Genomic DNA, 57,671 nt, shown 5'->3' on the forward strand with positions numbered 1-57,671 from the left:
CAATACTCACTGATTGAAAAGCATGACCGCATCCTTGAGATTGGCTGCGGCACAGGACAGGCTACATCGGGTCTTGTCGATTTAGGTTACGAACATATAACCTGTGTTGAACTCGGCAAAAATCTTGCTGACATTACGACTGAAAAATTTAAGCATATAAAGTCCATTAATGTGATTAATTCGGCTTTTGAAGATTGGGAGGGTAGGGAGGAAAGCTATAGCTTAGCCATATCCGCTACAGCTTTTCACTTTATTCAACCTGAAATAGGATATCCTAAAGTTTCGAAGTTATTAAAAAACAAAGGTTCCGCGGCATTTTTTTGGACCGTACACGAACCTTCCTTCGATGAAATATATTCAGCGATTCGAGATTGTTATCAACGATATGCGCCGCAGCTGGACGACATCAATAAACCATCACCTGATGAGGTAATAAACGAAAGATTAAAAATTACGGAACAAACCAATCTTTTTGATGAATTGGCAGTTAAAGAGTATAGATGGTTTCAAGAGTACACGAGTGAACAATTTATTTCCTTTTTAAATACTCATTCGGGACACAGGCTGCTGGCTGAAGATATAAGAGAAAGTCTCTTCAACGAAATAAAGGACGTTATTGATCAGTATGGAGGAGTTATTAGTAAGCCTCACTTAGTTGCGTTATTTTTAGCCAGGAAAAAATAGTCACATAAAGAAAAGAGCGCCATGACGGCGCTCTTTTGCTTATTTTTCTATAATTTCATCCAGTTCCGACGAATGTTCGTTGGCGGCGGCCTTGATTTCCTGATCGAGCTTGCTCTTGCCTTGTATCTCAGTAGCGGCTTGAATTTGCTGCTCTAACTGCTCTTCGATTTGCCCAATCCCATGCGCTTCCTGGTGCTGTCTGCTTGTCGTCATTTTTATTCCTCCGCAATCATTGTTCGCCTTTAGGCTAAATTTTATCATTCGCAATATGTCGTGATCTTATTCGTGTATTTTCAATATAACTATCCATTCCTGCTACTGTTCTACAAAAGCGATTCAACGCCGTCAATAAATATTTCCGTACCTGAAATATGGCTCGATTCTTGCGAGGCAAGAAATAAAACTAGATCAGCTACCTGCTCGGGCTGTCCCGGTCCATGCTCCAACGGCTGGCTTCCTTCCGGATATTTAACCGGAATTTTGATTTTGTCCAGCTGGGGAGTCGCTTTCGTGCTTTCTCCGATGTTGGTTTGAATGGCTCCCGGACAGATGACGTTAACCCGGATTTTATATCGTGCCAATTCTAATGCGGCCATTTTAGCAAAAGCAATCTGGCCTGCTTTGGAAGTGCTGTAGGCAGACATGCCGAACCCTGAAAAAGAACGGCTGCCATTAATGGAGCTGGTTATAATGATGCTACCACCATTTTTTTTCATATGCGGAATGGCGTATTTAACGGTTAGAAACGTGCCTTTTAAATTGGTTGTCAGCGTATGATCCCATGCTTCCGGGGTTAAATCTTCGATTGGAGAGACGATGCCGTTGATGCCGGCATTCGCAAACACGATATCCACACGTCCCCATTTTTCAGCAGCAGACTGAATCGCCTGGTTTACCCGCTGCGGATCCGATACATCAGTATCAACAAATAACGACTCGCCGCCCATTTGATTGATTTGTTTCTCCACAGACTCGCTGCGGTTGTTGTTCAAATCGATGAGACATACTTTCGCTCCATTTTTAGCCAAAAGTAAAGCGGTTGCTCGCCCAATACCGGAGCCGGCCCCGGTAATGACCGCAATTTTATCTTTTACACGAAGCGTTCCAGTAAATTCTTGAAGCTTTTCTTCAGAAATACTCATTATTTAACTCCTCCTGGGGTACTCGAATTTTCCGAATTAGTGTTCCATGGGAATGTTTATTTATTCCACCGATCACATAATCCATCAGTGTCTAGGCAAGGATATAGCGGAAAGTAACGGAAACTGTGAAAATATATAGTAAGGGGAATGATCGCAAGTGAAGGCCGAGAAAATAGTGGATGAAATTAAGAAACGCGCTATGAAGCTCGAAAGTGCAGACGATCTTGACGCGATCGTTCAAGCCATTGGAGATGCTGATTTTGTTCTGCTTGGGGAAGCTTCGCACGGGACCTCAGAGTTTTATACCTTACGTGCTGAATTATCTAAGCGTTTAATTGTCGAAAAAGGCTTCTCCTTTATCGCTGTGGAAGGGGACTGGCCGTCTTGTTACACTTTGAATCGTTATATCAAACAATACGAAGATTCTGCTGTAAAGGTCAGAGAAGCTCTCCGTGATTTTAATCGCTGGCCAACGTGGATGTGGGCGAATAACGAGGTGATGAATTACGCGGAATGGCTTTACGATTACAATAAAAATAAGACTGACGGGAGAAAGGTAGGCTTTTACGGAATCGACGTATACAGTCTGTGGGAGTCCATGGATGAAATCCTGAGTCACTTGAAGAAAACGGGATCACCAGAAATGGAAGCGGCTCAAAAGGCTTTTGATTGTTTTGACCCCTACAAGCGCGATCCTCAAACTTATGGGGTTTCGGCTGCTTTCTTATCTGAAAGCTGCGAGGAAGAGGTAGTTAAGCTGTTGACCGATCTTCAAGCCAAACGACAGCTAAGTAAGGGAGAAGATGAATCAGCTCTGAGCGATGAATTGAATGCCCTTGTTGCGGTCAACGCCGAACGATATTACCGGTCGATGGTTCAAGGCGGCCCGGATTCCTGGAACGTCCGGGATCGTCATATGGTCGAGGCGCTTAATCGGATTAAAGCATTTTACGGACCGGATGCAAAGGCAATTGTATGGGAGCATAACACGCATATCGGCGATGCAAGGGCGACGGACATGGAAGCCGACGGGATGGTGAACGTTGGACAGCTGCTCCGTGAGCAGTACGGCGATAATCGAGTCTATGTCGTAGGATTCGGAACACACCGGGGTACCGTAATTGCTGCTGATCAGTGGGGCGGTGAAATGCAAGCCATGATGGTACCGGAAGCCCAGTCAGGCAGCTGGGAAGATGTGTTGCATAAGGCAGGAGCATATGACAAGATTCTGCTTTTTGACCATGACCTAGAGCCTTTCCAAGTGCCGATAGGGCACCGGGCTATTGGAGTCGTATACAATCCCCGCCGCGAAAGAGGAAATTATGTGCCGTCTGTTATAGCCCGGCGATATGACGCTTTTGTATATGTTGACGAATCAAAAGCACTCGCCCCTCTAAGACAAGAAATACTACATTACTAAACACTTTAAGGCTGCAACCCATGCAGCCTCTTTATTTTCGATAACGATTATAATGAGTGCGCATCTATCCACGCTATAAGGAATTTTAGCTTCCCGTCAAAGTAGCCATCGTCCTGCCATGCTCCCCAAATGGCGCTATTCCCCGTATGAAGTCCCATCAGCCAAAGCTGTCTAGCTGCAACGAATAATGGAATCATTTCAAGATCATTAGCTTTTAATGGACGTTCCTTTGTATAAGCATCCAGAAAGGCATCCCAGCATTCATCCTTAAAGTCTTCCTTTTTGGATCTGCCATGGACTCGGTCCCATAGAAAAACAGAGAGATCATAAGAACGCCATCCAATTCCGCAGCAGTCGAAATCAAAGTGTGTTACATTACCGGAGTCAGAATGAAAAACGTTCCAGCCATGCAAATCACCATGACAGACGCCCCAATCAAGAGCTCCTTCGGTCAGAGCATTGAGTCGGTTTTTTAATCGGCTGGCTGTCTCCGTTAAGAACTTTAAGTCATCCGGCCGATGGTGTAAAAACGGGAGAATCTTCTCAAGCGGTTCATCAAACAGATGAGTTGAAGAAAGCTCGAACCGTTTATACTTGGGTACATAACTATCCATAGCTTTGTGTAGTTGAGCTGTGGAGTGACCATATAATCGACTTGTATCAACATCAACTTTTGCTGATCCGTCTGCAAAAGTAAACAAAACGGCATATCGCATTCCTTCAGGGGCCTCAATTTCAGTCAACAACTGGCCGTCTTTATTTGGAATTGGGTACGAAACCGGAATCCCGAAGCGATTTAAATGTAATAACAGATCCAGTTCAAAGCGAATATCTGCTTCTGATCGCCATTGATGTTTATAAATACGTAAAACGAAAGGCCCATTTTCCGTTTCGACCATATAGGTGTCGTTCAAACCGTTCGCAATGAACCGGCTTTTGATTGGCGTACCGATATGGTAAAGAATTGCCATCGTTTTGAAAAGATTTTCTTTATCAAAAACAGTATGTATCGCAGGTATATAGACCAAGCAGCACTCTCCCTTTCGGTCGTTTCATGAATATATAATCTTATCCTAGCTGAATTTCAGAAAGAAAGGGATAGAAATAATGGTTATAATCGTTCTTTACGATTTGACTATCTGTCGTTTACGCAATGAGGGATTGAGAGACGACAAAAAAACAAGCTGCCGATTTTATTCGGTAGCCTGTTTAGCTTATTGTGACAGCATTTGATCAACCTTCTTTTTCATGGAGGCTACGACTATCTTTTTGTAGTGAATCGCTAATATCAGCACTTGGATTTGCTGCTTTCGAGATAGCTGCTTCAAACGAGGTTCTTCCTTCAGGAAGATGCGTACGATCGACCAGGCCGCTGGGGTTATGCGTTCAGGTTTGATATCAGGTAAATAGTTAAGCAGCCGTTTATTGCGGAAACGATACAACCATGATTTTACTTGGGCTTTGGGCTTGCTTTCATCAACTAAGCAGGGCGCAGCTACCTTTTTGGTATGTTTGCGAAGAAATTCGTACCGGTCATTCCCAAGCAGGATCATATAACTGCCGTCCTTGCGGTTTTTGCGCACCACCAACAAATGCATGCAGTCCCACATCATCAAACGAAGCTTCCGGATATGCGAGGTCAAATTGGAGGGAATATCAGGCCTTATCTTACTTAGAGGTATATACTGGACGGTGAATCGCATATACATCCTCCTTCCCCTTAATGAATATATATGAGCGGAATGCATTGTCCTAGTCACCGGATTGTCATGATGAAATTGAATTACTTGTTCGGATGTTATAGATGAATAAACGGGGGTTATATCAAACAAATCTAACAAGCGGATATCCCGATCCGAAAGGATTGCTTATGAAGCGCGTAAGCAGCCTCACATTATAGGTTCGAGTAATCGAATCTGAGGATCAGAGAATCTAAGGATATGACGCAAATATGTCCCGCAACTAAAAAGCCGCACCGAGCGGCTTTTTTTCATGGTCCCATATAAAAAGGATCTCGCGTCCCAACCAGCCTCAATAATGATAAGTAGGGGTGAACATTATAGCGCTCGAGATCGAGTCCCACGGGCAGCACATATTTATCTTACGTTTAAGATTAGCCGAGGGAACCGCATCATTTACGCCTGGTGTTAGCTACGCAGGTTTTAATGAAAAAAAACTGGGAAAACCCTGAAGTTATAAAGCAAAGGAATGAAGATTTTAGATTAGGATTAAAGCTCATTAGGGGCGCTGCTCGGGTGACATCAAAACTGTGACTACACCCGTAGAAGCCTGTGTGGCGTGATCTAAGGACAAGGGTTCAAATCCCCTCGCCTCCACCAACCCAATCCGAATGAGGACTGGGTTTTTCTGTGTCCTATTATCTGAATGATGACACTAAGGCAACCATACGTTCTTGACGGCTGCCATATCTACTATAGCAGGTATTTTAGTGCAACTATCATGCTTGTACGTTCGTTCTGATAATTAGGGGGTGGTAGAATGAAACAATTCGTTTTGATTCTTTTTCTAATTTTAACCGTTACTGGATGCGGGTCGAATATGCAATCAGCATATGGCGACCTGGAGACTCTTACCCACGACTTTAACCAGAATGGGCTTGCAATAAAAGCTAATATAAAGGTAGGTAAAACCATTAAAGTAAATGCATCGATTACTAATAACAGCGGGGAAACAATTATTTATAATGGGCGTTGCGGCATTCCTTTTAGTATATCTGTGAAAAAGGAAGATGCCCATTCGCACCTCATTACACGTGATGAAAAAGAAGTAGGTTGTGATGATATATTTGATCCCAATGATTTAAGGGAAATGGAACCGAACGAAACATTTGAAAAAGAAATAATATTTAAACGCGAGGTTAGTTTAACGAGTAGACGCACTGTGAGTGCATTAAGTGGCATGTATGAGGTGTCTTTTTCCTTCCAAATGCATGACAATGAGAAAGTCTTTTCGTCATTACCATTAGAATTGATGATGGACAAAGAACCTGAAATAATGACTGTGAATCAAGCAAAAGAGTTCGCAAAAGAAAGTATAGAAGTGATGAAATGGTTTGATGAACATGAAAAAGAAGATATGTCCATCGAATCAGAGGACGCCATTTTAAGCGATGGAATGTGGACAGTTATGTTTCATGCTGTTCACATAGACAAAGATGGTGTTGATCGAATTATCATCAACATGGATGCTAAATCTGGGGATATTAAGGGGATTCATTATGAAGAGGTAAGTAAAGAGGTATTGGAAATGTTAGATAAATAAGCTTCGCAGAGAAAGGGGTAAATTATTATTTTGCTACTGCGAATTTTACAGCTATTTGTATTCGAAGAAATATTGGTGCTTCTCTCAGCCGACTTTTTCCATTGGAAATTTTCCGCTATTCAACAATACCGGGGTGATAAAAGTTCAACCTTCTGTAAGGCTGCAGCATCTCTTATACTGAAATCACAGCGAGGCCGTAAAGCCTCATGCTAAAAATAAGCAGAATGTGGATGATCCACAAAAAACAAGAGGAACTGGGCAGAAACCCTATTGATTGGTAGACGCAGCTTGGCATAATCACAAACAAAAGCCAACCCAAAAAAATGTAATGTTACCGATATTTCACATTGGCGAAATGTCTATTGGACCACTAGAAAGGATGATAATAATGACAGTTTTGCAATTATCCTCTTACGACAAGCTCAAGTCATTGCTGCTCGGATCGATGGTTGATGGAGGTGAAACGGTTGCCCGGACGGAGCTTGCCCGTTTCGCGGAGACACTGGAGATCGCGGAGAATCCTGACGACATGCTGCCTTATTTATTCGCCACGGCCCTGATGAAGAGGCTGGATCCCGTCCGAAACGAACAAATGAACCTTTATTTGCGGAAGTACGATGTTCCGCAGATCGAGCTGTTTAATTTGCTCGCACAAAAATATCCGTTGGTCGCCAACGCATCGCGTTTTGCGAATAGCCTGCTGGCCCGCTATGTCCATCCCGGCGAACCTGTTTCGTTTCTGGAGATCGGGATCGGCACCGGACGCCAAATCGTATCGCTGCTTCAGGAGCTGGCGCTTCAGGATAGACGCCCTTCGTCGATTGAGCTGTTTGCGATCGAACCAAACGAACAGTGCTTGCGGCAAGCGCAGGAGAACGTTATGGTAGCCGCCGAAAGCTGCGGAATCCGCGTCTCGTTTCATCCGATTCCGTATGAAATCGAGAGCATGCCGGACGAGATTTGGAGTAGGTTAGCCGTAGGCAGCAGCAAGATTGTCAATGCATCCTTCGCGCTGCACCACATTCGCGATACGCATGCGGGATCAGCAGGTAAGAATGGCGTATTGCGCAAGCTTAGCTCGCTTCGTCCGGCCGTCGTCGTCATGTGCGAGCCGGATTCGGACCATCAGACGTCCGACGCGATCAGCCGGTTCATTAATTGCTGGCAGCATTTCTCCCTGGTGTTCGAATTGATCGATCAGTTGGATATACCGCCGGAACAAAAGCGCGCGCTGAAAATTTTCTTCAGTCGCGAGATCGAGGACATTATCGGAAACCCCGAGCATTTGCGCTGTGAACGCCATGAGTCGACGGCTCATTGGATCGACCGGTTGGAACGGGCCGGTTTCTCGCCGAACCCGGACATGAACGGCTTATCCCTGCACATCCCAATGGGGGTATTGAGCACCTCGGATGAATGGCACATCGGTCTGGGTGCCGGCGAAATCAATCTCGTTTCCGTTATTTGCGCCGTTCCGAAAAAAGGTTAAATAATGTTGGTGATCAATGTCGAATAATGAAACGTCTAAAACAGATTCTTAAACGAGAGTTGAGGAGATTGCCTGCGGCAACTCCTTTTTTTTGTTGAAGGAGTGCCCAGAGGCACGCATCTTCTAGCCGGTGAAAATCCGGTCATGGGAGGGGCCAAGCCCCCATGTAGCTAGGATGCCTGCGTACGGCGAAAGCTTTGCGCAGAAGCGCATCGACAAAAGTCTTGTCGGAGACAGGGCGAGCAACATGCCAGGCCGTAACATTAAGTGAATCCTGCCGCGTCGTCAAAAAGGCCTCGCAAGAGGGAGAAGGGGAAGCCGAACCTCGCTTCAACGGGTGAAGGCCACGGAAACTGCTATGAACTTGGAGCGGCAGTGAAGAATCCTCCGGCGTAAGGGGATCGGCATGGTATGAAAGAGGATGCAGTGAACTGGGGAGACCCTCCCCTGCACGGAAGTTTTTTTTAAAAAAAAAGAACCGTAAAGAAGCGGTCTATAAATCCAAAAGATGAAGTGATCGGCTTGCAGGAAGGGAGTCCGAGGGGCTCATAGTACTGAGGAACTGCAGGACAACACAACCTGCAGGAGGGAAGGAGCCCTGCTTTGTTCATGTTTCTTAAGGAGGTACGAGTCAGTGAATGCCCAAGGGCTAACGACACCAAAGGAAAACGTTCAACAACTCCAAGAGAAGCTAGGTCGTGCGGCCAAGGAAAACAAGAAGCGAAGATTCCATGCTCTGTATGACAAGGTGTACCGAAGGGATATTCTGTGGGAAGCGTGGAGGCGAGTACGCGCAAACAGAGGCGCAGCGGGTGTAGATGAACAAACCCTTGCAGACATTGAGAAGCAAGGTGAATTTCAGTTCATAGAAGAATGCCACCAACTGCTGAAGGAAGGGGACTACCATCCTTCGCCTGTTCGGAGGAAGTACATCCCCAAGAAGGATGGAAAACAAAGGCCGCTCGGCATCCCGACCATTCGTGACCGAGTCGTACAAATGGCAGCTTGTCATTGAGCCTATCTTTGAAGCGGATTTCCAAGAAAGCTCGTTCGGCTTCCGCCCAAAACGCAGTGCCAAACAAGCGCTAGAACGAATCCGAAAAGCATGCAATCGCAAAGGGAATTGGGTGGTCGACGTCGACATCCAAGGATACTTCGACAACATCAACCAAGAGAAGCTAATGAAGCTGGTCGTTATGCGAATCAGTGATCGGCGAATATTGAAGTTGGTGAGGAAGTGGCTCAGTGCGGGGGTCATGGAGGAAGGAAGCGTTCGGCGGTCGGATTTAGGGACACCGCAGGGTGGAGTTATCTCGCCGTTACTAGCAAACATCTATTTGAACTACCTTGATCTGTTATGGGAACGCCATGGAAAACCGTTAGGAGAATTAACACGTTATGCGGACGATTTCGTGGTTGTATGCAAAACTAGAAAGGACGCCATGCGTGCATATGAACTCATCCGGACGATCATGGAACGGTTAGAGTTGACCCTGCATCCGACCAAAACACGGATAGTGGGTTTATGGACGGGAGAAGAAGGCTTTGACTTTCTGGGGATGCATCATCGTAAGACCAAAGCGGAGACGTCACAAGCACGTGTCTACTACACGACACAGCAATGGTTAACGCAGAAAGCAGAAACACGCATACGCGAAGTGGTGAAGGAACGACTTGCACCACCCAGTATGCGTAAGTGTTCATTTGCAGAACATGTCGCATGGTTAAACCCCAAGATTCAAGGTTGGCGGAATTACTACTACACGGCTTACAGCCAACGGAAATTAGCCAAGCTAGATTGGTACATCTTACAGCGGTTCACAAGATGGTATGCGAAGAAACGGCAACGAGTGAGATGGATGGGATCCTTTCAAGAGGTAAGGCATTTGACAAAATTACATGGATTGAAGAAGCTCTTGTAATCTGCATGCCCATGAATGACGAACATCGGAAAGCCGTATGAGGGAAAACCTCACGTACGGTTTGATGAGGAGGGGCTGGGAGACCAGCTCTTTACTCTAGTAGCGGGCAGGTTTGCATAGTAAACCATGTTTATGAGAGGAGGAAAAAACCAGTCCCTGAAGAATAATAGTTAAAAATGATTATGCTAATTATGGAAATAAGATGATCGAGGAGTGGAGGTAGGTCCTAAGGATGAACAAACGTTATTGTTTCAAACAAAATGAAATCGAAAATATTATTAACCGTTTTGGCAAAGATTTTTATGAAAAAGTTTTGAGTGATATCGAAGTATATGCTGATAAGTGGACTTTAACCTCTATTCAATTTATTCCTTCATATTCTGCAAACATAGTTTTTATATGCTGTTCAGAAAACTTTGGAAACGTAGTGATTAAAATAGGTAATCCTTCTTTCGGAGAAACTTTCACAGAATTTAATACTTTGTGTGAATATAACGGAAGACGATTTTGCAGAGTCTTTGACGAAGATATTGAAAATGGCGTGATACTTGAAGAATGTGTTCAGCCTGGGAATCCTTTAAGGGATGAGAGTTCTCTTCTTAAGAGACTATCCGTATTTTGTTCCCTATACAATGGCTTGCATATTACGCCCGCTAAAGCAGAAATATATCCAACTTACACAGAGTGGGTCGGTAGGATAACAGAATACATGAGCAAGCGACAAGATTGTAAAGAATTATATTTGTATATGAAAAAAGCAAAAGATATCTGCCTATCGGTTTCTACTATTTATTCACAAAAGATGCTGCTTCATGGCGACTTTCATCATGATAATATTTTACTTGGTAATGATGGAGAGTATATAATTATTGACCCTAAAGGCGTAATAGGCGATCCTGTATTTGATGTTCCACGTTTTATATTAAATGAATTTGGTGATGAAATAACTACGGAATTATATAAGAAAATAAACGATATAATATACATCTTAGAAAAAAAGCTTAATATTCCAAACGACATATTAAAACAATGCCTTTATGTGGAAACTGCAATGGGGATATGCTGGAGCGTAGAAGACGGCTCAACCCCTGAGGAATATCCGAGTCTTATAAAAAAGGTTGCTTTCGCAGAAACAATTTTGACTACTTGATTTGGGGAAACTTCACGTTCCTCAATAATGTATAGCATGTCTAAACACTACTAACCCATGATGTACAGATGTTATCACGCGTTTACAAGGAAGTACTCCGATTCAAATCTGAGAATGAAAACGAGAACTATGTATGTTGAATTGTTAACAAATTGTTCAATTTGATTTGCAATATGTAGCCGTTCAGTTTTGGCTGACACCACCGGAGATGTTTCATTCAATGAAGAAAAACGCAATTGATTTATAACGAGAAGGGAGGGTTTACGAATGAAGACAGTATTGACTCATGTAAGAATTAATGTCTCTGACGTAATTAAAGTTTCAAAATGGTACGAGGAAACACTGGGGTTTAAAGTTTCTGTAAGATACCCGGAAGATAAACCGTATTACATTGGTTTCGAATCAAAAGGGGGTGCTGATTTTTCAATTCAAGAAGATGAAAGTTATCCATCAAAGGGAAGAGTTAATTTCCAAGTATCTAACCTAGAAAAACTTTGGGATACGTTAAAAGATAAAGTAACTGTTGTTGAAGATTTACATACAACACCGTATGGGGTTACTAAGTTTACGATTGAAGATCCAGATGGGAACGAGCTTGGCTTTACGTATTGAATTAAGATCACTTTACCTAAGTTAAGCCGAAGAATCGTTGAGATGTTCGAGTAACCCATACTTACCTAGGAGCAAGGGACAGTGCCCTATTACGAACTTACAGAACGGATTCGGACAGTGCCCTATTACGAACTTACAGAACGGATTCACCTTTTTCATAAAAAGAACCAGGAGATATACAAGGAATTTGAATACACAGATCGCAATGAACTCGTCCTTCTTGCGAAGATGAAATTGGGACGTCTAGATGAGAAGGATATCACTGAATACGTATGGCTTTTGGAACGTTGGGGATATGAGGACAAAAACAATAGCACCGATTGAAGGTTATGAAAACGAAACGATCGAGATTTTAGAGATTAAAGATATTTCCGATGTAAGGGTTGTTGGCTTTTTATCTAATAATAATCCTGCATATGTTCAATTTTTTAAAAATCAAAAAGGTAATTATGAATGGAGTCATATAGAAAAAAGTGCAAATCGATCATTTACCACATATATAATTCACGAGTCGACCAATAAAGCTGAATTTTCGAAATTTATGATTGTAACAAATCAAGCAAATGATATTGCTAAAATGCAATTAGGCATAAATGAACAAGTGATCGAACAGGAGTTTATCGTCAACCAGAAGTCTGTTACTTGGATCGACTTACCTGAATCACAGGGTAAAACCTATACCTTTAAATATAAATACTATGATAAGGAAGGTAATCTGATCGGAGATAATTAGGTGACAAATCGTTCAACTACCATGAAAGAACGGATTAATTTCCATGCTCTGTGGTGCAGCATATGAGGAGCATGGATGAGCTGCGTCGCTTTAAAGAGACCCCGGATTATTTTTTTGAAATAAGTTATTACCTGTGTCGATTTTGTTAACTACCGTTCGTCGTATGAATAGAGGCACAATTCATCTCATCTTAAGGAGGATATTAAAATGAAATTTCTGTGTTTGGGGTACTTAGATCATGAGAAAATGGATTCCCGTCCGGAGACGGAGATCAACGCAGTGATGAGGTTATGTCAGCCTCACCTTGAAGAATTCTATAATAGCGGCCAAGTAATTATGGATGCTGGCCTGGCCTTGGAATCAAAGTGCTTGCGCCGGGAGAACGGGAAGGTGACGATTACGGACGGTCCCTTTACTGAGACTAAGGAGATGATAGGCAGCGTGTTCCTCATAGAAGCACAGGACATGGAAGATGCCATCAGGGTAGCTTCCCTTCATCCGACTACGCAAGTGGGGGAGGGCGAGCAGTTTGGCTGGCGCCTGGAAATCCGCCCGATTCATTACTTTGAAAAGAAAGAACTCTCCGAAACTTCTAAGTTTTAGGTTTAAAAAATATGCGATAGGAACTTGGTATTCTTTCGTCGAAAATATAATTGTTCAAGCAAGAAATATGGGCTGGCGCATTTGTCATCATTGATTCGTCGAATACACATAGAAGCGGATTTACTCGGGGGTTCTTAACGGGTACAAAGAAGCTTCACTAAAAAAATAGGAGGTATACATATATGAGATTTATGATGATCGTGAAAGCCACGACAGATTCAGAGGCGGGGGTTATGCCTAGTCAAGAGCTTATTGATGCCATTCAGAAGTATAACGAGGAATTGGTGAAGGCTGGAGTTTTGCTTGCTGCCGATGGTCTGCAACCCAGTTCGAGTGGAATACGGATTTCCTACCCGGAACCCGGAGGCAAACCGAAGGTTGTTGACGGCCCGTTTACGGAAGCAAAAGAAATAATCGCAGGATATACATTGATTGAAGTCAAGTCGAAGGAAGAAGCGATTGAATGGGCACTTCGCATGCCTGACCCTCATGGTTTTGGACAGGGAGAGATTGAGCTCAGACAGGTGTCCGAGATAGGGGACATAATGGATAATCCCGATTCACTTGCGAAAGAAGCGGCGCTTCGCAATCAGCTTGAGGAGCAGAAAAGAGCGTGAATGGTTCCCATACCGAACGAACGATTGACGCAATATGCCGAATGGAGTCAGCAAAACTTATCGCAGGGTTAATAAGAATGGTTCGGGATGTCGGCCTTGCAGAGGATCTTGTTCAGGATGCACTAGTAATTGCTCTTGAGAGGTGGCCGGAGAGCGGTATACCAGAAAATCCGGGTGCATGGCTGATGACGACGGCGAAACGGCGCGCTATTGATAATATTCGCAGGACGAAGCTGCGTGATCAGAAGTATGTAGAGATCGCTCACAGTATGGATTTATTTACAGAGGAAGACATAGATCAAGTTTTGGACGGGGAGATCGGTGACGATCTCCTTCGTCTGATCTTTATGACCTGTCATCCAGTGTTATCGCAGGATGCCAGAGTTGCCCTGACGCTTCGCCTGTTATGCGGGCTCACCACAGATGAAATCGCTCGTTCTTTTCTTGTCGCCGAATCGACGATTGCACAGCGAATTGTCCGTGCTAAGAAAACCCTTAAGACCGAGAAGGTTCCTTTCGAGATGCCTGACGGGGAGGAACTTAAAGACCGTCTGTCTACAGTGCTCGAAGTGATTTACCTTATGTTTAATGAAGGATATTCGGCAACATCCGGAAATCAATGGATTCGTCCGCTACTATGTCAGGAAGCACTGAGATTGGGGCGCATACTTGCCGAGATCACACCTCTTGAATCGGAAGTTCACGGACTTGTCGCGCTAATGGAGATACAGTCTTCGAGGTTGAAGACACGGGTGGACTCTAAGGGAGAACCCGTTCTACTTATGGATCAAAACCGGGCGCAGTGGGACCAACTGTTGATTCGCCGTGGTTTGGCGGCATTGGATCGCAGCCGAAAACTAGGACGGCCGCTCGGGCCTTACTCGTTGCAGGCTGCGATATCCGCTTGTCATGCGCAGGCGCCGACGGCAGTCGAGACAGATTGGCCCCGAATTGCCGCTCTTTATGAAGCGCTTTCGAGAGTGGCGCCTTCACCGATCGTTGAATTAAACCGCGCGGTCGCCATTTCCATGGCGTTTGGTCCTTCCTTCGGATTGCAGATTATCGACAATCTGAATGCTGAACCTTCTTTAAAAGATTACCATCTGCTGCCGAGCGTTCGCGGGGATCTCCTAGTGAAGCTGGGACGGTACGCTGAAGCCCGTACAGAATTTGAACGCGCCGCTTCCATGACCCGGAATGAGCGCGAAAGGGCACTATTACTGAACCGAGCGGCTGATTGTATGTCTAGAACATCGGATAAATATTTTTAGCCATTTTGTCGATTATATGGTTTCCCACTCGTCGTTACAGTAAGGGAAGAATTGCGGCAGCTTATACCGCCTCAATTCTTCATCCCAGAAGGAGGGGAACAATAATGCGATTCATGTTGATTGTCAAGTCGACAGTGTACTCGGAAGCAGGAGTATATCATAGCCGAGAGTATAACAATGCAACGATTACGTACAAGCAGTTTTTGGTCAAAGCCGGTGCGCTTCTAGCTGCAGAAGTTCTTCAGCCAAGTTCAAGTGGGATAAGGATAACATATCCACCGCATAGGGGAGAGCCAAGGGTGCAGGTTGGCCCTTTTTCAGCAGATAAAACGCTCATAGCGGAATTTACCCTGATCGATGTGAGGACGGATGACGAGGAACTGAATTGGGCCCTCCGTATGCCGGTTCCGGCGGGCCTCGGTGAGTTCGAAATCGAAATACGAAGGCTCGAAGAGAATTCGGATTCTTTACGAGAACCTAGAATACAGGCACTTGAATCAGATTTGCAAGACCAACTCTATATGTTCAAGAAGAATACCAAATCATCAACCAGCTTTAATTTAAATAATAGAGGAGTGTAGGAAAAATGAACCAAGAAGTAACAGATTTTATTCAGGCGATAAAAGAACCATGGCAGCAAGAATTATCCGCTTCTCTTCGTGAAGTTGTCCACCAAGCTATACCGGATGCGCATGAACGCATTCAGTATAAGAAGCCCCATTTTTTAAAAAACGGAAAATACGCCGTCGTAATCTCGATATCGAAAGACACAGTCAGTTTTACCATCTTTAATGCTGACATGTTGGAGCTTCCGGAAGGAATGTTTGATGGTCCCCCGGAAAGAAAAACACTGAAACTACGTAAAGGGGATACGTTTAATTCCAAACAGTTGGTGTCATTGGTCAGTCAAGCTTCAAACTCACTTTAATAACCAATAACCATCAGGAGAAGGCTGCCAGTATCGGCAGTCTTTCCCCGTTAAAGATTTTATCCATATGATACCATAATGAGAAACACTGTCACTTGAATTTTTCCATTTTTTCCTCTGTAGTAACATTAAGTGCCTTAGCGTATTCAAATGTTAAGGTCATCCCGCTATTCTGCCTATGAAACCATTTGGTTATGGGTCACTTTCTTTAGTTCTTGTACTTTTGGGATTTTTAATAAACTGGAATTTTGGGAATTTCATTGTAAGCCATTCTCTCTTTAAAATAATCGGACTCGATTTATATTCCAACGGAACTGATGGTTTTCACTATCCTTTGTTAGCATCAATACCGTTTTGGTTAGGGACAGTATTGGTTTCCAAACGGTACGTAAATGATTTTGGGGCAGTCGTGAGTAATAAGATTGGCGAGTTCATGCTTGCTATAAACGTGATTGTTACAATAATTTTTCTAATACTCCCAAGTTGGATTAAGTATTAGTAGGACTCCCAAAGTAATGAACGTATCTCAATTGAGCATCCTTATAGCTGCAGCTATTTACTTGCTTTCATTTGATGAATAACTAGCTAACTAGAGAAGTTTGAAGTACCTAAGTAGTGCTGAGGATTATTTCATTCGAAGGTTATGCAAACGGGATACGAGAGCATATTGGCTTTCAAAAAACAAAGCAAAGAGATGGTCAGCAGCTCGTTTGCTCTTAATGATCAGACCACAATTAAAAGTGGAGAAATAATCCAAAATAGGAGGTAAGGATGAAGTTCATACTTATATTTGGTCCCCAGGCTGTAGGGAAGATGACAGTAGGTCACGAACTTGAGAAAATCACAGCTATGAAGTTGTTTCACAACCATCAGACAATTGAGTTGCTTCATCCTTATTTTGGCTTCGGGCCTGAGATGTGGAGGTTATCCGATCTGTTTCGAAAGGAAATCTTTGAGCAGATGTCTCAAAGCAATAGTGCTGGATTCATGTTCACATACGTATGGGCGTTCGATTTACCAGGAGACTGGAGTTTTGTCGAACAAATCTGTGACATTTTTGAGTCTAAGGGGCATGAGGTATGCTTTGTGGAGCTCGAGGCTGATTTAGAGGAAAGGCTTACGCGCAACAAGTCCCCTCATCGCTTGCACTATAAGCCGACTAAGCGGGACGTCAAACGATCAGAAAGGGATTTAATTCAGACTATGGAAAATCATAGGTTGAACTCAATACCGGGTGAAATCTCAAGGAAAAACTACATTAGGATTCAAACTACCACTCGAACGCCGGCTGAAACAGCACTATTGATTAAAGATCGATTCCAGCTTTAGATCAATCAAATGGAGTTGAAAAAACCATAAAAAGGAGGCAGTCTGCCATGTTAAAACTATTCGAGTATTACTGGCAAGTGCGCAAAGATTGGTTTGACTGGTGCGACTTGGTAACCGAGAAAGAGTTGCTGAAGAAACGCTCAGGCGGTCAGGGCAGCATTCTCTATACGCTGTTTCACATTGTAGATGTCGAGTACAGCTGGATAAGCGATTTACAAGGAAAGAAACCTCAAAAGCCTCCGTTCGAGGACTGTGCCCACGTGCAGAAGTTAAGAGATTTTTCAGCACGTTGCCATGCGGAAATCAGTCCATTCATCTACGCATGGAATAGCGGCATGGAAACTCGTAATTTGTCCGACCAAAACGAAACAGGCGAATGGGAGAGCTTCAAATACGGGGAGATTATGCGACATGTTCTCGCCCATGAGATCCACCACATCGGTCAATTATCTGTATGGTCGCGAGAAATTGGAAAGCAGCCGATTACCGCAAACTTGATTCGAAGGGGATTGTTCGATATTTAACGCAGTTTAGTACTAGTAATTACCTCGCTCGTCGATACAACTTTTCCCTCTCAAAACGCGTCTATAATTTAGTACGAATACAGTGGGAGGAAGATTGGTTTTGAAGAAAGCATTTCTTGTTGTTATATTAAGTATTGTTTTTGCAACAGGATGTTCTAACGAAACAGAAAAATCAGGTCCAGTTCTACATCAGGAAACAATTGGGGACCTAGCGTATGAAATCAAGCTAAGTAATAACCACTTTGGAATGAATGAAGAAATTGAAGTCTTCACATCCGTGACGAATCGGGGAAAAGAAGCTTTAACCTATGTTTCCGGAAGCTCTAGTTGTCCTAACCATGCTTTAATTAATATCACTCACCAAGAAACAAATACCAACTTGTCAACAAAACAAGGCGAAGGTTGCACTTCAGATTTAGGCATCTCTACACTGGAGCCTGGTCAAAAGGTCGAAGATAAGTGGATTTTCATATCGAAGTATCACAGCAAATCACGACTTGAACCAGCACTCTCGGGCACTTACGATGTGAAGGTTTCGTTGCCTCCGGAAGATATTGAAATTACAAAAGATTATCAATCAAAACTGATAAACCCACGAACAAGCACCACAATACAGATTATTCTTTCAGACAATAATTGAGCTAGCTGGGAACGATAGTTAAGGAGCTTGCTTCGAGGCAGCTCCTGTTTATTGAAGTAACTCGCAATTATGCACAACAGTATATGTTGTCACGTCTAATTTTTGTGAACGATTTTTCACCGGGTTCAATTGTTAAAGTTGTTTTTGTGAAACCTTCGAACATCAGAAAAAGCATTGCAAAGAAAAAGCCTTTTGTTCTTTTAGTTAAAAGAGATTGTTTTGTTAAGAAACGAAGGGAATCGATAACGGGACACGATAGCTAAATTAAAAAACAAGTGAAGGTGATCGGCCCATTGAACCGGCTAATATCTCCGGGCTGACTGCTGTACGATGGTACTGGATTGCAGTTAGTATCAGACAATTGGGATAAAATGCAAGATACCATCTCATACTAAATACGAGATGGAGGTGAAACGCTATGCCCAAAAATGACGCCGATCCCAAGCATGACCGCGAAGATAACCGCGCAGATACGAAAAATAATCAGCAGAATAACGCTAATTTCACTGAAGAAGCGCAAACGCTATCGAGCAACAAGGCCGCTGATTACGTACCAAGTTTAAATGGTATCTCCAAAAATCAAGTTTAAGTAACTGCAGGCTGCTCTTCTCGTCTCTATATGATGGAAGAGCAGCCTTTTATGTGGAATAACCTTTCCAAAGCCTTTTTCACAGGTGGTAAGGTCAAAAATCTGGACGTGTAATTATTATTAGGTAGTAAAATGGGAAAAGAGAGCTGAATAAGTCATTGTGTAGCACGGTTACTGGTGTTATTTTATTGAAGTACGGGAGGATAATTGCAACGTTCAGCGATCTGGAACCGTACTTAACACGTATACTAAGTGAAGGGTGGGACTAGGCTTGTATGAATATAAATATGTAGAAACTTCATTAGGTGGATTTTTCACAGATGCAGTACATAGAGAAACAATTGGTGAACATGCAAAAGACGGATGGAGATTAGTACAGGTTTTGCCGACACATTATAATGGTCACGGGAAACCTACAGCGTACGAAATTATTTTTGAACGATTAATACAAAAATAGAAAAAAGCTTGCTACGCTAACCGGACAATTTAAATTGGAGGAATATCAATGAGTCAACGCTATCGTATTACAAGAGCATTTCAGGAAAATGGCAATTCGGCGCAAATCATATCTTTGGAAGAGTGCAAACAGTATTTCTCGTCCAAACCTGATTTTGCCTATTCATCAGTGTTTACGGTAACAGGTTCAACCAGCATGTCCATTGAGGGAGATTTTTTCATGTGGAGCTATGGTGATACAAAAATCCCATTCAGGCATTATGAGGGAGATATTTACGTATCCGCCGCCAATGAAGCGGTGATCCCCAAAATGATTGAGGTTGCGGGCGAATTAGGAGCGGATGTGCTGGAAGGGTAATTTTTTTCAATACTTGTTTGATGGATGCGTCATAAATGCCTCTTTCAAAGCAAGGAGCGAGGTACAACCCTAAATCCATCAGATACAAACCGCCAAAATCCTTGAAAATCAAGGATTTTGGCGGTTTTTGCGATGTGAGAGCAGGTACAATAAATGCAATTGGACCATAGTTGCAGACATAAAAGTTTAGCGAACCAGCTCAATTAACTTGCTTGCTGCACTGGAAAGCGGCATGTTCCGCATAATCATAATCCCTACGTGAGAGGGCGGCAGCGGCACGTCTAATTGAATCTCGAAGAGGGAGCCCTCCTCCAGCTCCTTCGAAACAAATTCTCTGGTTACATAAGAGATTCCGAGTCCTCTCCGAGCAAACTCGATAAGTAGATCCACGCTTCCTACCTCAATTTCAGGTTTGAGTTTATAGCCATAGCTTTGAAACAATTCCGTAATGGCCATTCGTGCCCGGCTATTCCGGGAGAATAGGATGACGGGGTGCTCGAGCAACTTATCCAGCGATAAAACCATGTTCTTAAGCTCGGCATAACGTTCCCCCGCTACAAAGCAATCCCTAAGCTGAATACTTTCCCTCACTTCCAGCTGAGGATCGTCGATCGGCATACGAACGACGCCCAAATCAATTTTTCCTTCTTTCAAGAAAGCAATAACTTCCGGCGTCGTTCCATGATTCAGGTGCAATCTAATGCGGGGATACTTCTTATGAAAATCTTCCAAATAAGGAAGCAAGTAATGCTTAAACAGCGAATCGCTACCGCCGATACGCAGCTCGCCGCTGTCCAAATTTCTAAGCGCGGCCATTTTTTCTTCGGCCAGCGATATTAAGATCTGAGACTGCTCAATATAGGAATACAGTATAGCGCCCTCTTGCGTCAGCTCAACGCCTTTGGAATTCCGGTAAAACAATGTGATGCCAAAGCTGTCTTCCAGCTGTTTGATAGCATGGCTGACGCTTGGTTGTGTGAGATACAACGCTTTGGCAGCCTGTGTCAGACTTCCTGTCTTCGATGCCCAATAAAAAACTTTATACAATTCGTTATTCATAGACGTGATCTATAGCTCCTGTAAAATATATTAATTACTTGTATGTCCGCTAATCGTATTATAGTGGAATTACAGAAAAGAAACCAGAGCATGCGGAGTGGGATAATGTTCATGTTACTTTAACTGACGTTAATATCATGCCGGACGTAACAATTAAGCTCTGATGGAAGGAGATGGAGAATGGAGCCAATCACGATTGTCTTGTTTGGAGCAACAGGGGATTTAGCCAAAAGAAAGATTTACCCGGCCCTGTATAATTTGTTCCTCGATAATAAGCTGCCGCGATCTTTTTCCTTAATCGGCCTTGGAAGAAGAGAATGGACTGACGCATCATTTCAGGCAAATGTCGAGCAATCTCTTCGAGATTTTTCCAGACGCCAAGCGAACGACCCTGCATTGCTGAAAGAATTCCTGCAGGCATTCCGGTACAGCGTTCTGGATATTGGCCAAAAGAAAGATTATCAGAAGCTTCTGCTGCTCATTGAACAGCGGGAAGAGCAGCTTCGCATTCCACCGAATCGCATGTTTTACTTATCTGTTGGACCTGAGTTTTTTGAAACAATCGCAGCCAACATTCAAGATAGCGGGCTAGGTTCCGCAAATGGCTGGAAGCGTCTTGTGATCGAGAAGCCTTTCGGACATGATTTGCAATCTGCCCGTGATCTTAATCAGAAGCTGAGCAATGCTTTTGCGGAAGATGAGATTTACCGGATCGATCATTATCTCGGCAAGCCGATGGTGCAGAGGCTTGAGTCTTTGCAGCAGACCAACCCGGTCATACAGGCGTTATGGAACAACCGTCATATTGCCAACGTGCAGATTACGGCAAATGAAACCGTCGGCGTGGAAGAAAGAGCGGGTTATTACGATCACGTAGGCGCGATAAGAGACATGTTCCAGAACCATATGCTGCAATTGCTTATGATGACGGCGATTCAGCTGCCTCAGAAGAGCGCCTCCGATAAGGTGCGCTTTAAGAAGAAGCAGGTAATGGAGGCCCTCGAGCCGCTGCAAAAACAGGATGTTGGAGCCAGCGTTATCCGCGGGCAGTACGAAGCAGGAAGCATCCAAGGAAAGCCGGTAATCGGCTATACGTCCGAGCCGGGCATTGCTCCTGCATCTAAGAACGATACGTTTATTGCCGCCAGATTGCAAATCGATGATTACTTTTGGCGGGGAGTTCCTTTCTATATCCGTACAGGCAAAAGAATGAAGGAGAAATCGACGCGGATCGTTATTGAATTTAAAGATCCGTCTAAGCAGACCTTATCGGCAAGCGAAGATCTCATAGCACCTAATCTTCTTGTCATTGAAATGAGTCCTCACGAAGGCATTACGCTTCAAATAAATACGAAGGATCCCCAGCATAAAGGGGAATTCAAACCTATTCATATCGACCTTCATCCAGGTGAAAAGGATTTTCCCGAGGCTTACGAAAATTTAATTCACGATGCAATGCACGGCGACGCTACGTTTTTTGCCCATTGGGATGAAGTCGAAATGTCCTGGGCATGGGTTGAGCCGATCCTGGAAGCATTCGAAGAGAACCTGGTTCCGCTTCATCCGTATGCAGCGGGCACTAATGGGCCTGTCGAGTCCGATGCGTTACTAGCCCAGGACGGCTATCATTGGTGGTTCGATACCAAGCCTGAACAAGAAATTGAAGCAGAGGAAGGGAAACAATATGCCTACAACACAAACCATTGAACAGTTAGCGATCGATACGATCCGCACCTTGTCAATTGATGCCATTAACAGCGCCAATTCCGGTCATCCGGGGCTTCCAATGGGAGCAGCGCCGATGGCGTACACCCTTTGGTCCCAATTTTTGAGTCACAATCCCGGCCATTCCAAGTGGTTTAACCGCGACCGTTTTGTATTGTCTGCAGGTCACGGTTCCGCTTTGCTGTACAGCCTTCTGCATTTGTCCGGCTATCAGGTGTCGCTTGACGATTTGAAACAGTTCCGCAAGCTGAACAGCAAGACACCGGGACATCCTGAATTCGGGCACACGGATGGCGTTGATGCCACAACCGGTCCTTTGGGACAAGGGGTTGCGATGGCAGTCGGAATGGCGATGGCCGAAGCTCATCTGGCCGCAAAATTCAATCAAGACGGTTACTCGGTCATTGACCATTATACGTATGCGCTTGTCGGAGACGGCTGTCTGATGGAAGGCATTTCATACGAGGCGATGTCCATGGCTGGACATATGAAGCTTGGCAAATTGATCGTCATGTACGATTCCAACGACATCTCTTTGGACGGAGCACTAAACCTTTCTTTCGGAGAGAATGTTCAAAAAAGAGCGGAGTCGGCTAATTGGCAATATTTACGCGTTGAGGACGGCAATGATATTTCGAGTATTGCAGAAGCGATTGCGGCAGCTAAGCAAAATGATTCGCAGCCTACGCTCATCGAGATTCGGACGATTATCGGTTACGGCAGCAAGGCAGCTGGAACGAATAAAGTACACGGCAATCCGCTCGGCAAAGAAGAGGCGAAGGCCACCAAGGAAGTTTACGGCTGGAATTACGAGGAAGAGTTCACCGTTCCGGCAGAGGTTAAAGCTCATTTCGAGCAGCTTAAAAGCAAGGGCGGACTTAAAGAAGAAGAATGGAACAAACTGCTTGCTTCTTATACGGTCCAATATCCGGCTCAAGGCAAGGAACTCGCACAAGTTATTGACGGTACCGTTTCAATTGACGCTTCCAATATCCTGACGTTTGATGCATCCAAGACGATTTCAACCCGCGTAGCGAGCGGCGAAGCTATCAATCACTACGTAAAAACCGTTCCTGCTATTTTTGGCGGCAGCGCCGATTTATCGCATTCGACGATGACAGATATTAAAGGGGAGCAAATGTTCGCGGTTGAATCTTACGCGGGACGCAATATTTACTTCGGCGTCCGTGAGCATGCGATGGGCGCAGCCGGCAACGGTATGGCGCTGCATGGAGGCGTAAAACCGTTCGTCAGTACCTTCTTCGTATTCAGCGATTATTTGCGTCCATCTATCCGTCTGGCTGCACTGCAAAAGCTGCCTGTCATTTACGTCTTTACCCATGATTCGATAGCCGTTGGGGAAGACGGACCTACGCATGAGCCTGTCGAGCATTTGGCTGCGCTGCGTACCATCCCGGGTCTTACGGTTATTCGACCGTCCGATGCCAATGAAACGTCGAGCGCTTGGGCGTATGCGCTGCAGCAAAATGAAGGTCCGGTTGCTCTTGTATTGAGCAGACAAAATCTCCCGATATATGAGTCGACAAAAGCCAATGTTGACGCAGTAGCTAAAGGAGCTTACGTTCTGACTGAAACAAACGATAAGCCGGATGTCATCCTGATCGGAACCGGTTCGGAGGTATCGCTTGCTGTGAACGCCAAAGCGGAGCTTGAGCGGGATAACATCTCCGTACGTGTTGTTGCCATGCCGAGCAGAGAGCTGTTCGAACGTCAGCCGGATGTTTACAAGCAAAGCGTTCTTCCTGACTCCGTATCCAATCGGGTAGCCATTGAAGCCGGAATTTCGCTTGGCTGGGACCGTTACGTAGGACCAAGCGGCATATTAGTGACGATCGATACGTTCGGTGCATCGGGACCGGGCAACCAAGTCCTGGAATACTTCGGTTTCTCCACTGATAACGTCGTTCGTTTAACGAAGCAATTGTTAAAATAATAAAAAATTAACCCAAAACAATCGGAGGTAATTAATTATGAAATTTTTTATCGACACAGCAAACTTGGTAGACATCAAAAAAGCGTATAAAATCGGTGTTTTGTCCGGCGTTACGACGAATCCATCCTTGGTTGCCAAAGAAGGCGTGAAATTCGAAGACCGAATTGAAGAAATTTTGAAGGAAGTTCCTGAGGTGGAATCCGTTTCCGCCGAAGTAACGCCTGATGCGATTACGGCTGAAGAAATGATTGAGCAAGCAAACGAACTGATCAAAATCAATAATTATGACAAAAACATCACGATCAAGCTTCCGATGACGCTTGCAGGCTTGGAGGCATGCCGTTACCTGACGAAAAAAGGCGTTAAAACAAACGTGACTTTGATTTTCACGGTTAACCAGGCGCTATTGGCCGCTCGCGCAGGCGCTACCTATGTCTCGCCGTTTCTTGGCCGCTTGGATGATATTTCGGAAGACGGTGTCCTGCTCGTTGCCAAAATCGCCGAGCTGTTCCGTGTACACAACCTGGATGCACAAATAATTGCCGCATCGGTTCGTCACCCTGATCATGTTACTCGCGTGGCAATGGCAGGTGCCCATATCGCAACCATTCCGTTCAGCGTAATTGAGCAGCTAACCAAGCATCCTCTTACGGATCAAGGAATGGAGAAATTCGCTAGTGATTGGAAAAAGACAGTCCAATAAGAAGGGGAGACCTTGCAGATGACGATTTCATTTGATTATTCAAATGCATTATCTTTTATTGGGCAGCATGAAGTGGATTACTTCAGCGAGTTCGTGAACACAGCTCACCGTATGCTTCATGAGAAGCAAGGCCCGGGATCCGATTATCTGGGCTGGGTAGATCTGCCGCTTCAATATGATCAAGAAGAATTTGCGCGAGTCAAGCAGGCTGCGCAGCGTATTCGCAGCCATTCCGATGCTTTGATCGTTATCGGTATTGGCGGTTCTTATCTGGGCGCCAGATCGGCGATCGAAGCGCTGTCCCATACGTTTCACAATCAGATGAGCGGGAATACCCAGGTTTATTTTGCCGGCCAAAATATCAGTTCAACGTACATTACTCATTTATTGGAACTGCTTGAGGGCAAAGATATTTCCCTGAATGTCATTTCCAAATCGGGAACGACGACGGAGCCGGCTATCGCATTCCGTATTTTGCGTGATTATATAGAGAAAAAATACGGTAAAGAGGAAGCGCAAAAACGTATTTTTGCTACAACCGATTCATCTAAGGGCGCATTGAAAAAACTTGCCGATGAAGAAGGCTACGAAACGTTTGTCATTCCTGACGATGTAGGCGGGCGCTATTCCGTTCTAACACCGGTAGGGCTTCTACCCATTGCCGTTGCTGGACTCGATATCGATCAAATGATGGCGGGAGCGGCAGCCGCTGCCCGGAAATATAATAATGCCGATCTTGCTTCCAATGAAAGCTATCAATATGCGGCCGTTCGCAATGCCCTTTACCGTAAGGGAAAAACAATTGAGCTGCTGGCTAACTTTGAACCATCCTTGCATTATGTCTCCGAATGGTGGAAACAGCTGTTCGGCGAAAGCGAGGGCAAAGACCAGAAGGGGCTTTATCCGGCCTCCGTCGATTTTACGACTGATTTACATTCAATGGGCCAATATGTTCAGGAGGGCCGGCGCGATCTGATCGAGACGGTGCTAACAGTTGGGAAGCCGCGGGTCGAGCTGAATATTCAAGAAGACGCGGGCAATTTGGACGGTTTGAATTTTATTGCCGGTATGACGATGAACGAAGTAAACAAGAAGGCAGCCGAAGGTACAAGGCTTGCCCATGTTGACGGCGGCGTACCTAACTTGATCGTCGAGCTGGATGAGCTTAATGAATATACGTACGGCGAAATGGTGTACTTTTTCGAGAAGGCATGCGGGATCAGCGGCTTGCTGCTTGGCGTGAACCCGTTCGATCAACCGGGCGTCGAGGCTTACAAGGTCAATATGTTTGCTCTATTGGGCAAGCCTGGCTTCGAGGCACAGAAAGCCGAGCTCATCAAGCGTTTATCTGCAAAAGGACAGGAATAATAGAGAGGCAGGGTACTATGAGTAAACAGCAAATTGGCGTTGTCGGCTTGGCCGTAATGGGTAAAAATCTAGCGATGAACATCGAAAGCAAAGGGTTCTCGGTTGCTGTATATAACCGCTCACCGGAAAAAACAAATGAGCTTCTGGAAGAAGCGGCGGGTAAGAACTTCGTGGGTACGTTCAGCGTAGAGGAATTCGTCCAATCGCTTGAGACGCCGCGCAAGATTTTAATTATGGTCAAAGCGGGACAACCTACGGACGATACTATTAATCAACTCGTTCCGTACCTCAGTCAAGGAGATATTCTGATCGATGGCGGAAACGCCTATTTCCCTGATACGCAAAGACGAAACAAAGAACTGCAAGCTAAAGGTTTCCGCTTTATCGGAGCTGGCGTATCGGGCGGCGAAGAGGGTGCGTTGAAAGGTCCGGCGATTATGCCAGGCGGGCAAAAGAGCGCGTATGAGCTGGTTGAGCCAATCTTGACGGCCATTTCCGCTAAAGTGAACGGCGATGCTTGCTCGACCTATATCGGGGAAGACGGCGCCGGCCACTATGTTAAAATGGTGCACAATGGTATCGAATATGGCGATATGCAGCTTATTGGCGAAGCGTATCACTTGCTGAAGGATGTACTGAACGTAAGCACAAACGAGCTCCATGACATTTTCACAGAATGGAACAACGGCGAATTGGATAGCTATTTGATTGAGATTACAGCCGATATTTTCTCGAAGACAGATCCGGTGACAGGCAAACCGATGGTGGATGTGATCCTCGATTCGGCCGGGCAAAAAGGTACTGGGAAATGGACCAGTCAAAGCGCATTGGATTTGGGAGTTCCGCTGTCCATTATTACCGAATCCGTATTCGCACGCTTCCTATCCGCAATGAAAGAAGAGCGCGTAGCCGCAAGCAAGAAGCTGAACGGTCCTGCGGCATCAAGCTATGACGGCGATCCGAAAGAATTCATCGAGGCCGTTCGCAAAGCTTTGTATGCAAGCAAAATCGCTTCGTATGCGCAAGGCTTTGCGCAAATGAGAGCTGCATCCGATGCGTACAATTGGAATTTGAACTATGGCAGCATTGCGATGATATTCCGTGGGGGATGTATCATCCGAGCAGGGTTTTTACAAAATATTAAGGATGCTTATGATAAGGATCCGGCTCTGAAAAACCTGTTTTTGGACGAATACTTCGGCGGGATCGTTGACAAGTATCAGGAAGCTTGGAGAAAAGTCATCTCGATTGCCGTAACCAGAGGGATTCCGGTACCTGCCTTTGCATCCGCTTTGGCTTATTATGACAGCTATCGTACAGAGAGGCTGCCGGCTAATTTGCTGCAAGCGCAAAGGGATTATTTCGGGGCGCATACGTTCGAGAGACTGGATCAAAAGGGAAGCTTCCATTTCCAATGGATGGATAATACAGCACAATAAACAGTAGAGCAGGCTGTCGACACCAAATGGGTCGGCAGCCTTTTCTGTTAACCGGCATGTCAAGAATATTATTATTTATTTCTAATATGCTCAACCCATTGCTCATACAGGTCTAACTCAGAACGTTGAAAGATTCCATTAAAATCATTTGGATTCCTAATCACTTTGTTTAATGCATCTAATCCATATTTATCAGCAATGAATTCCACAATTAAATAAGAAAACTGAAAACCATTCATTGTTTCAAAATCCCAAGTATCGTTATTTAATTCTTGAAAAGTTGGGATATCAAGATTCTCGATTGCATCTGAAGTAGTGCTTTTAATATACTCTTTGGACATTAGTTTTGCTTCATATCCTCCAATGCCCTGACGCAACCATTTCGGAGAAAGGGGATTAATGTCACTAATTAACCACATTGTGAACAAATGCACAGTGGATTTAAGAATAGATTGATACGTATGCTCTGGTCCAGGATTTAAAGGGGAAACAATCTTTAATTTGTTTTCCTCAAAAGTGCCCATGAACCAATTAGGGGCATTTGCTTCTCCGACAGCTTGATGGAAAGTCGGAAGATCTGGATAAATTTCAATGATAATTTTTCTGGATGGATGGTGTTTAAATTTTGTTGAAATTCTTTCAACATGATCCTTAAGTTCATTAAATAAGTCATGATGCACCTTCTTCAGACTATCATTCGTGTCATTTGCTTCACTTTTACTTACAATCGATATTATTTCTTGAATAGACATTATGGTAATATCACCCCATTCTTTTAATTCTCTTCTTAATTTCTCTAGTGACCGGTACAACCTGTTTTTTACCGCACTCTCACGCATTCCAACGATCTTGGAAATTTCCAATAAGGTACAGTCCACAAAAAAGCGCAAAGAAATAATCTGTTGGTCTAGTTCATTTAGTTGTTTTAACGCAGAACTAATATCAATACGAATTTCAACATTCTTAGCAAAGTCAAGAGAGACAGACTGTGATTCATAATCTGCAAAATCATAGTTAATTTCTTTTTTTCGTGATAAACTTCGAAATTCATTTTTCACTGTATTCTGAGCTATCTTGAAAATCCAAGTGAATAAACTGGAATTTTCTTTAAAAGTATGAATGTTTTCTATTGCCTTTAAGAATACTTGTTGCGTTAAGTCATCCACAATCATAGGATTTACTTTCAACGAGAGATATTTGCGGATTCTTTTGCGATATTGATCATAGCTGATTTCAAATTGTTTGATGTTGCCCTCTTTATCCGGATAAACAGGGCTTTTGTCATGAGCTCTAGACAATTGTAGGAACCTCCTCTTGACCTTACATTCAATTAGACACCGTAGGGAGATAAAAAGCCACATACAAGTTAAAAGTTTTTGTATTGATTTATCGGCTCTGATTAAGGTAAAATTTGTAAAAAGTTCATTAGGAGGTGGTAGGGTGTTAAATGAAATAAAGAGTGACATTGACTATCCAATGGTAAAGATTCCAGGGGGAGAAATAGAATTAAGAGACGATAGAATAAAAAGAAAATGGAAAGCTGAAATAAGACCGTTTCTTCTTGCCCAGTATCCTGTAACTATGGGTTTATACTATGCTATTACAAATAAATCACCTAATTCTTTAGAGGGAGATCAAAAACCGGTTGTGAATATTTCTTGGAATGATGCAATTTCTTTTAGTAATCTACTTTCACAGAAAGCTGGACTGAAAGAGTGTTATTCAATAAGTAATGATGGTGAAAACTTTATTTGTGATTGGGAATCAAACGGCTATCGGCTTCCTTCAGAGGCAGAGTGGCAATATGCATGCAAAGCAGGGACTACTGGTTACAGATACGGAGAGCTTGATTAGATTGCCTGGTACAATGGAAATTCAAGAGGCAAAATCCATGAAGTAGGAAGAAAGGAACCGAATGCATGGGGTCTGTATGATATGTTAGGGAATGTTTGGGAGTGGTGTTGGGATTTATATGATGAACAAGTGTACGGCTCCTACCGAATTTTTTGAGGAGGCAGCTGGGCTGAAGAGGCCAGGGGTTGTGGGGCTTCGTGCCGTCGTCGTAGCCATCCGTCATTTTTCATAGATGACCTTGGTTTCCGTCTTGCACAATCTTTTTAACTTCTACAATCAAATGACGTATTTAGGGGAGGCGGGGTGGAGCAATGAAAAAGCCTGAAAAAATATACAACACTGCGGTAGAAGCTACGCTGGAAGTCATTGGCGGGAAGTGGAAACCCGTAATACTTTTTTATTTAACCTTCGGAAAGAAACGCAACAACGAGTTGAAAGGCTTGATACCTGCAATTACCCAAAAAGTGTTAACACAGCAGCTTCGGGAGCTAAAAGAGGCGGGCGTCGTCACACGCATTTCTTATAACCAGGTTCCACCGAAAGTTGAGTATGAGTTGACTGAGTACGGCTGGAGTCTTAAGGAGATCCTGCATTTGATGTGCAGGTGGGGAGACACGCATATTGAGAGAATATACGGCAGTAAGGCTGACGTTCTGGCCCCTCCCCGATTCGAAGCAACGTAATAACATATTCGATAAGCCGTCCAAATTAACAGGACGGCTTATCTGGTATCATTGATTATGGGATAACCTTGCGTCGTCGGAAGTCGTCGAAGATGTTCATAAACATCGCTTCGGTATCGATGTATTCGTGAAAACCAAAGCGGCGGGCTTTCGATCCATCGGCAAAGAAGTCATAATCCCATGAAAACACGAAGTCGCCAAAACGCCAGGAGGATACGTCATTGTAGGAATGCCATGCAAGCTCATGCTTCTCGACCATCGTGTTCCAGAGCTCCTCTTTGTCGCTCATGACGACATCCAGTGACATTGGCAGAGGGGGCGCTATCTCCAAGCCGAAATAGCGGGCGATCTTCGGCCATAGCTCGTTCCAGCGGAACAGATCGCCGTTCGTAATGTTGAACGCTTGATTGGCACAACTCTCGTCAGTCGCCGCCCAGACCGTTGCCTTAGCCAAGAGCCCGGCATCCGTCATCTCCAAGAGACTGCTATAAGCGCCTGGCTTGCCTGGAAAACGCAACGGCAAGCCAAGCTCCTTTGAGATTGAGGCATAGATCGCAATAACCATGGCAAGGTTCATCGGATTACCCAGCGAGAAGCCGCAGACGACCGACGGACGAAGCGCCGACCATGTCCAGGACTTGCTTTTTTGCCGTTGTTCTAAAAAATTTTGCTGATCGACATTGAACTCAGGCGGCATATGGTGAGCGTCGGTCTCGCGGGCCGGCGTCTTGAACGGGCCGAGATGTGCACCGTATACCTTGTAGCCCTGCATTAGACTGACATGTTTCAGACTAGGCGCAATGGGTTCGATCGCTTCGACAATGTTCACTAGCATCGCGAGGTTCGGTGGAACAAGTTCAGCCCAAGTAGGGCGGTCTTGATAGGCTGCATAGAAGATATGCGTTACTTCAGTAAAACGGCTTATCTTCTCATTGATATCGTCTTTATTGAGCAGGTCGACCGCCACATACTGGACACGGCCGTTTGGTTCTCCGCCTCGACGGGATAATCCAATCACGTCCCAATCTGGCAGAGCAGCGAGGTGATCGATGAGATTGCGGCCGATAACACCATTTGCGCCAACGACCAAGGCGATTTTGCGCATTACGGGGGATTCATTATTCATAGTGTTTCAGCTCCTTATAATGTGCTTCATTCACTATTATTTTGAATGGAGGAGCTGCACTTGGAAAGTACGCACTTTGAAGTGCTTTAAGCACTTTCAGGTAATCCAGTAGTGTCTATGGATAAATATATGGTTGTTTTTATCTTCGCTTAGAAATTAATTCCCATCTTATGGACATACTACACGTAACTTTGAGAGAAAAGAAGGATACAGAAAATTTGAAGTTATAGGCGGGAGGGGATACATATGCTGGAGTCGGAATCAGTAAAGACAGAAGAACAGCTTCAAAATGATAATAAAAAATTCAGCGAATCTAACGAATTCAATCATGAACGCAATCAAGTTGCGAAAGCGCAAAAACAAATGGCATCACAAGAGACAACGGGAGTATTGGAACAAGAATAAGACTACTCTAATTACATTGATAAAGACGACGCCAGACAACGGATGCAACAACCGCTGTACTGGCGTTTAACAGTGGTAACAAAGAAGTTATTCCTGCTTAGTATAAGCTTGTAAAGCAGGGCGTATATAAATTGAAACTTGTTGCGGCTTATGTTTTTGAAGCAGCTTAAACATCCGTTTCCTACCGAACGCACTAGCACTATGAATGATGATTTTTCGGGGATATAGATGATTCGCAATCATATATTTGACTACTTCGTATCCGGTCGGGTTACCATGACCTAAGTTGTAATCCAATGAGAGCGTTGCGATTTTATTGGATTTAATTAGCGTGATGCACTCTTTAGCTGTCCTTGCTAAGTGAAATCCTGAAGGGCAGGGCCTTTTATCATCAAGGTATACATTCATGTTTGTATTTCCCCCAAAGCGTGTTTATTGTGGCTTTATAGTATGAGGAGAACTTCTTTCTTGACACAAATACCCAATTCCTGTATAAATACATCTAAGAAACAATTGGCTAATAGGATTAACATTTATGAATGGGACAGTAGTCTATGACGGATAGTCACAGCGAGCCGGGTCAGTGGAAGCCGGTACGGATGTCTAAGATGAAGCGGACCCGGGAAATGGTTTGCCGAACCGAGCATGTCGCAGTAGGCAGATCCGGTCATCGACCGTTACAAAAGCGAGTGGTTAATCCTCCTTAGGGTTGACACTTAGAGTGGTACCACGGGAACATTTCGGCTCTCGTCTCTTAATTAGAGACGGGAGCCTTTTTGTTTTAGGCGAATGGAGGAAAAAGCGATGATAAGTAGAAAAATCACGTCAGCCATTGATGATATTACGCAAGACATCCTGCAGGAGGCCAGCCTGCTGCGGCCTGAAAATCTAAAGATAACGGTTGAACACCCGGCAAATCTTGAACACGGAGAATATAGCAGTAATATCGCCATGCAGCTTGCAAAGCTATTAAAGCGCGCTCCGTTCCAAATCGCCCACGAGTTTAAAGAGAGGCTGCTCGGACACACAAATCTGAGCTCCATTATTAACAAAATTGAAGTTGCTCCGCCAGGTTTCATTAATTTTTATTTGGATTGGCAAAAGTGGGCGTTTCAATCGGACCTTCTAACGAGTGCAACACATCCATCCGGTAAAAAGGTTCTCATCGAGCACACGTCGATTAATCCGAATAAGTCAGCCCATATCGGTCATTTGCGCAATTCCTGTATTGGAGATACTTTAGCGCGTATGCTGAAAAAAACAGGTCATCAGATCGAAGTGCATAACTATATCGATGACCTCGGAAACCAGCTCGCCGATACGGTTGTCGGGATCCTTCATACATCGACGGAGCAGCCCTACCTGCGGTTTGGCGATTTTTGCTGGGAGACGTACGCCAAAATCAATAAAGTCTACAAGGAACAACCAGATTTGCTTGAGCATCGTACGAAAGTCCTGACGGAGCTGGAAGAAGGCCATTCCAATATAGCGTGGATGGGATTGCTGATCGCAGAAAGAATCGTTCGCGAGCATGTCGAGGAAATGAAGCAGTTTGGTATCGCTTATGATGTTCTAGTGTGGGAAAGCAGCATCGTACGTGAAGGATTTTGGGCGCGGGCATTTGAGCTTCTGCAGATGACGTCTATTTTCCGCCAAGAGCAGGAAGGCAAGCTGAAAGGGTGCTGGGTGCTCAAACAGCCGGATAACGACGGAGGTATAGGGGACCCATCGCAATCCGAGTTCCAATCCGATAAAGTATTGGTTCGCTCCAATGGCATTTTGACCTATACGGCCAAGGATATTGCTTATCATCTTTGGAAGTTTGGCATGCTGGATAAAGATTTCCGGTACAAAAAGTTTTCGGATCGCCTTTGGTCCACGCACCCGAACGGCGTGAAGAAGCAAATCGGCCAAGCGGATATGGTCATTAACGTAATCGACCAAAGACAGGAGTATCCTCAGGCTATGGTGAAGCAGGCGCTGCTCGCTTTAGGCTTCGAGGAGCAAGCAGCTAATCTCAGACATGTCAGCTACGGAGTGGTATCCCTAAGTCCCGATACAGCAAAAGGGTTAGGCATTGATACATCAGATGGCAAGCACGCTTATGCGATGTCGGGCAGACAAGGTATCGGGATTAAGATTGCGGAGTTCTTGGCGCGCATGGCGCTCATTATTGACGCTAAGCGTTCCCGTAAAGCCGGTCTATCCAGTCGCGCCATTGCAGCGGCATCTATTCGATACTATCTGTTAAGGTTCCATCTTCAAACGGAGGTCGTATTTGACCTCGAGCAAGCAACGGAAGTGTCTGGCAATACGGGTGTATATTTGCTTTACTCCTATGCGCGTTCATGCAGCATTTTGGATAAAGCGAACGAAACGTCCATAACTATGCCATCAGAATGGCAAATGTTCCAAGAGCTTGAGCTGCAGGAACACAGTCTGCTGAGACAGCTTGCTTATTGGCCGGAGACGCTGCAAGCAGCGGCAAATGAGCTTGCTCCGAATTATTTGTGCAACTATGTTCATGACCTCTCTACCTTGTTCAATCACTTCTATGCAACATGTCCGATCCTGAAAGCGGAAGGTCAGAAGAGAAGCTTTCGACTATGGCTGACGGACCGTTATAAGCAGACCATGCAGGAAGCACTTGAAATACTAGGTCTGCCAACCCCGAAGAGAATGTAGCTGCATGTTCCATTCATGCAATTCGCTTGCCTGTCATATAGTTTAACGCAGAGGTACAGGCATATATCGGCGAAGAGTGGAAGGCGGGTGCGGCGGTTGAAGCATACAGAGCTTGCGGATAAGTCAGATATGAGTGTAACGATAGATTTTGCCGTGCAAGGAATGAGCTGTTCGGCTTGTGCGGTACGTATAGAGAAGGCCATTGGCAAAATGGAAGGAGTGCAGATGGCGGCGGTCAGTTTCCCGCTTCGAACGGCATGGGTACAATATTCGGCACATCTATTGCAGCCTCAGCAAATTGCAGAGCGTGTGAAGCAGCTCGGGTTTGTTGCGCTTATGAGCGAATCTCCCCGGCAAGGATTATATAAGGAGCATAACACCCTCAGGCTGAGGCTTATCGTTGCAGCGATTCTTACGCTTCCGCTCCTTGCCGGCATGATCCGTCATCTTCCGCCGCTTGAGCCGCTTCTCGGCCTGCTGCCAGCATGGCTATTGATGCCATGGCTTCAATTAGCGCTTGCCAGCATTATTCAATTTGTCATTGGAATGCCGTTTTATTTTGGGGCTTATTATGCACTGCGTCAGCGCAGCGCGAATATGGATGTGCTTGTCGCTTTAGGCACGACTGCCGCTTATTTATACAGTCATTATGTGGTTTTTCAGGACGGACTGCTTCGTCAGTCGGATGCTGCCGCTCATGCGCCCGCGCTATATTTCGAAACGTCTGCTGTGGTCATCACGGCTGTCCTGCTTGGCAAATATATTGAAACCGCGGCCTCGCTCCGCGCACAGCAAGGCTCTGACGGCTACGGCAAGCTGCAAGGTCAAATGGCTGCCGTCGAACGGGCAGGGGAAGTCATTCACATGAAAACGGAATTTGTTCGAGCCGGCGACATCGTGATCGTAGAGGCTGGAGAAATCGTGCCGGTTGACGGTATTGTTTGCGGTGGAGTTTCCTCGGCGGATGAGTCGCTGCTTACAGGCGAAAGCTTGCCAATTACGAAGCGTGAGGGCGACCCTATATGGGCGGGTACACGCAACGAAAGCGGCCGTCTACGCATACGGACAGAAGCAGCTGGTCACAATACGATGCTTAACCGTATTCAGGAGCTTGTCAGACAAGCGCAGCGGTCAAAATCGGCTATTCAGCGTAATGTTGACGCGGCTGCAAGCTGGTTTGTACCAATTATGCTCGTATTCGCTCTATTAACGGTCATTTTATGGGGGGCTTTGCTCGATCCCGGCAACTGGAGTAAGGCGTTCGTATGCGCAATTGCGGTCTTATTGGCGGCGTGTCCGTGCGCGCTCGGCTTAGCAGCGCCGATTTCGCTTGTCATCGCTTCAGGTAGACTGGCAAAGCAAGGCATTATTGCTAAGGAAGCGGGTGCACTTGAGAGGCTGGCGCGAATCCAAACTATTATTTTCGATAAAACCGGCACGTTGACCGAAGGAAAGCCGCGTGTTAGCGCGATGCTTGCGGTTAAGGGAAGCCAGGCTTCGTTATTGCGGCTGGCAGCCGCTGCCGAATCTGAATCTGCGCATCCGCTGGCAGCTGCAATCAGACGTGAAGCAGTGAAGCTTGGACTTGTTATTCCGGAGGCCGAACAACTAGCATATACCCCTGGTGGCGGGGTTGAAGCTGTTATAGAGAAGAAAGCGTTCGCGGTCGGCAATGCCCGTTTTGCAGCAGGACGGGGCTGGCAAATGGGCCAAGAGGTGCAGGCCTTCGCGCAGGCTCGTGAAACGGCTGGTGAAACGGTACTGTACGCAGCAATCGAAAGGGAATGCGTTGGCGTTCTAGCGTTAAGCGACATGATTAAATCTAACGCGCGCGAGACGGTGAAGGAATTGAAGGAGCTCGGTGTGACCGCTCTTCTGGCAACCGGTGACCATGAAGCGCCTGCCCGCGCCGCGGCAAAAGCGCTAGGCATCTCCGAGGTGCATGCATCGATGCTTCCAGAGAGCAAGCTTGCGCTTGTTGAAGAGCTGAAGCGAAGAGGGAAACGGGTTGCCATGGCAGGCGATGGCTGGAATGACGCTCCGGCACTCGCTTCTGCAGACGTTGGGATTGCGATGGGGGATGGTACGGATGCGGCTCTAAGCGCAGGTCATATGACTCTGCTCTTAGAGCGTCTGAAAGCTATTCCCGAAGCGATTCGCATTAGTCGGTTGACGATTCGAAATGTCCGGCAAAACCTGACATTCGCATTTCTCTATAACGTCATCATCATTCCTTTCGCTGCGTTCGGTCTGCTTGAGCCTTGGATGGCCGGAACAGCGATGGCCCTTAGCTCGGTTTCTGTCGTTGCCAACGCGCTGCGGTTAACGGGTAAGCTTAAGCGTTATGCAGGAGCAAGTTAATGACAATGACTTGGCATCAGCTTGGATTAATTGTGTTGACGGGACTATTCAGTGCTCCCCACTGCATCGGGATGTGCGGCGGCATCGTGTCCTCCGTTTCCCTGCATTCGACTGCATCCGTCCGCAAGTCGACGCTGCTGTATAATACAGGACGTATTATTTCTTACACGGTGTTAGGGGCTGTAATGGGAGCTGTTGGTTCGTTTGTTGACGTGGCAGGTAAGCTTGCAGGTGTGCAAGGACTTGCTTCTATTATTGGCGGCTGCTTTCTATTATTATGGCTGTGGCGCAGGTTTCAGCTTCCTCTTATGCAGCGTCTGTCAACCTTTCTTCACAAAAGACTGGCAGGCGATATTCACCGTTCCAAGAGCAAAGAATCGGTACATCTGCTCGCAACGGGAATTGCATTCGGATTCTTGCCCTGCGGTTTGACATATGCCATGCAAATGACGGCGGCATCAACGGGTTCCGCATTTGAAGGAGCCTCCGTTATGGCTCTGTTTGGACTATCCACTGTCCCGGCGCTGGCGTTAGCTGCGTCGATTGCTGCTTTTGCCAATAAAAAGTGGCGGCGTTTCATGCGCAAAGCAGGGCTCATTACGGCGATTGCGGTTGGATTATTATCGATCTTAAGAGGACTAGCTGTTAATGGGGTTATACCGACCTTTTCACCATGGCTTTGGTAAGGATGGCTGTTTAACGCACCGCTTGCAGATGCCTTTCTAATGCGTACGTCTTATCGCCGTTTTCAATCGTTAACGTCGCCTTCCACATCCCGGCCATTAGCGGTATCCCTTCACCTGTATAGTGACCGGGAGAAGCTTCCTTCATTTTAAATACGACATCGCCGCAAACCATGCCAATCATGTCCAGCTTGATCGCTAAGGATGCTCCCTGCAGGGGAGTTCCAGCTGAGTCAGTCAATTCGAGCGTAAACGTATTGTTCTTAAGAACCTTTGCCGGATAAGGACGGATCGTCCAAATCGCATGTCCTATCTCGAACGAATGCTCCGTAATAGGCGGTGGGGCTTCTTCGCTGGATTGAATCCAGGTAAGCGCAAATACGATAAGAAGTGCGGTTACGGCAATGAGCTTGTAAATGGGCGCGTACGATTTGTTAAGCGGCATCATGTTAAAGGATTACCTCCCATTGACTTATTTAGCTTTCAATTTTAAAAGAATAAAGTAAAAGCAGTCACTACGTTAACTATGCTTCAGACGTATGGCGCAGAACGATAATAAATACAACAGTAAGGGTGGACAAATTATGAGAGACGGTGTATAGTAACTACTGATAATTTCATAGTTAATAAATAGGTGCTGATACGAGTTAGTATGAGGAGATTAAATTTTCATCTCCGACATTCGTTGAAGCTTAATAGGGAAGTCCGGTGAAAATCCGGCACGGACCCGCCACTGTAAGGACCGGCAAAGCGAGCGTATGCTCAGCGATTGCCAGCGCACCGGCATTACGTCACTGGGCATTACGCTCTGGGAAGACACCGGCTGTGAAATCCGAGTCAGGAGACCTGCCTGTTTATCATAACGCTTTACCCTACGTGGACTTAGGGAGGTGTTGGAGAAGCTATTCGCTTTGTTATTTTATGAGGCGTATGACAGCATTTCTGGCACATTTGTCAGAAATGCTTTTTTTGTTTTATACGAAAAAAAATTTATAGGGGTGTAGAGAACAATGAAGTGGAACAACCGCAGTATGATGAAAACGCTGTTTGGATTGCTGCTGACGATGATGCTCGTATTTACGGCAGCATGCGGCGCAAACACAAACACAGAGAACAAACCAGGCAATACGGCAGCTAATACGGAGCAAAGCGCGACGAACGAGCCGGCACCGACGGAAGAAGCGGCAGCTTACCCGCTCACTATTAAAGATGACACAGGAACAGAAGTGACATTCGAGCAAGCGCCGACGAAAGTGGTTACGCTTGTACCAAGCGAGACAGAGGCAATTTATGCAATCGGCTCCGGCGAACAAGTGGTTGGTGTAGATGAATATAGCAACTATCCGGAGGAAGCGGCGTCGAAGCCGAAAGTTGGCGATATGACGACCAATATTGAAGCGGTCACTGCGCTGAATCCTGATCTGGTCCTTGCATCATCCTCGATGAACACGGAAGCGATCACGAAGCTGCGTGAATTGAACATTACAGTATTTGCATCGGATCCATTGACTTATGATGCAGTCATTGCCAAAATCGAGACTTTAGGTAAAATTATGAATAAACTAACCGAAGCGGCTGCTGTTGCCGACAATATGCGTACGGCTAAGCAGCAAGTCACCGATGCGGTGAAGAATGCAGAGAAAAAGAAGGTATACCTGGAGTTTTCGCCGGGCTGGTCAGTCGGAACCGGCACATTCCTTGATGAGCTTCTGACGCTTGCAGGCGGACAAAATATTGCGTCGGCTAAGCAAGGCTGGTTCGAGATTAGCGCTGAGGAAGTTATTACGCAAAATCCTCAATTGATTATTTATCCTGCTTTGAAGGAGGACCCGAATCCAATTGTTGTTGGCATTGAAAGCCGTCCTGGCTGGGATGTCATCGATGCGGTGAAAAACAAGCAAATGCATGCAGTGACTGAGGATCCGCTCGTACGTGTTGGTCCGCGTCTTGCAGACGGTCTGCTCGAGCTTGTAAAAGTGATTCACCCGGATCTCGTTAAATAAACCTATGAAGCATAAATTACTTTGGTATGGAGGAGCAGCTATGCTCCTTCTTGCTGTTTCTATCGTTGTTAGTTTATCGATCGGCTCAGCAGGCATTTCAGTTCGGGATGTATGGGGGATTCTCATTCACCAACTCCCGTGGCTTGCAGACGAGCCTGTTGACTATTCGCCCGGAGAAGTAGCGATCGTAACGCAGGTCAGGCTTTCACGCGTTTTACTGGCAGTCCTCGTTGGCGCTTGTCTTGCGCTGGCAGGGACCGGCTTTCAAGGGGTACTGCGCAATCCGCTAGCCGATCCCTATACGCTAGGTGTCGCCTCGGGCTGCTCGGTAGGCGCCGCTTTTATTATATTGTTCGGCCTCCAAGCGGCACTTGGGATGTGGACCATACCGCTAGTCGCGTTTTGTACCGGAACGGTGACGCTGCTTGGCGTTTTCTGGCTTTCGCGCAATAAGGGCGTCATGCAAATTGAAACGCTTATTTTATCAGGAGTCATCATACAATCGTTTTTGGGAGCTTTCGTATCGTTTATGGTGTCTATGTCGGAAAGCGTCGTCAATCAAATTTTATTCTGGCTTATGGGCTCGTTAGCGATGCGCAGCTGGGACAATATGTATATGCTTATGCCGTTTCTTGCTGTAGGATTTCCGCTGCTGCTTGTATATGGCCAGTCGCTTAATTTATTCGTACTTGGAGAGCGGCACGCGGCGCACCTTGGTATTCGTGTCGAACGGACGAAGCTGATCGTATTGATCAGTTCAACGCTGCTTACGGCAGCCGCTGTATCCGTATCGGGTGTTATCGGCTTTGTCGGGCTCGTTGTTCCGCATCTGATACGATTGCTCGTTGGTCCGGATTACCGGTTGATCACGCCTTTATCTGCGATAGGCGGGGGCGTGTTCGTCTTATGGGCAGATACGCTGGCGAGAAACGTGTTATCGCCGAAAGAAATTCCGCTAGGCGTTGTTACCGCTTTAATCGGCGCACCTTTCTTCGCTTACTTATTGCACCGGCGCAAGCTGAAGCAAGGAGGTTCATTATGATAGAAGCACGAGGCATTGTCCAGTCAGTTGAAGGGCGTCCGGTGCTGAATAATCTTTCCTGCTCGTTTCAAAAAGGACGAATGTACGGTATCATTGGACCAAATGGCGTTGGGAAATCTACGCTTCTGCATCTATTGTCCGGCGTCGAACAACCCAAGCAGGGCGAAGTACTGCTGAACGGGCGAAGCATTTATTCTTTTCCGCGCAAGCAGCTTGCAAGACAAATGGCTGTGCTGCAGCAAAGCGGTTTGCCGCCAGTCGGCTTCTCGGTCCGTGAAGTCGTGAGCATGGGCAGATATCCGTTTCAAAACTGGCTGGGCAATGAGGAGCATGATTCGGAGACTACCATTGATGAAGCACTAACGGCGATGGGCTTAAGAGAGCTTGAGCATCGCAAAATGGATCAGCTAAGCGGTGGCGAGCGGCAACGGGTCGCTTTGGCGAAGCTGATGGCGCAGGAGCCTTCTATCATTTTGCTCGATGAGCCAACGACCTACTTGGATATCGGCTTTCAAGTGCAGCTGCTCGATACGGTTCGTGCATGGCAGCGTGAACGTAAGTTAACGGTTATTGCCGTACTGCATGACTTGAATTTGGCTTCGCTTTATTGTGACGAGCTTGTCGTTCTTCACCGAGGTACGGTCGCGGCAGCCGGAACGCCACAAGCTGTATTGACTTCCGCTCTGATTGAGCAGGTCTATGAAACCGTAACGGCTGTTATCGAACATCCATTGACGGGAACTCCGCAAATTATGCTTCAGCCGAATTCAAATAAATAATCAATATAAGCAGCAGGCTTGAAGGGGTATGGGATATGGAAAATAAATTGTATTTGCAGCTTACGGAAGCGGTTCAACGCATTAAGCCTTTTGATGAGCAGACTGCGATGTTAGCCGAACGTCACTCTGATTCCTTAACGAAGCCGCCAGGCAGTTTAGGCAAGCTGGAAGCTATGGCGCGTCAGCTCGCTGGGATTACCGGTCAGCTGTGGCCTGATTTTACAAGAAAAGCGGTCATTGTGATGGCTGGAGATCACGGCGTTTGCGACGAAGGGGTAAGTGCCTTTCCGCAGGCGGTAACGCCGCAGATGGTCATGAACTTTTTGAACGGCGGCGCAGCTGTTAATGTGTTGGCTCGACAGGCTGGAGCGGATGTCGTATGTGTGGACATTGGCGTAAACGCAGATTTGGAGCATGAACTTCTGGTTAGCCGGAAGGTTGTAAGAGGTACGGCAAATATGGCAAAGCAGCCCGCAATGACCCGCGAGGATGCGTTACGTGCGATCATGGTCGGCGTCGAGGTCGTTAACGAGCAGGTAGAGCGCGGCTTCCGTTTATTTGCAACGGGTGAGATGGGCATCGGCAATACGACGGCTAGCGCGGCTATTACGACCGTATTGACCGGGTTGTCTCCGGAGAATTCCGTTGGCCGGGGAACGGGCATTAACGATGCGGCCTGGTTGAATAAAGTTGACGTAGTCAAGCGTGCAATTGCTGTTAATAAGCCGGATTCGTCCGATCCGATTGATGTGCTGGCGAAGGTAGGCGGGGCGGAAATTGCCGGACTGGCAGGTGTTATAATCGGAGCTGCGGCGAACGGATGCCCGGTCGTAATCGATGGATACATTTCTTCGGCTGCAGCGCTGGTCGCATCACAGATTGCGGAGGAAACAAAGCCTTATATGATTGCGTCCCATTTATCTCAGGAGCAGGGTCATTTAAAGCAGCTTGAATCAATCGGTTTGTCGCCGCCCATCCAGCTGGAAATGCGGCTCGGAGAAGGCACTGGGGCCGTATTATGCTTTCATTTTATTGACGCTGCGCTTCATCTCATGCAGGAAATGGCGACATTCGAGAGTGCAGGCGTATCTAAGGGTTAGGTGATTTAAAGTGGCCATTCTCATAACCGGCGGTGCCCGCAGCGGCAAAAGCGCCTTTGCAGAGCAATATGCAATGCACGCGGGGGCCCGTGGTATTTATATTGCAACATGCCAGTCTTATGATGATGAGATGAATGAACGGATTGCCAAGCATCGGCTTGACCGGACGGAATCCGCTTTTGAGTGGGAAACGGTCGAGGAGCCTTATTCCGCTGCAGAGCTGCTTGGCCGATTAGGAAAGCAAATAGCCGAGGCTGCGAAAAATGGGGTAGAGCCTCCTGTCGTTCTGCTCGATTGCTTAACGCTGTGGTTGACGAATTGGCTTCTGCGAGTCGATCAAGAGCCGCTTAGCGGCAAGCTTCTAGAGGATGAAACGAATAAGCTGCTTGCGGCTATCCGCGACTATCCTTTTCAGCTGCTCATCGTTACAAATGAGGTAGGGGACGGAATCGTACCTACCTATCCGCTGGGAAGACTGTTCCGAGACGAAGCAGGACGGCTGAACCAACGAATCGCTTTACTTTGCGAACGTGTATTTCTCGTAACGGCGGGTATCCCGATTGAGCTAAAATCGCAAGCGTTCAGGTGGGATCAGCTATGATGTTCTATTCTATACAGGAAACGCTGCTGCTTGCGGCAGCAGCGATTGTCATTGATTGGATCGTGGGCGATCCGAAATGGCCGACCCATCCTGTCATATGGATGGGCCGGCTTATTCGCTTTTTAGAGAGCATACTCGCGCCAGAGCGTATGATACATCGTCCTTTGGCGGTAAAGGCGCTGGGTGTTATTTTAACTTTTGTTACTTTGACTTTTAGCTGTGCAGTGATGTGGGTCATTATTTGGGCTGCGGATGCCGTGCATTTATGGCTTGGTTATGCGGTTAGCGCATGGTTTATTTCTACGACAATTGCCGTAAAGGGCTTAAAAGAAGCTGCTATGCTTGTCTATAAGCCACTTATTGCAGGCAGGCTGGATGAAGCGAGGAAGTATGTCGGCTATATTGTAGGACGGGATACCGCGAAGCTCGACAATCGGGAGGCTTCGCGGGCTGCTGTCGAGACGGTTGCTGAAAATACAGTGGACGCTCTAGTTTCACCTTTGTTATTCGCGATTCTCGGGGCCGCTCCGCTCGCGATGCTGTATCGCGCGGCGAATACGCTGGACTCTATGGTCGGCTATCGGAACGAGAAGTATAAACAGTTTGGCTGGTGCTCAGCTCGTGTGGATGATGTATTGAATTTTATTCCTGCCCGGTTAACTGGCGTAATGCTTGTGGTTCTGGCCATGGTATATCCGGGTATGAATGCTGGAAGAGCGGTACATGCCGTCTTCGCTTTCGCTCACCGTCATCCAAGCCCGAACAGCGGCATACCTGAATCAGCTGTGGCAGGCGCGCTTGGGATCGAGCTCGGCGGAAAGATTGTATATTTCGGTGTTGCGAGCGAGCGGGCACGAATGGGTTGGCCGATCCGCCCGCTTCAGCCGGATGATATTGTGCTGACGGTCCGCCTATTGTATGGTGTCAGCTTTATTTTATTTGCGGGAGTGATCGCAGTATGGTTCGTCGTTCGTTGAAGCTGCATGTTCAAGCACTTATAGCCGCTTTTCAATTTTTGACACGATTTCCCGTTCCCGTCACGATTCCTTTCAACGGACCTGTGCTTACCAGGAGCGTTATTTATTTTCCGCTGGCTGGAGCTTTAATAGGGATTTGCCTTGCTGCAGCAGCCTGGCTGTTAGAATTCATTGTGCCGGCTTGGCCTTCTGCTGTGCTTATGCTTGCATTATGGACGGCGCTTAGCGGAGGCCTGCATATGGACGGTTGGATGGATACGGCAGACGGTGTGCTTAGCCATCGTTCCCGTGAACGCATGCTCGAAATCATGAAGGACAGCCGTGTTGGTGCAATGGGGGTACTTGCGGCAGTGCTGCTTTTGTTGTTTAAAGCATCGCTGTTGGCTGAGCTGCTCGTTAACGATAAAGCAGAAATTATCTTTTCGCTGCTAATCGTTTGTCCCGTCTGGAGTCGTGCTTGGATGGCTATGGCGATAGCAGGCTGGCCTAACGCGCGTGCAGGTGAAGGAATCGGGGCATTATTTAATGGCGTTAAAGGTGTGCAGGCTGCTGCTTCGATGCTCCTTGCGTCTGCCATTACTTTCATTTTCTTAATAATAGAAGGAATAGCCTTGCACGAGGCGTTCGTGCTCCTGTTCATTGCTCTTGCAGTGACGCTCTCATGTGGTGGATTGCTTGCCGTATGGCTTAACCGTAAGCTAGGCGGATTAACCGGAGATACATATGGCGCAATGAATGAAGCCATTGAAGCGGCGCTGCTGTTTATGGCTGTCCTATGGCTGAATATATAAAGAAGGAGTTGGACTGACATATGCTGGAAAGGTTTGGTCATGGCGGTGATTTGCGGACAGCGGAGGAAGCGTTTGGTTTACCTGCGGAGCAGTTTGTTGATTTCAGCTCGAATATGAATCCGCTTGGACCTCCTGCCGCAGTTAGAAAAGCATTGTCTTCGTATGCAGACATGATAGGGCAATACCCGGATCCGGCAGTGCGCGGGCTGAGACGAAAGCTGGCATTGCATCATGATATCGATGAGCAATCGATTGTCATTGGCAACGGAGCGGCGGAATTAATCGATTTAATCGTACGTGCGCTACAGCCGCATTTGACTACGCTTGCCGTCCCATGCTTTGACGAGTATGGAGATGCCGTCCGCAAAATAGGCGGGGCGGTATACGAGATAAAATTATCGGCGGACAAACAGTTTGTTTTAGATATTGAAGCGGAGCAATTAACCAGCGCTGCAGCGGGTGGATCGCTGTTTATGCTCGGCTCGCCAAACAATCCGACGGGACAACTCGTCGAGCCTGAACTAATTATGAAGCTTTTGAATACAGGCGCATATGTGGTCGTCGATGAAGCGTTTATGGATTTCGTACCGGACGAATCGCGTTACAGCCTTATTCGGGAAGCTGCACGTCATGAACGGTTGTTCGTCATCCGTTCGATGACGAAATTTTACTCAATACCGGGTATTCGTCTCGGTTATATCGTAGGTACACCAAGAGCGTTAAGCGGTTTGCGGCGCCTGCAGGTTCCATGGAGCGTTAATTCATTGGCGCAGCTAATTGGCGAGGCAGTGCTGGATGAGTCTGATTTTGCGTCACAGACGTTGGAATGGTTGAAGGAGGAGCGGCCGTGGCTTACTGCTCAATTGCAGGCGATTGGCTTTGAAGTATACCCAAGCACGGTAAATTATTTGCTGCTTCGTATTCCGCGGGAGGCTGGACTTAGTGCCAGCATGCTTCAGCTCGAGATGGGCAAGCAAGGTGTTCTTATTCGCGACGCGTCTCGGTTTCCCGGACTTGATCATACGTATATTCGCGTTGCTGTTAAGCTGCGTGAGCATAATGAGCTTCTGCTAGTGGCGATGATGAAATGTATAAATCGAGACGGGGAGCGTGGGGACTAATGGATACGCGTGCAAAACAGATGTCCGCTGCGCAAGCAGGTTTAGGCCGTACGATTATGGTGCAAGGCACGGCATCCGATGTCGGTAAAAGTCTGATAACGGCCGCTCTTTGCCGTGTATTCACGCAGGACGGATGGCGCACGGCACCTTTTAAATCGCAAAATATGTCGCTTAACTCCTATGTAACTTGGGACGGCAAGGAAATTGGCCGAGCGCAGGGAATGCAGGCTGATGCGTGCGGCATCCTGGCAACGACTGATATGAATCCGATATTGCTGAAGCCAACACGTGAAATGTCATCGCAGGTTGTGGTTCACGGTAAGCCGCTGCGAGATTATAATGCGCGCGAATATAGAGAGAGCTATTTGCCAATTGCCGGAGAAATCGTGCAGCAATCGCTGGGAAGGCTGAGGGAAGCCTATGACATTATCGTGCTCGAAGGGGCGGGCAGTCCGGCAGAAATCAATTTAAAGGATCGCGATATCGTCAATATGCGAATGGCGGCGTGGGCCGATTCTCCCGTTATTCTTGTGGCAGACATCGATCGCGGCGGCGTGTTCGCATCGATAGTCGGTACGCTGGAGCTTCTGGAACAGCATGAACGGGACCGGGTGTGCGGATTTATTATTAATAAGTTTCGCGGCGACGTAGCATTGCTCCAGCCTGGCCTGGATTGGCTTGAAGCCCGGACAGGCAAGCCGGTGCTCGGCGTACTGCCTTATATGCCGAACTTGGAGCTGGAGGATGAGGATTCGCTGTCTCTATCGCACAGCAAACAGCAGCCTTCAGATGCTTTAACCGCTGTGAATGATCAGCACGATCAACTGGATATTGCCGTTATTAGGCTGCCGCGAATATCCAACTTCACGGATTTCGATCCGCTTCATTTTGAGACGGACATTAAGCTGCGCTATATCGATCGGGCTAACCAGTGGGGCGACCCCGACGCTATAATCCTTCCCGGGAGCAAAAATACGATCGAGGATTTGCTTTGGCTGAAGGAAACAGGATTGGCAGATTTACTGCAAAAGCATGCAGTTGACGGCGGCTGGACGGCCGGCATTTGCGGCGGCTATGAAATGCTTGGAACGCGGCTTCTGGATCCGCTGCACGTGGAGTCGGAAGTGGAGGAAGCGGCGGGGCTTTGCCTTTTCCCATTCGAGGTAAGCTTCGCGGAGGAGAAGAGAACGGTTCGTGTAGAGGGTTATGGTCGGTTGAACAGCTCGCAGCAGCCAACTCCTATTGAAGGTTACGAGATTCATATGGGTGAGGTTAATTGGCAACCGGAGGGTAGGCCGAATTTTCAACCGTTTCATATAAGGGTACAAACATCGTTGCAAAAGACGGCTGAGGCTGCCGATTATGAAGCGGAAGGAGCATGCTCGCCGGACGGGAAGGTGTGGGGAACGTTTATTCATGGCATTTTGCACAATGACGATTTTCGCAGAGAGTGGCTTAATGGTATTCGCGAATCGAAAGGGCTGGAGCGCCTGCCTGCCGATCTTCGGTTCCAGGAGCGGCGGGAGAACGCGTTCGAACGATTAGCCGAGCACGCGCGCCGCCACCTGAACATATCTCTTGTTTATGAGCTTCTTGGCATGGATAAGGAGAGCATGCGATGACTCAGCCATTCCGAAGCGGAAGTATATACGAGTCCATATTATTGCGCGGAGTGAGCTTACGTTTGCTGGAGGATCGTATTGAAACACATTGTCCCGATCGGATGTATGCGCTCAGCAGCGCCGTTCATCCCGGCGGATTCTCGTATGCGGAAAAAATCATTAACTGGAAAGTGCCTCTTACCTATCAATGTGATGATCCTGCACAAGATATTGTGCGGCTGTGCGGGCAATGGGGCTGCAATCACCAGCATACGATCGGTCTGATAACGGCGGCAAAGCTGTCCCATGCATCAATAACTGAACTTGAAGGCGACAGGTTCAAGCTGCTTTGCTGCACGACCGTCGGCACACGTAACGCTGCAAGAGCCGGCCTGGCGCGCAATACCTTTTCTGCTTATAAGCCTGGAACGATTAATACGATTATTTTGATCGATGGTCAGATGACCGAGGCAGCAATGGTTAATGCCATTATAACGGCTACTGAAGCCAAAACTGCGGCGCTGCAGCAGCTAGGGATTATTGAGAGGGCAAACGGACAACCAGCTACAGGTACCACAACCGATGCGATTGTCATTGGCGTTACTCAGCATGCGCATTGGAACGCGGTGCATGCTTATGCGGGCGCAGCTACAACAATCGGTTGTGCGATTGGCGAAGCCGTGTATAAGACGGTGCTTGAAGCAACGCGGACGCAGCAGGAGGACTAGGACTTGGTGGGATAGAGAAATGACAAAGATGTTCTTGACACCGTAGATGGACCTTCGTTCATCTACGGCTTTTTTGCGTGCATTCCACTAAATCTGATCCCGAGTACTAAACACTTATATTGATTTGATTAGCAAGGCGGAGGCCGTTGTACGCTTAGTGTAATTACGCTTGACACAATTGATCACAAATAATAACATTAGTTATATAACATATGTTATTTTTTATGGAGGAAGAATAGATGCCGCCAAGAGCAGAACTAACGAAAGAAAAAGTTTTATCCGCCGCGTTTGAGCTGGTTCGGAAGCAAGGATTTGAGTCTATAACCGCGAGAAACGTCGCTAAGTCGCTTAAATGCTCCACCCAGCCTATTTATAGCCTCTATAACAGCATTGAAGAGTTGAAAACGAGCGTGTACGACAAAGCAACCGAGTTTGCACGCAATAGTATGATGGAGTATCAGGACAGCGCCAATTCTCCTGCTCTGAACATTACAATCGGTTTCCTGTACTTCGCACAGAATGAGAAGCAACTGTTTAGAACTTTATATCTTTCCGGATACAGAAAATACAATCCGCACACGGATCAATTTTTAGGAGAAGAATTGACCACTTACTATATGAGATACAGCAAAAGGCTGCACGACGTACCAGACAATCAACTCAAGCGCATTTTCTTAAAACTAACAATCTATTTAATCGGCATTGGAACGCTTCTTAACTCCCACACTTTGGAGCTGGACATTAACGAAGCTATTGAAATGATACGAGAAATGTACGAGATGCTGCTGCAAAAAGAAGGTCTCACTTATTAAATCCAAAGAAGGAGCGAGACAACATGATCAATAAATTTGACAACAAAATTGGAGAAGGCGGATGTGCAGAAGTGTTTGTTTGGGAGGACGCGAGCAAGATCGTCAAATTAGCAAAGCCTAATACGAGCACCGCTGCTTTACAAGCAGAATTGCATCATTGTCGAATCGCATGGGAGTGCGGGCTGCCTGTTCCCCAGCCGTTTGAGCTGGTGAAAATAGAAGGTCGATCGGGTATTGTGTTCGAACGTATTTATGGCGATTCGATCATGAAGCGTTTTGTTGAAAGAGCAGTAGAGCAGTCAAAGCTGCAACTACCATTAAATGTGTTCGACGACTACGTCGGCGCCCGAATTACGGCACGACTTTTTTATCAAATCCATACGCATTCGGTTCCGAATATGCCGATCCAAAGGGAAAACATCAAACGTGACATTCGTCGCGCGCAATATTTGCCTGAGGCCGACAAATTAGCAGTGATCGCCCAATTGGATCAATTGCCGATGAAGCAGCAGCTCTGTCATGGAGATCCGAACCCGGGCAACATACTGCTCCGGGATAACGATGCGGTCATTATTGACTGGAACAATGCTTCGTCCGGGAATCCGGAAGCGGATTTGGCCGAATACATCATTATGATTCGATATGCTATATTACCCCCGCATTTGCCATGTGAAGCGAGTGTCCTTCTAAATGCAACGCGCGAGGCTAGCATTCGCATGTTTATTGAGGAATACGAAAAGCTGTCCGGCATCGGTTATGCAGACATTGAGCCTTGGATTGCTCCTATTGCAGCACGTAAGCTAATCGCCGATGCAATATCCGAAGAGGAGAAAATTTTGCTCGTGAACGAGATTAGAAGAAGGCTCCATAGCAATTGCAGCTAGTTAGCTGTTGCAATTCGCGAAAGCTGCCGAGGCAACTTCTTACTTTAAAGAGAGAAAATGTAACGACAAACTATAATATACGTGGGGGGAACATAATGTTCAAATTGAAAGATATAATCATAGGTGTAATAATTTCAGCTTCGGCACCTTTATTGATCATGGCCTTTTTTAAGTTAAATTCATCACCTGAAGTTGTCAATTCTGATGGATCAGTTACCATGACCGCACAGTGGATAAGCTTCAAGTTTACATCTTACTTGTTTACAATGGCCTGTATTTTTACTCTATACATGATTATAAGAGCGATAATAAAAGTGTTGAGTAAGAAAAGGTAAGAGTGACGAAGCTCAAATAGACGAAGAGAGGAAAACACTAATGAAGGTAGTAACTCTTTGTGGTTCCACTAAATTTAAAAAGCAATTTGAACAGGCAAATGGTTATCTTACGCTGCAAGGAAATATCGTACTTAGTTTAGCCTTTTTTGAACAGAGTGAGGGTTTTGAAATCACTCAAGAACAAGCTGAATTACTTGGAAAGATTCACTTAACGCGGCCAGGTTCCTTGTATCCGAATTGGTTTACGGACATGACAAATGATATCCAAATCACGGAAGCTTTGGTGTTATAATTTGAGGGCTTCACTTAAAACGATATCTTAATAAAGGCAGCGACATTTTAGGACTATTTGAAAGCACAGGAATAGAGCTAAATCTAGCATTATTGCAACAATTCAGATTAATTAATAAACTAGAAACTAGCGCTATTCAGTTATCGAATCGAAATATTCCCAATTGACGGCTATGATTTGTGGGGAGGAATAGCTAATGGGATTTCTTATAGAAATCGTACTCGAATTATTTGCCGATTTATTTATAACGGAAGGCTCAGACCGATTCGCGAATCGCAAACAGCGGCAGTATATGAAGAAGTTGAGGAAATGGGCTCGTGAGTATGAATGGTTTGAATATGTTTACAAGGATGAGCGATTCACCAAAATACTTGAGAACAATGACGAGATCAAGAAAATGCTGCTAGACAAATCATATTTTCGCTCGCTCGACTTGAATCTTGATGAAAGACGCCGGTTCGAAGAGCTCCTTTATGCCAAATATAACGACAAATCTGTACAACTATAGTCAATTACCAATTACAGCCGTCAGCAAATCATGTAAAATAGAACAATCGCATGATCAGCTGAATCGTAAATTCTATAGCAGTCGTAAAAATGGAGGGCCTGAACTTTGATTCGGATAATTGGTTTTACAAGAGAGAAACAATGGGTGACAGACATGACGATTGAGCAGCTGAAGACGGCTGACCTCGAATGGTATTGGGTTGATTTCTGTGATCCGAAGGAGGATGAGTGCAGGCTGCTCGATACCTTTTTTCACTTTCACCCATTAGCGATCGAGGATTGCTACCACTTGCTTCAGCGTCCGAAAATAGATCATTACGAAGACGTCCATTTTTTGGTGCTTCACTCCATTGAACGGAAGACGCTGACGGTTAACGAAATCAATATATTCATAGGACCTCGGTTTATCGTAACGTTCCATTACGAGCCCTCGCCCGAAATTGAAGAGGCTCGCACGAAGCTGAAAACAAGCGTGAAAATCGGAGAAAACGGCCATTTGTATGCAGCTTATTTGGTCATGGACAAGCTGGTCGATCAATATTTCCCTGCAGTGCATGAGCTTGAAGATCAGCTGGCTGATATGGAAATCGGCAGCACCGACGGACTTAGCCAAACGGCAATGAGTGATATATTCAGCATTCGTTCCAGGCTGCTGCGGCTGCGCAAAACGATTATTCCGATGCGTGACCTGCTGTATCGGTTAACGAATTCCGATCGCATAGACGAATTAATGCCGTACAAAGCATTTTATCACGATATATATGATCACCTGCTCAAGCTATCGGAAATGATGGACTCCTGCAGAGAGATGACGGCTGATTTGCGCGATAGCTATATTTCGTATAATTCCAACAGGATGAATACGATTATGAAGACGCTCACCGTTATTACGACGATTTTTATGCCGCTGACTTTTTTAGCAGGGATATACGGAATGAATTTTAGCAACATGCCGGAGCTTGAATGGAACTGGGGATATTTTGCGGTATTAACGCTTATGTTCGTGATTGGATTTAGCATGTACGCTTGGTTCCGGGCAAAAGGCTGGTTTAAATGAACAAAGCTAAGGAGATTGGACAGAGATGCAAACGAGAGAAACTGCTCGGATGAGCAAGAAGCGTGTATTTGCCGTAGTCGGTATATTGGCATCCATAACGGCTGTATTGGCGGTTATGTTGTATTTGATGATTATTGCTCTGGGCAACCGTACGCCTGACGATCAGACTAATCTGAATCAAAAACTCAGTTATACATACGCAGCAGCGGCTGCGCCTAATGGGATGAAGCTCCATGTGCTGCAAACGAAGCCTGCCTACGTGACGCTGGAAGCTATCCAGAACAACGTAACTCTTGCAGGGAAAGTCGGGATTAACGGCGGATTTTTTTATGGAAATCAGCTGCTTAGCATAGGTGTGGTTAATAGCCTTCCGGTGAACGGGGATATCGGGAATTTCGGAGCCGGCGGTGAAAATGTCAAATATGCACGGGGGACGCTTGTATGGGACGGAGCATCGGATTCGCTTAGCGTGCAGATCGCAAGACTTGCTTCTGAGCTGAAGGTAAAGGATCATACCCGCTTCTGGGCACAAGGCGGCATCAGCATGAGCCTCGGGGACGACGACCGTTGGGTTGCTCAAACCGTAACGGAGCATGCTCCTTTTCCAGATGATGAAAGATTGCGTTCAGCGGCCGTTTACGATGATAAAGGTACATTATATTTAATCGTAAGTGAAACGAAAGGCTCGTTAGCGGAATTTCGTGAAGCAGTTGTCGATAGCATAGGTGACGGAAAGCTCGTTGACGGGATTTTTCTGGATGGCGACGGTTCATCGCAGCTATTAAGCAATGAAGCTTCGCTGCCTGGCGATAACCGTCCGGTCGTACAAATGCTGCGTATCGTAAAATAGATCGAGATGGATGAAGGAGTAATCAGAATGAATCACCTGCAACTCCCAATAGATGCGGTATTGCCGAAGCTGCTCGATTCGCTGCAGGACGATGTCAACGCAGTGCTCATAGCAGAACCGGGGGCTGGTAAAACGACGCGCGTTCCGCTTGCATTGCTAGATCAGCCGTGGTTGTTGGGCAAAAAAATGATTATGCTCGAGCCGCGCCGGCTTGCCGCAAGATCGGCGGCGCAGTTCATGGCCAGGTCGCTCGGTGAACAGGCTGGAGAGACAGTAGGCTACCGTGTAAGGCTGGACACACGGATCGGTCCGCGAACACGCATAGAAGTTGTAACCGAAGGCGTGCTGACACGCATGCTGCAGGAGGATCCCGCCCTTGAGCAAGTTGGTGCCATTTTGTTTGATGAATTTCATGAACGCCATTTGCATGGTGATCTGGGACTGGCACTGTGCTTGCAATCGCAAGCGCTGCTCCGTGATGATCTTCGGCTAGTCGTTATGTCGGCAACGCTTGATGCCGAGCCTATCTCCGAGCTGCTAGGCGGTGCGCCCGTTATTCGAAGTGAAGGGCGTGTATTTCCTGTTTCCACAAATTATGCTCCATCACGTGTTGTCGGCCGCATTGAGCCGCAAATGGGGCGGACAATATTGGAAGCGCTGCGTGCTCATGAGGGCGATGTGCTTGCTTTCTTGCCAGGCGTGGCAGAAATTCGACGTACGGCGAGATGGTTAGTGGAAGCAGGATTGGAATCGCATATACGGATAGAAGAGCTGCATGGCAGCCTGCCGCTAGAGAAGCAGGACACAGCCGTCTCTCCTTGTCAAGAAGGAGAACGAAAGGTCGTTCTATCCACATCCATTGCGGAGTCGAGCTTAACCGTGCAAGGGATTACGATCGTTGTAGACAGCGGACTCATGCGTGTTCCGCGTTTCTCGCCGCGAACGGGTATGACGCGGCTGGAGACTGTGGCCGTCTCCCAAGCATCGGCCGATCAGCGCAGGGGCAGGGCAGGCCGACTAGCTCCCGGCGTTTGTTACAGGCTCTGGACGGAGCAGGAGCAGCCCTATTTACCTGCTCAAAGTGAGCCGGAGATCCTTGAAGCAGACCTCGCTTCACTCGCATTGGAACTGGCCGTTTGGGGAATTCAAGATCCACTTGAATTAGAGTGGTTGACTGCGCCGCCCGCAGCAGCCTATGAGCAAGCGATTTCGCTTCTGCTTCAGTTAAAAGCCATTGATAAAAGCGGCAAACCGACGAATACCGGCACCCGCATGGCGCATTTCGGTCTTCATCCGCGCCTCGGGGCTATGATTTTGCAAGCGGCTGAACGGGGATATTCCCGTGCGGCTTGCCAGTTAGCTGCCTTATTAAGCGAACGGGACTTGCTGCCTCAAGAACGAAATGTTGATATTCAGCTCCGGTTAGATTTGCTGTATCGTTTGACAGGAAGAGATGGTAGCTCGGAGAAAGGCGGCAGGTCCGATCATCCTGGCAGCGCAGCCGCCTATCGAATAATAGCTCAAGCGGATCAATGGGAGCGGATTGCCGGGCAAGTTAAAACAGTTACGAATGCGATTAGTCAAGTGGAGTCCATTCCAGCAAAGCTTGCCGGCCAAACAATGCCGCTCGGCGTCCTGCTTGCGTATGCTTACCCGGATCGGATCGCACAGCGTCGCAGCGATGGCCGCTATTTGCTGGCAAACGGTAGAGGAGCGGTGCTGCCGGAGCTTCAGCCGTTATCACGCTCCGCTTACCTAACTACGTGTGAGCTGGACGATGCAGGTACAGAGAGTCGTATTCGTCTCGCGGCAGAATTGACATTAAACGATATTGAACAGTATTTATCCGGTTACGTAACTTCGGAGGATGTTGTGGAATGGGATTCAGCCTCGCAAGCTGTGCGGGCAAGGAAGCGTGTACGGTTGGGCTCGATTATTATGAAAGAGTCGCCTCTGCAGCAGCCGGATGAAAATCAAGTAGCGGATACACTGCTCGCCGCTATTCGTCAAGCAGGATTCGTCATGCTGCCGATGAGCAAGCAAGCTTTGCAGCTGAAGGCACGCATGAAGCTCATGGCGCTGAGCGGTGAGGATTGGCCAGATGCTTCTGATGAATCCTTGCTGAATACGATGGAGCAATGGCTGAAGCCGCATATCTACGGGATGAAGAGCCGTTCGGACCTCCAAAAGCTGCCGATGCTTCAGCTGCTTGAAGGCAAGCTGAGCTGGAAGCAGAAGCAGGAGCTGGACGAGCAGGTTCCGACGCATATTACTGTTCCAAGCGGCTCGCGCATTCCGGTTGACTATAGCGATCCGGAATCACCTGTATTGGCGGTGCGGCTGCAAGAGCTGTTCGGCATGAAGGATACGCCGCGTCTTGCCAGAGGCAGGCTGCCGGTAACGCTTCATTTGTTGTCGCCTTCGCAGCGTCCTGTTCAAGTGACCCGTGATTTGCGCAGCTTCTGGGAGTCCGCTTATTTCGAAGTGAAAAAGGATTTAAAGGGACGTTATCCGAAGCATTATTGGCCGGATGATCCTTACACAGCCGCACCGACCAATCGGGCAAAGCCAAGACAGCCCTAAGCTAACCCAGTTTGAGTCTCCCATTAGGAAAGGAAGTGTCCTGTACGTATGGCGTTCTACATTTTGGTCATCTATTTGATTCTTATTAATAGCTACACCTTTACGCTGATGGGTATGGATAAGCAGCGTGCGAAGCGGCAGCGCCAACGTGTTCCGGAGAAAAGATTGTTTCTGCTGAGTGCTATAGGCGGATCCGGCGGAACATTGCTTGGGATGAAAGCGTGGCGCCACAAAACGAAGCATCGCTCGTTTACGGTTGGCGTTCCATTTCTCCTCGGACTAAATCTGGTGCTCATTATTGTGCTAATCGGATTTATTGGAATGAATGCCAATTCTTGATTGCTTTGTGAAGTTGTCCTATGGTATAGTGGGATTTCGCTTTTTTCCAAATATAATAAAGTATAAATTTGAACCTTATACGATGCTTTATTTCACCGCGAAACGAGCTTTTACCGCCACGGACGGCGAAAACCGTTTACGCTTGAACTACACCATTACAAGATATCTTAGGAGGTAACTGACATGACGGTTCAAAGTGCCTATCAAGAGGAGCAGGAACGGTTAACCGAATCGCTTCGCGACATTAATGCTCAGCTGCAAGCGATCGGTCCGCGCTACAAAGGTGACGATTTCACAGAGCAAATGCTCGATTTGCAGCAAGAGGAACGGAGATTGCGGCTTGAAGTTTCCCGGCGGGAGCCGTATTTCGGCCGTATCGATTTTCAAGAGCTGCCTCAAGGCGAGCAAAAACCATTGTATATCGGCAAAGCCGGCGTCGCGAAGCAAGGAAGCAGCGAGCTGCTTGTAATAGACTGGCGTGCACCTGCGGCCAGCTTGTTCTATTCCTTCACCGGAGGAGATGCGCCTGCGGCGTATGATTCGCCTGATGGTGAAATCTCGGGCTATGTACATTTAAAAAGGAATTTTATGATTCGTCAGGGAGAGATTGTTCGTTTGGTCGACAGTTATGTGCGCGGCCAGGAGGAAGGCTCGGTTACTGACGAATTTCTATTATACAGACTAGGCGAAAATAAAGATAACAAGCTGCGCGATATCGTCTCGACGATTCAAGGCGAGCAGGATCGGATTATTCGTGCTGATCGCAACAAAGCCCTGTTTATTCAAGGAGTAGCAGGGAGCGGAAAAACAACAGTTGCCCTCCACCGCCTCGCATTTCTGCTCTATCAATACGCAGACCGCATGCGGGCGGAGCGGATGATCATTTTTGCGCCGAACCGGATGTTTCTCGATTATATATCAGGCGTACTGCCTGAGCTCGGTGTTGGTGACATTCAGCAGACGACCTTCAGTGACTGGGCTGTTGAATTGCTCGAGAAAGCAATAGCGGTCAGCGATCCTTCGGATACGATGGCTTATTGGTTCGAGCAGCGCCGGACGGCGGACGAAATCGAGCATGCATCGGGCAGATTTAAAGGCAGTCTTGCCTTTAAAGCTATAGTTGATGATCGGATTGCTGATTTTGAGAAGCGGATCGTACCGGTGACGTCATTCGTACCGATTGACGGACTTGAGCTTAAGCCTGAACAAATGCGCGAATGGTATGACACGGATTACGGTGAAGAGACGTTGATGAAGAAGCGCGACAGGCTTGTTAGCCGGATTCGCCGCTGGTTCGAATCGGAGCTTAAGATGAAGGGTGTAGCTGACAAAAAAATACGGGCGAAGGCTCTTGCGAAGTTTAACAGCTTCTCGAAAAAGATTCCTTCGTATACGACCATTCAGCTATATGCCTCACTGTTCCAAGGGAAGCAGGCTGCAGCTAGCGTGCCTAAGAGAATTGCTGTAGCAACTGC

The 57,671-nt window shown here is 46.6% G+C and carries 58 protein-coding genes, 1 pseudogene, 1 riboswitch and 1 other annotated feature (2 of these 61 only partly in view); of the genes and pseudogenes, 50 read left to right on the plus strand and 9 right to left on the minus strand.

Translation table 11 applies throughout. The features are described from left to right. Positions 1–684, plus strand: partial view of a methyltransferase domain-containing protein gene (locus tag DFP97_RS06180; protein WP_114379105.1) — the 3' portion only. 90 nt of this gene lie to the left of the window's left edge; the window shows 684 of its 774 coding nt (coding positions 91–774); its start codon lies off the left edge, out of view; it ends in the stop codon at positions 682–684. Positions 685–723: 39 nt separating this feature from the next. On the opposite strand, the gene DFP97_RS30625 is transcribed toward DFP97_RS06180, so the two are convergent. Beyond that, positions 724–897 (minus strand): hypothetical protein, encoded by a 174-nt coding sequence (locus DFP97_RS30625; RefSeq protein ID WP_181873371.1) that lies wholly within the window; start codon positions 895–897, stop codon positions 724–726. A gap of 110 nt (positions 898–1,007) precedes the next feature. Then, on the minus strand, positions 1,008–1,826 hold the full coding sequence (locus tag DFP97_RS06185) for an SDR family oxidoreductase (RefSeq protein WP_114379106.1): 819 nt from the start codon (positions 1,824–1,826) through the stop codon (positions 1,008–1,010). Between the two features lie 199 nt (positions 1,827–2,025). Between DFP97_RS06185 and DFP97_RS06190 the strand changes: the two genes are divergently transcribed. Further along, complete coding sequence (locus DFP97_RS06190) at positions 2,026–3,246, plus strand: erythromycin esterase family protein (protein WP_114379261.1); 1,221 nt, start codon at positions 2,026–2,028, stop codon at positions 3,244–3,246. Between the two features lie 47 nt (positions 3,247–3,293). Here DFP97_RS06190 and DFP97_RS06195 read toward each other — a convergent pair whose 3' ends face one another. Both DFP97_RS06195 and DFP97_RS06200 read right to left on the minus strand, forming a co-directional pair. After that, positions 3,294–4,274: a homoserine kinase gene (locus DFP97_RS06195; protein ID WP_114379107.1), complete on the minus strand. Its 981-nt coding sequence runs from the start codon at positions 4,272–4,274 to the stop codon at positions 3,294–3,296. 186 nt (positions 4,275–4,460) lie between these two features. Then, entirely contained in the window at positions 4,461–4,949 is a 489-nt protein-coding gene (locus DFP97_RS06200) for a hypothetical protein (protein ID WP_114379108.1), read from the minus strand. 796 nt (positions 4,950–5,745) lie between these two features. Between DFP97_RS06200 and DFP97_RS06205 the strand changes: the two genes are divergently transcribed. The 18 genes from DFP97_RS06205 (at position 5,746) to DFP97_RS06285 (ending at position 19,749) form a co-directional block, all read left to right on the plus strand. Further along, a complete protein-coding gene (locus tag DFP97_RS06205) occupies positions 5,746–6,528 on the plus strand; it encodes a hypothetical protein (protein ID WP_114379109.1) in 783 nt (260 codons plus the stop codon). Between the two features lie 388 nt (positions 6,529–6,916). Further along, positions 6,917–8,017, plus strand: coding sequence for a GRAS family protein (locus DFP97_RS06210; protein ID WP_181873372.1), 1,101 nt, complete (start codon positions 6,917–6,919; stop codon positions 8,015–8,017). Between the two features lie 634 nt (positions 8,018–8,651). Beyond that, positions 8,652–9,032 carry a reverse transcriptase family protein gene (locus DFP97_RS31370; protein ID WP_245975934.1) on the plus strand — a complete coding sequence of 127 codons (381 nt, stop codon included), beginning with the start codon at positions 8,652–8,654 and terminating at the stop codon, positions 9,030–9,032. Next, positions 8,962–9,939, plus strand: a complete 978-nt coding sequence (gene ltrA, locus DFP97_RS06215; RefSeq protein ID WP_245975936.1) for a group II intron reverse transcriptase/maturase — start codon at positions 8,962–8,964, stop codon at positions 9,937–9,939. The genes DFP97_RS31370 and ltrA overlap by 71 nt, the downstream gene beginning before the upstream one ends. A 232-nt stretch (positions 9,940–10,171) precedes the next feature. Further along, a complete protein-coding gene (locus tag DFP97_RS06220) occupies positions 10,172–11,089 on the plus strand; it encodes an aminoglycoside phosphotransferase family protein (protein ID WP_114379111.1) in 918 nt (305 codons plus the stop codon). A gap of 267 nt (positions 11,090–11,356) precedes the next feature. Beyond that, a complete protein-coding gene (locus tag DFP97_RS06225) occupies positions 11,357–11,701 on the plus strand; it encodes a VOC family protein (RefSeq protein ID WP_114379112.1) in 345 nt (114 codons plus the stop codon). 295 nt (positions 11,702–11,996) lie between these two features. Continuing rightward, positions 11,997–12,434 (plus strand): hypothetical protein, encoded by a 438-nt coding sequence (locus DFP97_RS06235; RefSeq protein WP_114379114.1) that lies wholly within the window; start codon positions 11,997–11,999, stop codon positions 12,432–12,434. Between the two features lie 207 nt (positions 12,435–12,641). Continuing rightward, on the plus strand, positions 12,642–13,037 hold the full coding sequence (locus DFP97_RS06240; protein WP_114379115.1) for a YciI family protein: 396 nt from the start codon (positions 12,642–12,644) through the stop codon (positions 13,035–13,037). 182 nt (positions 13,038–13,219) lie between these two features. Then, positions 13,220–13,654, plus strand: coding sequence for a YciI family protein (locus DFP97_RS06245; protein WP_114379116.1), 435 nt, complete (start codon positions 13,220–13,222; stop codon positions 13,652–13,654). Positions 13,655–13,695: 41 nt separating this feature from the next. Further along, on the plus strand, positions 13,696–14,925 hold the full coding sequence (locus DFP97_RS06250) for an RNA polymerase sigma factor (protein ID WP_114379262.1): 1,230 nt from the start codon (positions 13,696–13,698) through the stop codon (positions 14,923–14,925). Positions 14,926–15,029: 104 nt separating this feature from the next. Then, positions 15,030–15,506 (plus strand): YciI family protein, encoded by a 477-nt coding sequence (locus DFP97_RS06255; RefSeq protein ID WP_114379117.1) that lies wholly within the window; start codon positions 15,030–15,032, stop codon positions 15,504–15,506. Positions 15,507–15,511: 5 nt separating this feature from the next. Further along, positions 15,512–15,853 (plus strand): DUF1801 domain-containing protein, encoded by a 342-nt coding sequence (locus DFP97_RS06260; protein ID WP_114379118.1) that lies wholly within the window; start codon positions 15,512–15,514, stop codon positions 15,851–15,853. Between the two features lie 771 nt (positions 15,854–16,624). Continuing rightward, a complete protein-coding gene (locus DFP97_RS06265; protein WP_114379119.1) occupies positions 16,625–17,182 on the plus strand; it encodes a DEAD/DEAH box helicase family protein in 558 nt (185 codons plus the stop codon). Between the two features lie 47 nt (positions 17,183–17,229). Next, positions 17,230–17,706, plus strand: coding sequence for a DinB family protein (locus tag DFP97_RS06270; RefSeq protein ID WP_114379120.1), 477 nt, complete (start codon positions 17,230–17,232; stop codon positions 17,704–17,706). A gap of 100 nt (positions 17,707–17,806) precedes the next feature. Then, on the plus strand, positions 17,807–18,346 hold the full coding sequence (locus tag DFP97_RS06275; protein ID WP_114379121.1) for a hypothetical protein: 540 nt from the start codon (positions 17,807–17,809) through the stop codon (positions 18,344–18,346). Between the two features lie 418 nt (positions 18,347–18,764). Then, complete coding sequence (locus DFP97_RS30630) at positions 18,765–18,935, plus strand: hypothetical protein (protein WP_181873374.1); 171 nt, start codon at positions 18,765–18,767, stop codon at positions 18,933–18,935. A gap of 271 nt (positions 18,936–19,206) precedes the next feature. Next, on the plus strand, positions 19,207–19,392 hold the full coding sequence (locus DFP97_RS06280; RefSeq protein ID WP_114379122.1) for a DUF4177 domain-containing protein: 186 nt from the start codon (positions 19,207–19,209) through the stop codon (positions 19,390–19,392). 48 nt (positions 19,393–19,440) lie between these two features. Further along, positions 19,441–19,749, plus strand: a complete 309-nt coding sequence (locus DFP97_RS06285; RefSeq protein WP_114379123.1) for a hypothetical protein — start codon at positions 19,441–19,443, stop codon at positions 19,747–19,749. Positions 19,750–19,935: 186 nt separating this feature from the next. Here DFP97_RS06285 and DFP97_RS06290 read toward each other — a convergent pair whose 3' ends face one another. After that, positions 19,936–20,808: a LysR family transcriptional regulator gene (locus DFP97_RS06290; protein WP_114379124.1), complete on the minus strand. Its 873-nt coding sequence runs from the start codon at positions 20,806–20,808 to the stop codon at positions 19,936–19,938. A gap of 180 nt (positions 20,809–20,988) precedes the next feature. Here DFP97_RS06290 and zwf point away from each other — a divergent pair, with 180 nt between their 5' ends. Genes zwf through gndA form a run of 5 tightly spaced genes read left to right on the plus strand, consistent with a single transcriptional unit; the run spans position 20,989 to position 27,997 of the window. Then, the gene (gene zwf / locus DFP97_RS06295) at positions 20,989–22,515 is read left to right on the plus strand and encodes a glucose-6-phosphate dehydrogenase (RefSeq protein ID WP_114379125.1); all 1,527 of its coding nucleotides are present in this window, start codon (positions 20,989–20,991) and stop codon (positions 22,513–22,515) included. Beyond that, positions 22,493–24,487: a transketolase gene (gene tkt, locus DFP97_RS06300; RefSeq protein WP_114379126.1), complete on the plus strand. Its 1,995-nt coding sequence runs from the start codon at positions 22,493–22,495 to the stop codon at positions 24,485–24,487. Before zwf ends, tkt begins: the two co-directional genes overlap by 23 nt. Positions 24,488–24,524: 37 nt before the next feature. Further along, a complete protein-coding gene (gene fsa, locus DFP97_RS06305; RefSeq protein WP_114379127.1) occupies positions 24,525–25,190 on the plus strand; it encodes a fructose-6-phosphate aldolase in 666 nt (221 codons plus the stop codon). Between the two features lie 18 nt (positions 25,191–25,208). Beyond that, positions 25,209–26,558, plus strand: a complete 1,350-nt coding sequence (locus DFP97_RS06310) for a glucose-6-phosphate isomerase (RefSeq protein ID WP_181873375.1) — start codon at positions 25,209–25,211, stop codon at positions 26,556–26,558. 17 nt (positions 26,559–26,575) lie between these two features. Then, positions 26,576–27,997, plus strand: coding sequence for an NADP-dependent phosphogluconate dehydrogenase (gene gndA, locus DFP97_RS06315; protein ID WP_114379129.1), 1,422 nt, complete (start codon positions 26,576–26,578; stop codon positions 27,995–27,997). A gap of 71 nt (positions 27,998–28,068) precedes the next feature. On the opposite strand, the gene DFP97_RS06320 is transcribed toward gndA, so the two are convergent. Continuing rightward, on the minus strand, positions 28,069–29,295 hold the full coding sequence (locus DFP97_RS06320; protein ID WP_114379130.1) for an RNA polymerase sigma factor: 1,227 nt from the start codon (positions 29,293–29,295) through the stop codon (positions 28,069–28,071). 178 nt (positions 29,296–29,473) lie between these two features. On the opposite strand from DFP97_RS06320, the pseudogene DFP97_RS06325 reads away from it, so the two are divergent. Both DFP97_RS06325 and DFP97_RS06330 read left to right on the plus strand, forming a co-directional pair. Continuing rightward, positions 29,474–30,118 (plus strand): annotated as a pseudogene (locus tag DFP97_RS06325) (formylglycine-generating enzyme family protein). 44 nt (positions 30,119–30,162) lie between these two features. Next, the gene (locus DFP97_RS06330) at positions 30,163–30,534 is read left to right on the plus strand and encodes a winged helix-turn-helix transcriptional regulator (RefSeq protein ID WP_114379131.1); all 372 of its coding nucleotides are present in this window, start codon (positions 30,163–30,165) and stop codon (positions 30,532–30,534) included. Positions 30,535–30,589: 55 nt separating this feature from the next. On the opposite strand, the gene DFP97_RS06335 is transcribed toward DFP97_RS06330, so the two are convergent. Beyond that, positions 30,590–31,660 carry an SDR family oxidoreductase gene (locus DFP97_RS06335; protein WP_114379132.1) on the minus strand — a complete coding sequence of 357 codons (1,071 nt, stop codon included), beginning with the start codon at positions 31,658–31,660 and terminating at the stop codon, positions 30,590–30,592. A gap of 246 nt (positions 31,661–31,906) precedes the next feature. Here DFP97_RS06335 and DFP97_RS30635 point away from each other — a divergent pair, with 246 nt between their 5' ends. Next, complete coding sequence (locus DFP97_RS30635) at positions 31,907–32,065, plus strand: hypothetical protein (RefSeq protein WP_181873376.1); 159 nt, start codon at positions 31,907–31,909, stop codon at positions 32,063–32,065. Positions 32,066–32,152: 87 nt separating this feature from the next. On the opposite strand, the gene DFP97_RS06340 is transcribed toward DFP97_RS30635, so the two are convergent. Beyond that, entirely contained in the window at positions 32,153–32,473 is a 321-nt protein-coding gene (locus DFP97_RS06340; protein WP_114379133.1) for a cyclic-phosphate processing receiver domain-containing protein, read from the minus strand. Positions 32,474–32,591: 118 nt separating this feature from the next. Then, positions 32,592–32,823: a binding site (T-box leader), on the plus strand. A gap of 46 nt (positions 32,824–32,869) precedes the next feature. On the opposite strand from DFP97_RS06340, the gene DFP97_RS06345 reads away from it, so the two are divergent. The 3 genes from DFP97_RS06345 to DFP97_RS06355 all read left to right on the plus strand — a co-directional run bounded on the left by DFP97_RS06345 (position 32,870) and on the right by DFP97_RS06355 (position 37,797). Continuing rightward, positions 32,870–34,750: an arginine--tRNA ligase gene (locus DFP97_RS06345; protein ID WP_114379134.1), complete on the plus strand. Its 1,881-nt coding sequence runs from the start codon at positions 32,870–32,872 to the stop codon at positions 34,748–34,750. Positions 34,751–34,846: 96 nt separating this feature from the next. Next, a complete protein-coding gene (locus tag DFP97_RS06350; protein WP_181873377.1) occupies positions 34,847–37,111 on the plus strand; it encodes a heavy metal translocating P-type ATPase in 2,265 nt (754 codons plus the stop codon). Continuing rightward, entirely contained in the window at positions 37,111–37,797 is a 687-nt protein-coding gene (locus tag DFP97_RS06355; protein ID WP_114379136.1) for a sulfite exporter TauE/SafE family protein, read from the plus strand. The genes DFP97_RS06350 and DFP97_RS06355 overlap by 1 nt, the downstream gene beginning before the upstream one ends. 10 nt (positions 37,798–37,807) lie before the next feature. Here the strand turns inward: DFP97_RS06355 and DFP97_RS06360 are convergent, their stop codons facing one another. After that, on the minus strand, positions 37,808–38,242 hold the full coding sequence (locus DFP97_RS06360; RefSeq protein ID WP_114379137.1) for a FixH family protein: 435 nt from the start codon (positions 38,240–38,242) through the stop codon (positions 37,808–37,810). Positions 38,243–38,432: 190 nt separating this feature from the next. Next, positions 38,433–38,662, plus strand: a riboswitch (cobalamin riboswitch). Between the two features lie 142 nt (positions 38,663–38,804). On the opposite strand from DFP97_RS06360, the gene DFP97_RS06365 reads away from it, so the two are divergent. The 19 genes from DFP97_RS06365 to DFP97_RS06460 form a co-directional block, all read left to right on the plus strand. Beyond that, positions 38,805–39,797 (plus strand): ABC transporter substrate-binding protein, encoded by a 993-nt coding sequence (locus DFP97_RS06365; RefSeq protein WP_114379138.1) that lies wholly within the window; start codon positions 38,805–38,807, stop codon positions 39,795–39,797. A gap of 4 nt (positions 39,798–39,801) precedes the next feature. Further along, positions 39,802–40,839: a FecCD family ABC transporter permease gene (locus DFP97_RS06370; protein WP_114379139.1), complete on the plus strand. Its 1,038-nt coding sequence runs from the start codon at positions 39,802–39,804 to the stop codon at positions 40,837–40,839. Beyond that, the gene (locus DFP97_RS06375; protein WP_114379140.1) at positions 40,836–41,618 is read left to right on the plus strand and encodes a heme ABC transporter ATP-binding protein; all 783 of its coding nucleotides are present in this window, start codon (positions 40,836–40,838) and stop codon (positions 41,616–41,618) included. The genes DFP97_RS06370 and DFP97_RS06375 overlap by 4 nt, the downstream gene beginning before the upstream one ends. A gap of 35 nt (positions 41,619–41,653) precedes the next feature. Next, entirely contained in the window at positions 41,654–42,718 is a 1,065-nt protein-coding gene (gene cobT / locus DFP97_RS06380; protein ID WP_114379141.1) for a nicotinate-nucleotide--dimethylbenzimidazole phosphoribosyltransferase, read from the plus strand. 10 nt (positions 42,719–42,728) lie between these two features. Beyond that, entirely contained in the window at positions 42,729–43,319 is a 591-nt protein-coding gene (gene cobU / locus DFP97_RS06385; protein WP_114379142.1) for a bifunctional adenosylcobinamide kinase/adenosylcobinamide-phosphate guanylyltransferase, read from the plus strand. After that, positions 43,316–44,296, plus strand: coding sequence for an adenosylcobinamide-phosphate synthase CbiB (gene cbiB, locus DFP97_RS06390; protein ID WP_114379143.1), 981 nt, complete (start codon positions 43,316–43,318; stop codon positions 44,294–44,296). The genes cobU and cbiB overlap by 4 nt, the downstream gene beginning before the upstream one ends. Then, positions 44,278–45,087 (plus strand): adenosylcobinamide-GDP ribazoletransferase, encoded by an 810-nt coding sequence (gene cobS, locus DFP97_RS06395; protein WP_114379144.1) that lies wholly within the window; start codon positions 44,278–44,280, stop codon positions 45,085–45,087. Before cbiB ends, cobS begins: the two co-directional genes overlap by 19 nt. A 20-nt stretch (positions 45,088–45,107) precedes the next feature. Further along, a complete protein-coding gene (cobD, locus tag DFP97_RS06400; RefSeq protein ID WP_114379145.1) occupies positions 45,108–46,208 on the plus strand; it encodes a threonine-phosphate decarboxylase CobD in 1,101 nt (366 codons plus the stop codon). Further along, positions 46,208–47,830, plus strand: coding sequence for a cobyric acid synthase (locus DFP97_RS06405; RefSeq protein ID WP_245975938.1), 1,623 nt, complete (start codon positions 46,208–46,210; stop codon positions 47,828–47,830). Before cobD ends, DFP97_RS06405 begins: the two co-directional genes overlap by 1 nt. Further along, a complete protein-coding gene (locus DFP97_RS06410; protein WP_114379146.1) occupies positions 47,827–48,537 on the plus strand; it encodes an adenosylcobinamide amidohydrolase in 711 nt (236 codons plus the stop codon). Before DFP97_RS06405 ends, DFP97_RS06410 begins: the two co-directional genes overlap by 4 nt. 239 nt (positions 48,538–48,776) lie before the next feature. Beyond that, complete coding sequence (locus tag DFP97_RS06415; RefSeq protein WP_114379147.1) at positions 48,777–49,349, plus strand: TetR/AcrR family transcriptional regulator; 573 nt, start codon at positions 48,777–48,779, stop codon at positions 49,347–49,349. A 23-nt stretch (positions 49,350–49,372) separates the two neighbouring features. Then, complete coding sequence (locus DFP97_RS06420; protein WP_114379148.1) at positions 49,373–50,233, plus strand: aminoglycoside phosphotransferase family protein; 861 nt, start codon at positions 49,373–49,375, stop codon at positions 50,231–50,233. 375 nt (positions 50,234–50,608) lie between these two features. Continuing rightward, positions 50,609–50,860, plus strand: coding sequence for a hypothetical protein (locus tag DFP97_RS06430; protein ID WP_114379150.1), 252 nt, complete (start codon positions 50,609–50,611; stop codon positions 50,858–50,860). A gap of 196 nt (positions 50,861–51,056) precedes the next feature. Beyond that, positions 51,057–51,368 carry a hypothetical protein gene (locus DFP97_RS06435; protein WP_114379151.1) on the plus strand — a complete coding sequence of 104 codons (312 nt, stop codon included), beginning with the start codon at positions 51,057–51,059 and terminating at the stop codon, positions 51,366–51,368. A gap of 105 nt (positions 51,369–51,473) precedes the next feature. Continuing rightward, positions 51,474–52,424, plus strand: coding sequence for a magnesium/cobalt transporter CorA (gene corA / locus DFP97_RS06440; protein ID WP_114379152.1), 951 nt, complete (start codon positions 51,474–51,476; stop codon positions 52,422–52,424). A 25-nt stretch (positions 52,425–52,449) separates the two neighbouring features. Further along, positions 52,450–53,274 (plus strand): hypothetical protein, encoded by an 825-nt coding sequence (locus tag DFP97_RS06445; protein WP_114379153.1) that lies wholly within the window; start codon positions 52,450–52,452, stop codon positions 53,272–53,274. Positions 53,275–53,301: 27 nt separating this feature from the next. Continuing rightward, entirely contained in the window at positions 53,302–55,857 is a 2,556-nt protein-coding gene (gene hrpB / locus DFP97_RS06450) for an ATP-dependent helicase HrpB (protein WP_181873378.1), read from the plus strand. A gap of 48 nt (positions 55,858–55,905) precedes the next feature. Next, positions 55,906–56,196, plus strand: a complete 291-nt coding sequence (locus DFP97_RS06455) for a DUF1294 domain-containing protein (RefSeq protein ID WP_114379154.1) — start codon at positions 55,906–55,908, stop codon at positions 56,194–56,196. Between the two features lie 183 nt (positions 56,197–56,379). Beyond that, positions 56,380–57,671: the 5' portion of a HelD family protein gene (locus DFP97_RS06460; RefSeq protein WP_114379155.1), read on the plus strand. The gene runs 790 nt beyond the window's last position; the window shows 1,292 of its 2,082 coding nt (coding positions 1–1,292); it begins with the start codon at positions 56,380–56,382; its stop codon lies off the right edge, out of view.

The sequence above is a fragment of the Paenibacillus prosopidis genome, assembly GCF_003337375.1.
Lineage (GTDB): Bacteria > Bacillota > Bacilli > Paenibacillales > Paenibacillaceae > Pristimantibacillus > Pristimantibacillus prosopidis.

Excerpts from the sequence above, each read along its gene's own strand:
- DFP97_RS30625 (WP_181873371.1), bottom strand. The coding sequence starts at position 897 with ATGACGACAAGCAGACAGCACCAGGAAGCGCATGGGATTGGGCAAATC.
- DFP97_RS06185 (WP_114379106.1), bottom strand. The coding sequence starts at position 1,826 with ATGAGTATTTCTGAAGAAAAGCTTCAAGAATTTACTGGAACGCTTCGT.
- DFP97_RS06190 (WP_114379261.1), top strand. The coding sequence starts at position 2,026 with ATGAAGCTCGAAAGTGCAGACGATCTTGACGCGATCGTTCAAGCCATT.
- DFP97_RS06200 (WP_114379108.1), bottom strand. The coding sequence starts at position 4,949 with ATGCGATTCACCGTCCAGTATATACCTCTAAGTAAGATAAGGCCTGAT.
- DFP97_RS06205 (WP_114379109.1), top strand. The coding sequence starts at position 5,746 with ATGAAACAATTCGTTTTGATTCTTTTTCTAATTTTAACCGTTACTGGA.
- DFP97_RS06210 (WP_181873372.1), top strand. The coding sequence starts at position 6,917 with ATGACAGTTTTGCAATTATCCTCTTACGACAAGCTCAAGTCATTGCTG.
- ltrA (WP_245975936.1), top strand. The coding sequence starts at position 8,962 with ATGGAAAACAAAGGCCGCTCGGCATCCCGACCATTCGTGACCGAGTCG.
- DFP97_RS06220 (WP_114379111.1), top strand. The coding sequence starts at position 10,172 with ATGAACAAACGTTATTGTTTCAAACAAAATGAAATCGAAAATATTATT.
- DFP97_RS06225 (WP_114379112.1), top strand. The coding sequence starts at position 11,357 with ATGAAGACAGTATTGACTCATGTAAGAATTAATGTCTCTGACGTAATT.
- DFP97_RS06235 (WP_114379114.1), top strand. The coding sequence starts at position 11,997 with ATGAGGACAAAAACAATAGCACCGATTGAAGGTTATGAAAACGAAACG.
- DFP97_RS06240 (WP_114379115.1), top strand. The coding sequence starts at position 12,642 with ATGAAATTTCTGTGTTTGGGGTACTTAGATCATGAGAAAATGGATTCC.
- DFP97_RS06245 (WP_114379116.1), top strand. The coding sequence starts at position 13,220 with ATGAGATTTATGATGATCGTGAAAGCCACGACAGATTCAGAGGCGGGG.
- DFP97_RS06250 (WP_114379262.1), top strand. The coding sequence starts at position 13,696 with ATGGAGTCAGCAAAACTTATCGCAGGGTTAATAAGAATGGTTCGGGAT.
- DFP97_RS06255 (WP_114379117.1), top strand. The coding sequence starts at position 15,030 with ATGCGATTCATGTTGATTGTCAAGTCGACAGTGTACTCGGAAGCAGGA.
- DFP97_RS06260 (WP_114379118.1), top strand. The coding sequence starts at position 15,512 with ATGAACCAAGAAGTAACAGATTTTATTCAGGCGATAAAAGAACCATGG.
- DFP97_RS06265 (WP_114379119.1), top strand. The coding sequence starts at position 16,625 with ATGAAGTTCATACTTATATTTGGTCCCCAGGCTGTAGGGAAGATGACA.
- DFP97_RS06270 (WP_114379120.1), top strand. The coding sequence starts at position 17,230 with ATGTTAAAACTATTCGAGTATTACTGGCAAGTGCGCAAAGATTGGTTT.
- DFP97_RS30630 (WP_181873374.1), top strand. The coding sequence starts at position 18,765 with ATGCCCAAAAATGACGCCGATCCCAAGCATGACCGCGAAGATAACCGC.
- DFP97_RS06285 (WP_114379123.1), top strand. The coding sequence starts at position 19,441 with ATGAGTCAACGCTATCGTATTACAAGAGCATTTCAGGAAAATGGCAAT.
- DFP97_RS06290 (WP_114379124.1), bottom strand. The coding sequence starts at position 20,808 with ATGAATAACGAATTGTATAAAGTTTTTTATTGGGCATCGAAGACAGGA.
- zwf (WP_114379125.1), top strand. The coding sequence starts at position 20,989 with ATGGAGCCAATCACGATTGTCTTGTTTGGAGCAACAGGGGATTTAGCC.
- tkt (WP_114379126.1), top strand. The coding sequence starts at position 22,493 with ATGCCTACAACACAAACCATTGAACAGTTAGCGATCGATACGATCCGC.
- fsa (WP_114379127.1), top strand. The coding sequence starts at position 24,525 with ATGAAATTTTTTATCGACACAGCAAACTTGGTAGACATCAAAAAAGCG.
- DFP97_RS06310 (WP_181873375.1), top strand. The coding sequence starts at position 25,209 with ATGACGATTTCATTTGATTATTCAAATGCATTATCTTTTATTGGGCAG.
- gndA (WP_114379129.1), top strand. The coding sequence starts at position 26,576 with ATGAGTAAACAGCAAATTGGCGTTGTCGGCTTGGCCGTAATGGGTAAA.
- DFP97_RS06330 (WP_114379131.1), top strand. The coding sequence starts at position 30,163 with ATGAAAAAGCCTGAAAAAATATACAACACTGCGGTAGAAGCTACGCTG.
- DFP97_RS06335 (WP_114379132.1), bottom strand. The coding sequence starts at position 31,660 with ATGAATAATGAATCCCCCGTAATGCGCAAAATCGCCTTGGTCGTTGGC.
- DFP97_RS30635 (WP_181873376.1), top strand. The coding sequence starts at position 31,907 with ATGCTGGAGTCGGAATCAGTAAAGACAGAAGAACAGCTTCAAAATGAT.
- DFP97_RS06340 (WP_114379133.1), bottom strand. The coding sequence starts at position 32,473 with ATGAATGTATACCTTGATGATAAAAGGCCCTGCCCTTCAGGATTTCAC.
- DFP97_RS06345 (WP_114379134.1), top strand. The coding sequence starts at position 32,870 with ATGATAAGTAGAAAAATCACGTCAGCCATTGATGATATTACGCAAGAC.
- DFP97_RS06355 (WP_114379136.1), top strand. The coding sequence starts at position 37,111 with ATGACAATGACTTGGCATCAGCTTGGATTAATTGTGTTGACGGGACTA.
- DFP97_RS06360 (WP_114379137.1), bottom strand. The coding sequence starts at position 38,242 with ATGATGCCGCTTAACAAATCGTACGCGCCCATTTACAAGCTCATTGCC.
- DFP97_RS06365 (WP_114379138.1), top strand. The coding sequence starts at position 38,805 with ATGAAGTGGAACAACCGCAGTATGATGAAAACGCTGTTTGGATTGCTG.
- DFP97_RS06370 (WP_114379139.1), top strand. The coding sequence starts at position 39,802 with ATGAAGCATAAATTACTTTGGTATGGAGGAGCAGCTATGCTCCTTCTT.
- DFP97_RS06375 (WP_114379140.1), top strand. The coding sequence starts at position 40,836 with ATGATAGAAGCACGAGGCATTGTCCAGTCAGTTGAAGGGCGTCCGGTG.
- cobT (WP_114379141.1), top strand. The coding sequence starts at position 41,654 with ATGGAAAATAAATTGTATTTGCAGCTTACGGAAGCGGTTCAACGCATT.
- cbiB (WP_114379143.1), top strand. The coding sequence starts at position 43,316 with ATGATGTTCTATTCTATACAGGAAACGCTGCTGCTTGCGGCAGCAGCG.
- cobS (WP_114379144.1), top strand. The coding sequence starts at position 44,278 with ATGGTTCGTCGTTCGTTGAAGCTGCATGTTCAAGCACTTATAGCCGCT.
- cobD (WP_114379145.1), top strand. The coding sequence starts at position 45,108 with ATGCTGGAAAGGTTTGGTCATGGCGGTGATTTGCGGACAGCGGAGGAA.
- DFP97_RS06405 (WP_245975938.1), top strand. The coding sequence starts at position 46,208 with ATGGATACGCGTGCAAAACAGATGTCCGCTGCGCAAGCAGGTTTAGGC.
- DFP97_RS06410 (WP_114379146.1), top strand. The coding sequence starts at position 47,827 with ATGACTCAGCCATTCCGAAGCGGAAGTATATACGAGTCCATATTATTG.
- DFP97_RS06415 (WP_114379147.1), top strand. The coding sequence starts at position 48,777 with ATGCCGCCAAGAGCAGAACTAACGAAAGAAAAAGTTTTATCCGCCGCG.
- DFP97_RS06420 (WP_114379148.1), top strand. The coding sequence starts at position 49,373 with ATGATCAATAAATTTGACAACAAAATTGGAGAAGGCGGATGTGCAGAA.
- DFP97_RS06430 (WP_114379150.1), top strand. The coding sequence starts at position 50,609 with ATGAAGGTAGTAACTCTTTGTGGTTCCACTAAATTTAAAAAGCAATTT.
- DFP97_RS06435 (WP_114379151.1), top strand. The coding sequence starts at position 51,057 with ATGGGATTTCTTATAGAAATCGTACTCGAATTATTTGCCGATTTATTT.
- DFP97_RS06445 (WP_114379153.1), top strand. The coding sequence starts at position 52,450 with ATGCAAACGAGAGAAACTGCTCGGATGAGCAAGAAGCGTGTATTTGCC.
- hrpB (WP_181873378.1), top strand. The coding sequence starts at position 53,302 with ATGAATCACCTGCAACTCCCAATAGATGCGGTATTGCCGAAGCTGCTC.
- DFP97_RS06455 (WP_114379154.1), top strand. The coding sequence starts at position 55,906 with ATGGCGTTCTACATTTTGGTCATCTATTTGATTCTTATTAATAGCTAC.